Below are 57671 nucleotides of genomic sequence, written 5' to 3'. Positions count from 1 at the left end.
CAAATGAAAATAGACCACTGGCACCACTAAAATCGCGTTTAAAAAATTCATGCCCTTTGCAACTTTCTAATGCTGGATGATTGACGGTTGCCACTTTAGGATGATTGGCTAACCAATTTGCCACTTTTAAGCTGCTTTCGTGATGTTGCTTGAGCCTAATTGCTAGGGTTCGTAATCCACGCGTTGCCATATAGGCAGTATCGGCATCACACATCTGTCCCATTAAATAAGATCGTTCACGTAACTTATCCCAACAACGTTGGTTGGTAACCGCGGTACCTAACATGGCGTCTGAGTGACCAATTAAATATTTAGTGCCAGCTTGAATTGAGATATCAACGCCGTGCGCTAACGCTTTGAATAACACGCCGGCTCCCCAAGTGTTGTCCATCATAATGACGATTTCAGGATTCACACTGCGAATGGCTTTAACGATTGCTGGCACATCTTGGACTTCCATCGTAAGTGAGCTTGGTGATTCTAAAAATACAACTTTAGTATTGGGTTTGATATATTTGCTAATATCACTCCCCACTAGTGGCGAAAAGTAATCGGTTTCTACTCCAAAATCTTTTAATATATGTTCACAAAATTCTTGAGTAGGTTCATAACTGGCTTCAGATACAAGGATATGATCGCCATTTTTCACAAAAGCTAAAATGGCATTAGCAATTGCTGCGGCCCCACAAGGATAAAGGTAGCAACCTGCACCGCCTTCAATTTCGGTCATGGCTTCTTGTAGGGCAAAATGGGTTAATGTGCCACGGCGCCCATAGAATAGAGCCCCTTTTGCTCGATTTTCTGTGGCTTCTTTTTTGGCTTCTATTGAGTTAAAAACCAGCGATGAAGCTCGCTGAATAACAGAATTTACCGCTCCTTGGGTGTAGCGAGTTTTTCGACCAGCATGAACTAATTTTGTTTGTAAAGACATGACGCATCCTTAGTGATCTGATAAATTTCGATAACAGTTAGCATAGCATGCTGTTAAAATAGTAAAAAATAATTTTTGTTTAAACTGGCTTATCCAACATGTTAATTGCCCAACTTGCCCATTTAGATACAGCAGAAGTGAATTATTCACTACTGTCACCACAAGTCATTAATGATGCTCAATTATTAAATGGTGCACGGAAAAAACAGTTTTTAGTTTGTCGATCAATTTTAGCGAATTTACTTAAACAATATTGTCAAATTGCTAATTTGCCGATGATGATCATTGGTGATAATCGCCGTCCCTGCTTTTTAGAGCCACATCTTCCTGATTTTAACATCAGCCATAGCCAAGATTGGGTCGCGGTTGCGATATCGTTAAATGGCAAGGTAGGGCTTGATATCGAAGTTGCTCGGCCGCGTCACAATTATGTAAATGTCGCCAAAAATTTTTTTGCTGATGAAGAATATCAATGGATGCTAAAACAAAGCGATACATTAACCGCCTTTTGGCAACTTTGGACATTAAAGGAATCTGCGCTGAAATTATATGCTAAAGGCGTTTGGCAAATAAGATCGGTAAAAGTAGATATTGAAAACCAGTTAATTCACGCCCCATTTGGACAGGACTTTTATTATCAGTATCAACAAATTGGCGATATTCATCTTTCTGTTAATTGTGATGCACCGATTAAGCAATTGGTATTGCAATCGTAAAGGATAGAACGTTACTACGTGGTTAATATGGCAAATAGATATCATTATTGGTTATACCTTAAATTTTATTTGATGGGCTACCCCAAAATGGACAAATATCACTTCTATGATATAAATAACAATCATAGAACAACTCATTATAGTCAAAACACTTAGTAGAGCTTAAACAATAGGTGGGGAATTATGCCTTATCTCATGCCCCTCTTTCATTAACTGAAAATCGCTAACCATTTTGGTGCACGTTTAGTCGTATTAAGCTTAGTGCACGATATCAGGCATATAGGGCTATGATGTGTCAGAAAGAACAATAAATCGACATGGTAAAAAATCAGTCAGAAAACATATTGATTTTATTGAAGTTTTTATTGTGCCTATTTTAGGCTTCAATATTACGCCAGAATATTGAAAAATATTTCAAGTTAGATAACGATAGTGGGTTTTTAATCTGCATCTTCAAAGTAATCGCTATCAATTTGCTTCATTTCATAAACCTGTCTTGTTGAACGCCCACATTGTAATCAATCATTAATTCAGCCAATCTAGCACCATTAATTAAAATGATTTTTACATCTAAATGTTTAAACATAATTTCTTGCCGAGAATATCTTTTTACAGGTATTGATAGTCCCGTGAGTTTTACACAGGTATTTATAACGATAAATTTCAAATAGTTAACTATATTTTATTTTGGTTTATAACGTTGCAACTCCTTAGACCAAATAAAATCTTGATGCCAAGTTGAGTTTACTTGTTTAACGCGGATATCATAATAACCATCTGTTTGGTGTTTAAGTAACATTAGAATGTTTTTTTCCTCGCTGATCGTATGTTCACGAGTACGATCTTTATGCCATGCACCAGCTGTATCTTTATAAAAATACATTGGCTCAGAAAATATATTTATAATCTTTTCCCCTTTAATCATGAATAATTGCAATGCTTGAAAAAAAGCACCTCCGCCTGAATAAGTTTCCATAAAATGAGCTCTCACTCCAAATACTAATGTATCTGGTGCTATGCGATAATTTGCCAAATCAAATTCCTTGTACGACTGTGGCGGTACAGGACCATCTTCGTAAATCGCTGGGCTGCCTAGATTGCTATTTTCCCAAGAAACTGGTTGTTCAATTAACCCGCTACGAGCAATAGGAGTAAAAATATTGTTTTGCCATTTAAATACACCAAGATAAAATTTTTTGGCTTGCCATAAATCAGAATCCTCTGAACACGTTGTATCTTGGTATTTTTGGGCAGATTTAGCACCTTTTTTATTTCTAGCAAAACAAGCCATACCTACATAAGTATTATCGTCACCCCAAGCTTTAGCGCCAACAAGTGTGACTAATGATAAATCTTCTTCAGGAGCAATCCAATTTAGGTAAGCGATTTTATCTATATTATCTGGTAAAGCCCCAAACTCGTTAATTGATTCTAAACCTTGTACTTGCTCTGCAAAAAATTGCTTACCTTCTGAATATTGAATGGCATTTGGTACTTCCCCAAGGCTTTGTACGGTTTTAGCATAAACTAAATGCATGCTAAAAAGTACACATAAGCTAAAAAAGATCTTTATTTTTCTCATAACATTTTCTTTATTTAGTATTTGTTTATCTTTTAAATTAGATATATATCTTGTAAGATTTTTTTATTGTTATTATCCAATTGGTATTCTTGTGCCAGCCAATTATCAATCGTGTTATAACGTTGTTTGATTGCGTTAATGGCGGCGTTTAAGTACTCTTTTTTAGCCGCAAAAATCACTTTATGGTTTTCAAACTCTTCAGCCGTTACTTTATGTTTGTATTGACTTAATAGATTTTCTCGATAATCCGATAAAAGCTCTTCAGTCAATAAGTAATCTTGCATGATAGTTTCTTCACTCACACCTAAAGCAAATAACGTTAGCGCAACGCCAACACCTGTGCGATCTTTACCTACGGCACAATGTTGTACTAATGGTTTTCCTTGTGCGTTAAGTAACGTTGATGCAAGTTTTTGATAGGCAAGATTATTAAAAGGAAGTAGCTGATAAAGTTTAATCATAAAATCAAATGGTGAGCTTTTTTTAAGCGTTAATGGATTATTTCCTATTTCACTTGTTAAACTTGCTGTGACGGTATCGTTTAAAGGGTTAGCGGGTACATTAATATACTGAGTATTTTGCCATAATTTATCGGGATTCCGTGTAATTTCGTCATTATCGCGATAGTCCAAAATATAATGCAGATTTAATTCATCACATAAAAAATTTTGCTCTTCTGGTGTAATAAGTGAGAAGGCACCTGAACGGTATAACATGCCAGAGCGAATTTGGCGACCATCGATTGTTTTAATACCGCCTAAATCGCGAAAATTAATTCCATTTTTTATTGGTACAATACAATTCATGACTAATCCTTATTTATGCTTAACTTTACTTGCTATATTAACATGTTTCTGATTAGAATTAATCCATTGTTTCCGCTTCATAAATGATTAAGGTACTTACTATGTCAATGTTATCGATTTTGCTTTCTAATCAACAGGCTCCAACCCAGTGGGGAAAAGACGCACTGCTGAGCTTCTCAGATAATACTATTACTATTCACTATAAAGCTGAACGTCGTTTGGATATGATTCAACGTGCAGGGCGAAAGCTAGATAGCCAAGAAATCAATTCGGTTAAGTTAGTTGGCGAAGATTGGGATCTTGAAGCTTGTTGGCATTTTTGGTTAGGTTATCGTAATGCTAAAAAAAGCGCTGAAGTAATTGGGCCAAAACTTGATACTAAAGACGAACAAGAATTGGAACATCGCTTAGAGATTATTGATTGGTGTCGGGATATTGTTAATGAGCAAGCCGAGACATTAAGCCCTGTTGAGTTAGCGGTAAGAGCAGCTAAGTTAATTAGTACTTACTCGTCTGATGTTGATCATAGAATTATTTCAGGCGAAGCTTTAAAAGAACACAATTATATGGGGATCTATACGGTAGGTAAGGGATCGGATAGGCCTGCCGCTTTTCTTGAACTTGATTATAATCCGACTAAAAACCCTAAAGCGCCAATTGTTGCTTGTTTAGTCGGTAAAGGTATTACCTTTGATTCTGGTGGTTATAGCTTAAAACCAAGTAGCTTTATGGAATCAATGCGTGCTGATATGGGAGGCGCTGCACTAGTAACGGGTGCTTTAGCCTTGGCGATTGCAAGAGGGTTAAATCAGCGTATCAAGCTTTATTTGTGTTGTGCCGATAATTTAGTGAGCGGTAATGCATTTAAATTAGGCGATATTATTCATTACCGTAACGGTAAAACGGTAGAAGTTAATAACACCGATGCTGAAGGACGACTTGTGTTAGCTGATGGTTTAATTTGTGCCGATAATGACAAACCACATTATATTATTGACTGCGCAACCCTTACAGGTGCGGCAAAAATTGCGGTGGGTAATGATTATCAATCATTACTTACATTTGATGATAACTTTGCTAACCAATTGTTAGCTAGTAGCCATATTGAAAATGAAGCATTTTGGCGATTACCATTAGCAGAATTTCACCGTTCTCAATTCCCATCATCGTTTGCCGATATGGCAAACTCAGGATTGCCTAATACCGCAGGAGCCAGTACCGCTGCGGCCTTTTTATCACATTTCATTGAAAATTATCAGAAAAATTGGATACATATAGATTGTTCAGCAACATTCCGTAAAAGCGCCACCGCCTTATGGGCTGCAGGGGCAACAGGAGTAGGGATTAGGACGGTTGCTAATTTGCTTAGTCACCTTAAATAATCTCTAAATTTATCAGAAAGCTAAAAAAGCCACTGTAAAAGTGGCTTTTTATTTATTAAGCAAGTATTAATGTTTAATTGCTTTCAATAACCACAGCTTTTTTAATATAAATAGGCTCAACAGGTACGTTTTGATGGGGTCCCATACGTTTAGTTGGAACAGCGACGATTTTATCGGCAACGTCCATCCCTTTAATTACTTTACCGAATACGGCATAGCCATATTGTTCTGGTGATTGGTAATTAAGAAAATCATTATTGACAACATTGATAAAAAATTGGCTAGTTGCACTGTTTATATCACTGGTTCTTGCCATTGCAATTGTGCCGCGCTCATTTTTTAAGCCATTATTCGCTTCATTTTTAATCGGTGGGTTATTGTCTTTGAATTTTAGTTGATCATCAGCGCCACCACCTTGAATCATAAAACCAGGAATGACTCGGTGAAAAGTTAGATTTTCATAAAAACCACTATTAACATAATCAAGAAAGTTTTTCGTAGTGATCGGTGCGTGTTCGCTGTCTAATTCAAGTTCAATATCCCCCATGCTGGTTTGTAATAATACTTTGGTATCAGCTAAAGCAACGGTAGAAAATAAAGCGAGTAATGCTGTAATAAATAGCATTTTGATTTTTTCCATATATTAATTCCTTTATCCTGTGGAAGTTGGCTGATTATACTGGATATTTGATTATTATAAATATCTATTATGAAAAATTGGGTAATTTTTTGTGTTGTAACTCGCAGAAGTATTTTCTTGTATACAACGAAAGTAATATTCCTATTGTATTAATGTGCCTTGATAATTTCGAGTAGGCAAAGTGGCACTCTTATAACCAATTGTTGTTTTGGGTTGCTACCTTTTTATATTAACACGTTATATTACCTGAAAATTTTTTACAAACAGTTTATTAAATCTTATGCGATGTGTTTTGTGTGATATGCCTTTATTTTTGCCCCATCATGGCATTTGTTGTCAGTGTGTTAAAAATCTACCTAAATTTTATAAGGTTTGTCATCGATGCTGTTTACCGCATTCTTTATCGACTGATATCTGTTATCGATGTCGTGCAAAGCAACCGCACTGGGATGAGTTGATAGCTGTGTCTGATTATATTAATCCATTAAAAAAATTGGTTCATCATTTTAAGTTCTACAGTAAAATTGAATTAAATATTGCATTGGCAAGATTAATGTTTTTGGCATGGTATCAACGACGAGAAGCAGGTGCTTTAATTAAACCTGATTTGGTGACTTGTGTGCCGTTACATCACATTCGCTACTGGTCTAGAGGTTTTAATCAAGCCGAGTTATTGGCAAAACCGATTGCTAGATGGCTAAATTGTGATTTTTACCCTCATTTGTTATCCCGTAAGCAAAATTTACGTGATCAAAAAAATCTATCTCTTACCGAAAGAATTACGAATGTCGAAACACTTTTTATGTGTCGCCAAGATCTCTCGCACAAATCGGTAATGCTTATTGATGATATTGTCACAACTGGTAATACAATTAATGCCATTAGCCAACAATTAAAAAAATGTGGTGCAACAAGCGTTCATGTTGTTTGTTTGTGCCGTACAGTATTGTAAAATCCTAAACAATCCCTATAATAACCAAGAAAGTTAGTCAACTATTATAATAAATGATGTTAGGTCTATTTGTACCTAATTACATTACTGTGAGGGGTTATGTCTATTATCACTATTTCTGAATCAGCTCAACAGCACTTTAAAAAATTGCTTGCTAATCAACCGGATGGAACACAAATTCGGGTGTTTGTTATGAACCCAGGCACACCAAGCGCAGAATGTGGGGTTTCATATTGTCCAGCTGATACAGTAGAAGATAGCGATATAGAAGAGAAATTTAATGATTTTTCAGTTTTTATCGATGATATTAGTGCACCATTTTTAGAAGAAACTGTCATTGATTATGTGACTGATGAGTTAGGGTCACAATTGACATTAAAAGCGCCAAACTCGAAAATGAAAAAGGTGGCTGATGATGCCCCATTAATTGAACGCGTTAATTATGTGATTCAAGCTCAAGTTAACCCACAATTGGCAAACCATGGTGGGCATGTGAGCTTAGTTGAATTGACAGAAGATAACTATGCTATATTGCAATTTGGTGGTGGTTGTAATGGTTGCTCAATGGTTGATTACACTTTAAAAGAAGGCATTGAGAAACAATTAATGGCAGAGTTTCCTGAACTGGCAGGTGTTAGAGATATTACAGAACACCAAGCTGGCGCCCATTCTTTTTGCTAAATTTGAAAGAAAATAATTTTTACTTAGACCTTGCTTATTGCTAGGATTAAGTCATAATCGGTTGATGTTTGCCATTTGACATTATGATGGGGTTTTATGAATCAAGTTAGTATTATTTCAGATCTTATCGTTTGGATTGAAAGGAATTTGGAACAACCATTATCTATTGATCATGTTGCACGAAAATCAGGTTATTCAAAATGGCACTTACAACGCATGTTTAAAGAAGTTACTGGTCAGGTTCTTGGTACTTATATTCGTCATCGCCGTTTAACTTATGCAGCGCTTGCTTTACGTATGACAAGTAAGCCTATTTTAGATATTGCAATGCAATATCGTTTTGATTCTCAGCAAACATTTACCCGATCTTTTAAAAAACAATTTAATGAAACGCCAGCAAGTTATCGTCGAGGAGAATATTGGGATCCTACAGGGTTAACACCAGCTATTGAGCTAAATAAAAATCAGCTTTTATTGCCTGAGCCAAAATTTGTTAATATGCCAAAACAAACTTTTTGGGGAATTACCTATAAAAATAATTGTACATTAAGTCGATTGCTAGATGAAGAAATTAAACTCCGAGAGCAGTTTTTTAATAATTATTTATCTCGCTGTACACACAAAAATCAGAATCTACCCGATAAAATTTATGCATTTAATCAGATCTTAAAAAGTAAAGATAATGACAATGAGCGAGATCTTTTTTATACCATTGCCTTAGATCAGAATAATAATCTTGAGTACATAGAACAATTTGTAAGTGAGGGTGGTTTATATCTTTGTTTTAAATATATTGGCGCTCCTGATGAGTTTAGAGATTTTATTTCGCAAGTGCATTTAGCCGCGATGCCAGCGTTAAAGGTACGTTTGCGCAGTTCCAGTTGTGTAATTGAAATTCATCATAATCATCATAATGACATTACTGAATCGATTAAGAATATTACACATATGGAGTGTGATTATTGTGTGCCGGTTGTCACAGAAAGTGAAGTCAATATCCAACCAAATTTATAGCGACTAAATGTGTTATAACCAGATCTAAAAAGCAGTAGATAGATATTGACCGATGTATTTAGTTATCTGAGTTTAGTAAAATATTTTCTAACCATTTTTTGAATTCTGGAGTTGCCTCTTTAAGGCTATTTGATCCCCTAGTTACTGTTGCAATCCCAATTTTAAGTTGCTCTTTGAGCTGGCGCTGATTGGTTGAACCATCAAGTAATGAATGTATAATTTTAACGCGAGTAATTAAAGCGTCGCGTTCATCAGCAGTCATTAATAACTTTAATATATCAAGTGAATAACCATCGTTAAATGCTTGGTGTAATAGTTCAACGGTTTGTTTCCATTCTTTAGTTTTCATTGTAATCACCATTAATATTGTTGATTAAATTCATTGGGATTAAGAATATTGACATCTTTCTTTCCTAAGATTGTTTGATAAATATAATCATATACCAATACGTTTTTTACGTAATTACGTGTCTCTGTAAACGGTATGCTTTCAATAAATGCGACTGCGTCAAGTTTACCATTACTGTTATTAAGCCATTTTTTTACACGATTAGGGCCAGCATTATAAGCTGCTGAAGATAATATACGATTATTACTATTTTGTAGGTAAACGGTATTTAGGTAAGAAGTGCCTAATTCTATATTGGTTTTAGGATCAAACAATTGTGCCGATGAGACATAAGTCACCGTATCTATTTTTTTAGCTGTTTCTTTTGCTGTCGCTGGCATTAATTGCATTAATCCGCGAGCACCAGCTGGCGATTTGGCGGTGCTATTAAGGGCACTTTCTTGACGAGATATCGCTAAAGCATAAGAAAGCGGAATACTTTTATTTTTTAATGCTTTGTTATATAAATCTTTGTACATAATGGGTAAACGTTCTGTCCAGTTATTCCAAAGCTTACCAACAATGGTTGCTTGAATGCTAAGATCTCCCCATCCTTTTTGTAAGGCATATTGAGATAATGCTAAGTATTCACTTTTATTTGTTTGGTGATTCAACATATAACGCCATTCGTTACTTAATTCTGATACCATACCAAAATAACGTAATTCGTTAATTCTTTTTACATAAGGTTGATTGTCATATTTGGCTTTTAATGTTGATATTTCTGCTTGTGTAATCTTCGGCGATTGGTTTTTAAGTAAATAAGGTTGGTTAAGTGTTTGTGCACTTATCATGCCATAAAACCCACGTTTGTTTGTGAGCGCTTGTAAAATTTTATTAGCTTCATTTTTTTGTTTATTATTGAGTAATACTCGAGCTTGCCAGTATTGCCATTCTTCTTTTAATTGATCTTCTGGTGATAATTGCGCTAGCCAATAGGCAATATCAGAAAAGTTATAGGCATCTATGGCAAGGCGGATACGCTTTTCGACCAATGCCGTATCATGATACTTAGTAATATAGCTATCACGCCATTTTATTTGTTCATTAGTAGCGGAATCTTTAAAGTAGCTGTTGGCTAAACTCTTTTGTAATTCAGCTTGCTCTACTTCAGTTAACGCCTGCTGTTTAACTAATTTTGGCAATAACAATGCAGCTAAATTCATATCAGTTTTTACTAAGCGAGGGAATGATGCTAAGACTACTTTTTTAGTGAAGGTGCTAGCTTTAATATTTTTTGAAAAATCCTCTAACTTTTTGGGATTATCAAGTACAGCGAGCAAATTAATTTTAGTTGTTTTGTTGTTGTCATCAAGTAGGTTAGTTAGATGTTTGGCCAATTTTAAATTATTTGCTTCAATAGCAAGTTCAATGCGTAATAGTATTAAATTAGCTGTTCGTTTACCTGCTTGAGTCCAAGCGTTGATTAATGGATCACATGCAGAAGGAAGCTCTTTGCCAGTCTTCCAAAGTGATTCGATAGTACTGAAGGTAGCTTGGTTATTTCCTTGTTGTAGTAATGCATACTGATAGCGACAATTAGAGAGAATAGAATTATCTTTTGGGAAAGAAACGATTGAATTCCAGTCTTGACGAGAACTTAGTTCTGTTAGATAAGATTGTATTAGTGAGTCTGTTAATGGAAAGTCCTTATATTGGTTAACAAAGTCACTTACCATTTCAGGTGAAACCAATTTGATATTTTTTTGAAAAAACTGTACAGCAGCATAAGGATATAATGGATAATTTTTTATGCTAGAAAGCAATATTTGTTGGTCTTCAAAATTAAGCGATTGATAGGAATTAATCCATTTTTGATAATGTTCTCGTTGCTCCTTTTGCGACCTGTCTGCGTAAACACTACCTGTGTAAATACTACATGTACAAAGTAGACATATTATCAAAAAATAACGTAATACTAATTTCATCCCTTAACTCCTATATTAATTTAGTTCGTTAGATTAGCATATTCTGTTACGATTCGTCGATAATCAACTAACGGCTTAATTCCTACTAAAATACTCAACTAAATACTTGACTAAATTAAACGGATATATACAATAAAGCGATAACGCATAGGGGAATGATTAATGAAATTGACATCAAAAGGACGATATGCGGTGACAGCAATGCTTGATGTTGCATTACATGCTGATTCAGGGCCTGTATCACTTGCAGAGATTTCAGAACGTCAAGAAATTTCACTTTCTTATCTTGAACAATTGTTTGCTCGTTTACGTAAAAATGGCTTAGTACAGAGTGTTAGAGGTCCTGGTGGCGGTTATATATTGAGTCGCTCTATGGATCAAATTGCGATTAGCTCAATTGTTAAAGCTGTTGATGAGACAGTGCATGCAACAAAATGTCATGGGCAAGATGGATGCCAAGGTGGTGTGAGATGTTTAACTCACACATTGTGGAATGAACTAAGTGAGCGGATTGAGGACTTTTTAACTAGCATTACGTTAAGTGAATTGGTTAATGATAAAGAAGTTAAAGCCGTTGCTAGCCGACAAAGTAATATACAACACGTTCAGATCAATTAATAAAAATAGAATATAGAATTTGTCATTGGGAGTGATTAATGAAACTACCTATTTATATGGATTATGCAGCGACAACCCCTGTTGATCCTCGAGTTGCTGAAAAAATGATGCAGTATTTAACCCCAAATGGGATTTTTGGTAACCCAGCATCTCGTTCTCATAAATTTGGTTGGCAAGCGGAAGAAGCAGTTGATATTGCCCGCAATCAAATTGCAGATCTTATTGGTGCTGATTCACGAGAAATTGTTTTTACATCTGGTGCAACTGAAGCTGATAATTTAGCGATCAAAGGTGCTGCTCATTTTAATCAAGCGAAAGGTAAGCACATTATTACTTGTAAAACTGAGCACAAAGCTGTGCTTGATACTTGTCGCCAGCTTGAGCGAGAAGGTTATGAAGTAACTTATTTAGCACCGGAATCTAATGGTATTCTTGATCTAGATAAGCTTGCTGCTGCAATGCGTAGTGATACAACTGTTGTATCTATTATGCATGTTAATAACGAAACTGGTGTTATTCAAGACATCGAGAAAATTGGTGAAATGTGCCGTGAACGGGGCATTGTCTTTCATGTTGATGCAACACAATCTGTAGGTAAATTACCCATTGATGTGGCCAAGTTAAAAGTTGATTTAATGTCATTTTCTGGTCATAAGATTTATGGCCCAAAAGGAATTGGTGGACTTTATGTAAGACGTAAACCTCGTGTGCGAATTGAAGCGCAAATGCATGGCGGTGGTCATGAGCGGGGTATGCGCTCAGGCACGTTACCTGTGCATCAAATTGTCGGCATGGGTGAAGCGTACCATATAGCCAAAGAAGAAATGGCAGCTGAAATGCCTCGCCTTTTAGCGCTAAAAAATCGTTTATGGAATGGGTTAAAAGATATCGAAGAAGTTTACCTTAATGGTTCTTTGGAACGCAGTGTACCAAATATTTTAAATGTGAGTTTCGCGTATGTTGAAGGTGAATCGCTTATGATGGCTTTAAAGGATTTAGCGGTTTCATCTGGTTCGGCATGTACATCTGCGAGCTTAGAGCCTTCTTATGTGCTACGTGCATTAGGGCTTAATGATGAGCTTGCACATAGCTCAATTCGTTTTTCATTGGGTCGATTTAGTACTGAAGAAGAAGTGGACTATGTGATTAAATTAATTAAAAATTCTATTGATAAATTAAGAGATTTATCGCCACTTTGGGAAATGTTTAAAGATGGTGTTGATTTAACAAAAATTAAATGGTCAGCCCATTAATATTAGGAGCAAATTATGGCATACAGTGAAAAAGTTGTTGATCATTATGAAAACCCTCGTAATGTAGGTTCTTTTGATCAAAATGATCCTAATGTCGGTAGTGGCATGGTTGGGGCGCCTGCGTGTGGCGATGTAATGCGTTTACAAATCAAAGTGAATGATAATGGCATTATTGAGGACGCTAAGTTTAAAACCTATGGTTGTGGTAGCGCAATTGCATCAAGCTCTTTAGTAACCGAATGGATTAAAGGTAAATCATTAGATGAGGCCGAAGCGATTAAAAATACGGATATTGCTGAAGAGTTGGCTTTACCGCCTGTTAAAATTCACTGCTCGATCTTAGCCGAAGATGCGATTAAAGCAGCAATTGATGACTATAAAACGAAAAAAGGACAACGTTAATGGCAATCACATTGACTAATAGCGCTGCTGATCGTGTTCAAGCTTTTTTAGCTAATCGTGGAAAAGGTATTGGATTACGATTAGGTGTTAAAACATCCGGTTGCTCAGGTATGGCCTATGTTTTAGAGTTTGCCGATGTGATTAATGATGATGATAGTGTTTTTGAAGATAAACATGTCAAAGTTATCGTGGATAAAAAGAGCTTAGTTTATATTGATGGTACTGAACTTGATTTTGTTAAAGAAGGATTAAATGAAGGTTTCAAGTTTAATAATCCTAATACAAAGCACGAATGCGGTTGTGGCGAAAGCTTTAATGTGTAGTTGGACTAGTTATGGTTAATTACTTCGAGCTATTCAATTTACCACCTCAATTACCGGTGGATGTAGCGCTGTTAACAACTCATTATCAGCAGTTACAACGGCAATACCATCCAGACAATTTTGCTGTTGCAACCGATAGTGATAAAGTGGCAATTGTGCAAAAATCAGCAGCGATTAATGATGGTTATCAAATCTTAAAAAATCCAATTAAAGCTGCGGAATATTATCTATCTTTGCAAGGTTTTGATGTTGCCACAGAAAAAAATATCATTCATGATGCCGATTTTTTAATGGAGCAATTTGCTTTACGTGAGAAGCTTGATAGTATTGAAAACCAAGCTAATTTTCAAGCATTAGATGACTTTCATAAAGAAATTATCGAACGTGAAAAAATGGTATATAACCAACTATTACAACTCATAGTAAAACAAGACATAGTAAAACAAGATTGGCAAAGTGCGCTTAATCAAATCTATAAGCTTCGTTATCTAGCTCGATTGATTGAACAAATCGAAAAGTTACAAGACAAACAATTTGATTTATAATTTACGATAAGTGATGAATCAATAGAGATAGATTAAATGGTATTATTACAAATTAGTGAACCAGGACAAACACCAATGCCACATCAGCGTCGCATTGCAGTGGGTATCGATCTTGGTACAACTAATTCACTCGTAGCAACGGTTCGTAGTGGGCAAGCCGAGGTTTTACCCGATTGGCAAGGTGATTCATTGTTGCCATCGGTTGTGCATTACGGTGTTGATCATGATGATAACCCTGTTATTACTATTGGTAAATATGCCAAATCCAATGCTATAAATGATCCTCAAAATACGGTTAGTTCTGTTAAACGATTAATGGGCAGAAGTTTAGCAGATATAGAACAATCCCATTTTCCTTATACCTTTTCGCAAACAGAAAGTGGTGTCCCGTTATTAAATCTGCCTAATGGTCAGGTCAATCCAGTACAAGTCTCTGCTGATATCTTGATTGCACTCGCCGAACGAGCAAGAGAAAGTTTAAACGGTGAAATTGACGGTGCTGTGATAACTGTGCCAGCTTACTTTGATGATGCCCAAAGACAAGCAACTAAAGATGCAGCAAAATTAGCTGGTTTACATGTGCTTCGCTTATTAAATGAACCAACTGCCGCCGCCATTGCTTATGGCTTAGATTCTAAAAAAGAAGGGGTCATTGCTGTTTATGATTTAGGTGGCGGAACTTTTGATATTTCGATTCTTCGCCTAAATAAAGGCGTTTTTGAAGTGCTAGCAACCAGCGGTGATTCTGCTCTTGGTGGCGATGATTTTGATAGGTTGCTTGCTGATTATATAAAAAAGGAATTTGGATTAACCGATAATATAGATCCTATTATTAATCAAAATATTAGTAATCAAGCGACGGATATAAAAATATTACTGAGCAATGAAGATGTTGCTATATTTACACTTAATAATCAATCATTAACTATTACTCGTCAGCATTTTCAACAATTAATAGAGCCATTAGTTAAACGCACTTTGGCTGTTTGCCGTCGGGCGTTAAAAGATGCGCAAATAGGCGTGGATGAAGTGCTTGAAGTCGTTATGGTTGGTGGTTCTACTCGCGTACCGTTAGTAAGAGAATTAGTTGGTGATTATTTTAAAACCCAGCCGTTAACGTCTATTGATCCAGATAAAGTTGTTGCTGTTGGAGCTGCCATTCAAGCGGATATATTAGTAGGGAATAAATCTGATTCTGATATGTTGCTACTTGACGTTATTCCATTGTCTTTAGGGATTGAAACTATGGGGGAATTGGTCGAAAAGATTATTCCTCGTAATAGCACTATTCCATGTGCAAGAGCGCAAGAATTTACCACTTTTAAAGATGGTCAAACAGCCATGATGATTCATGTTTTGCAAGGTGAGCGTGAAAGTGTTGCCGACTGTCGCTCCTTAGCTCGGTTTACGTTAAGGGGAATTCCTGCTATGCCTGCTGGTGGTGCACATATACGGGTGACATTTCAAGTTGATGCCGATGGTTTATTAAGTGTTACAGCGATGGAAAAATCAACTGGTGTAGAAGCTGCAATTCAGGTTAAGCCTTCTTACGGTCTGACCGATAAAGAGATTGCGACCATGATTCAAGATTCAATTAGTCATGCACAGCAAGATAAACAAGCCAGAATGCTTGCTGAAAAAAGAGTTGAAGCAGCACGCGTGCTAGAGAGTTTACAAGGCGCTTTAGACAAAGATGCTGATTTATTAAACGATAGCGAACTTAGCCAAATTTTAGTCGCTCAGCGCCAATTGCAAATAGCACGCGAGTCAGATGATAGTGATGCAATTGAAAAGCACATTAAAATTGTTGATAGTGTGACACAAGATTTTGCCGCTAGACGAATGGATAGGTCAATCCATCGTGCCTTAGCTGGCCATAAAGTTGATGATATTTAACTAACGAGATTATTATGCCAAAAATTACTTTTTTACCCAATGCCGATCTTTGCCCTGAAGGAAAAACTGTTGAAGCGCAGGAAGGTGAATCTATTTTAGACGTGGCATTGCGCAATGATATTGAAATCGAGCATGCTTGTGAGATGTCTTGTGCTTGTTCTACATGTCACTGTATTGTTCGTAAAGGGTTCGAGTCACTAGAGGAAAGTGATGAGCAAGAAGATGATATGTTAGATAAAGCCTGGGGAGTTGAGCCTCATAGCCGTTTAAGTTGTCAAGCTCGTGTAGCGAATGAAGATCTAGAAGTCGAAATTCCAAGATATAGCCTTAATCACGCCAAAGAAGATCATTAATTAATAGTCAGAATGATTACCTATCTATAATTTGATGTAAAGAATAATATTAAGCTTGGTGATTCGTTTTAAATTTCATAATTTTGAACCGATAATCAAGCGAACAGCCATATCTTTCGATTCTAAATATCTGTATTTATTTCTTGCCGTTAGTTAATTAACAGGGTATAATCAGCCCACTTTGTTTATTGCCTTTATATAAACAAATGATGAAAAGATATAATTTCTACAACAGAAAATAGCTAATTATATCGACAATACTCCCGATTTGGGGGTTACGAAAAAGAACGGATTACACTCTCCTGTCAATCGAAACAGGGCAAGAGGAGTAGTCTTTTGTTATAACTTTTAAATAATGGAGCTCTGGTCTCATGTCGAACCAAAGAATCCGTATCCGGTTAAAAGCGTTTGATCATCGTTTGATTGATCAATCAACTGCTGAAATTGTAGAAACTGCGAAGCGCACAGGTGCGCAGGTTCGTGGTCCTATTCCATTACCGACACGCAAAGAGCGTTTTACTGTATTGATCTCTCCGCACGTTAACAAAGATGCGCGTGATCAGTATGAGATTCGCACTCATAAGCGTCTAGTTGATATTGTTGAGCCAACTGAAAAAACAGTTGATGCTTTAATGCGTCTAGATCTTGCTGCCGGTGTTGATGTGCAGATCAGTTTAGGTTAATCCTAGGCTGAATGATTGAGAGGTCGAAACAATGATTGGTTTAATCGGTCGTAAAGTAGGAATGACACGAATCTTCACTGAAGAGGGTGTTTCTATTCCTGTCACCGTAGTAGAAGTTCAAAGTAATCGTATTACTCAAGTTAAAACCCTTGAGAATGATGGTTATCAAGCTATTCAGGTTACTACTGGCAGTAAAAAAGCAAGCCGCGTAAATAAACCTGAAGCAGGTCATTTCGCTAAGGCTGGCGTTGAAGCTGGTCGTGGTCTATGGGAATTCCGTTTTGAAGAAGGTGAATTTACTGTAGGTCAAAGTATTAACGTTGATATTTTTACTGACGTTAAAAAAGTTGATGTTACTGGAACATCTAAAGGTAAAGGTTTTGCTGGCGTGACTAAACGTTGGAATTTCCGTACTCAAGATGCAACTCATGGTAACTCTTTGGCACACCGTGGTCATGGCTCTATCGGTCAAAACCAAACTCCGGGTAAAGTGTTTAAAGGTCGTAAAATGGCAGGTCACTTAGGTAATGAACGTGTAACAGTTCAAAACTTAGATATTGTGCGTGTTGATGCAGAACGTAATCTTTTATTAATTAAAGGTGCAGTTCCTGGTGCAATCAATAGTGACGTAATTGTTAAACCGGCAATCAAGGCTTAACGTCGAGGAGATAGAGATGGAATTAGTAGTAAGAGACGCGCAAGCGCTTTCTGTTTCCGAAACTACCTTCGGACGTGAGTTTAATGAAGCGTTAGTTCACCAAGTAGTTGTTGCTTATGCATCTGCTGCTCGTCAAGGCTCACGCGCACAAAAAACTCGTGCAGAAATCGCTGGTTCAGGTAAAAAACCATGGCGTCAAAAAGGCACTGGTCGTGCTCGTTCAGGTTCTATTAAGAGCCCAATTTGGCGTAGTGGTGGTGTAACATTTGCAGCAAAACCACAAGATCATAGCCAAAAAGTTAACCGTAAAATGTATCGTGGTGCATTAAAGAGTATTTTCTCTGAATTAGTGCGTCAAGAACGTTTAGTTGTGGTTGAAACATTTACTGTTGAAGCACCTAAGACTAAATTATTAACTCAGAAATTAAATGATATGAATCTTAATGATGTTCTTATTATCGCTTCTGAAGTTGATGAAAATCTTTTCTTAGCAGCACGTAACTTGCATAAAGTTGATGTGCGTGATGTAGCAGGTATTGATCCAGTTAGTTTGATTGCATTTGACAAAGTGGTTATCACTGTTGATGCCGTTAAACAAGTAGAGGAGATGTTAGCATGATTCGTGAAGAGCGTCTGCTTAAAGTCCTGCGAGCACCACATGTTTCTGAAAAAGCATCTATTTCAATGGAAAAAACAAATACATTAGTATTGAAAGTTGCTAAAGATGCTACTAAGAGAGAGATTAAAGCCGCAGTTGAACAACTATTTGAAGTTAAAGTAGATGACGTTAATACACTTGTTGTTAAAGGCAAAGTTAAACGTCGTGGTCAACAAATCGGTCGCCGTAGCGACTGGAAAAAAGCTTACGTTACTTTAGCAGAAGGTCAAAATTTAGACCTTGCTGGCGTCGCTGAGTAATTCGGAGGAGTAAGAACAATGGCAGTTGTTAAGTGTAAACCTACATCTCCGGGTCGTCGCCACGTTGTTAAAGTGGTTAACCCAGAGTTGCATAAAGGTAAGCCTTATGCACCGTTGCTTGATTCAAAAAGCAAAACTGGTGGTCGCAATAATAATGGTCGAATCACTACCCGTCATATCGGTGGTGGTCATAAGCAACATTATCGTATTGTCGACTTTAAGCGTAATAAAGATGGTATTCCAGCAGTTGTTGAACGTTTGGAATATGATCCAAACCGTAGTGCAAATATTGCATTGGTTTTATATAAAGACGGTGAACGTCGTTATATTTTAGCGCCTAAAGGCTTAAAAGCAGGTGATCAGATCCAATCTGGTGTTGATGCATCAATTAAAACAGGTAACTGTTTACCAATGCGCAATATTCCAGTCGGTTCTACCGTGCATAACATTGAAATGAAACCAGGTAAAGGCGGACAACTTGCTCGCTCGGCTGGTAGCTATGTGCAAATCGTTGCACGTGATGGTGCTTATGTAACATTACGTCTACGTTCAGGTGAAATGCGTAAAGTATTATCTGATTGCCGCGCCACTATTGGTGAAGTGGGTAACTCAGAACATATGCTTCGCGTACTAGGTAAAGCGGGTGCAACGCGTTGGCGTGGTGTTCGTCCTACTGTTCGTGGTACAGCAATGAACCCGGTAGACCATCCACATGGTGGTGGTGAAGGTCGTAACTTTGGTAAACATCCTGTGTCTCCATGGGGTCAAAAAGCCAAAGGATTGAAAACGCGTAGCAACAAACGTACTGATAAGTATATTGTTCGCCGTCGCAATAAGAAATAATTAATATAGAGGATTAGCTATGCCACGTTCTCTCAAGAAGGGTCCTTTTATTGACCTACACTTGCTGAAGAAGGTAGAGAAAGCGGTGGAAAGCGGGGACAAGAAACCAATTCGTACTTGGTCCCGTCGTTCAACGATCTTTCCTAACATGATCGGTTTGACCATCGCTGTCCATAATGGTCGTCAGCACGTTCCAGTTTATGTTTCCGATGAAATGGTTGGTCATAAATTGGGTGAATTCGCGCCGACTCGTACTTATCGCGGTCACGCAGCTGATAAGAAAGCTAAGAAGAAATAAGTAGGAGAAAGAGATGGAAACAATTGCAAAGTACCGCCACGCTCGTTCTTCTGCACAAAAAGTTCGCTTAGTTGCAGATCTTGTTCGCGGTAAGAAAGTGTCTCAGGCACTAGATATTTTAACGTACACCAATAAAAAAGCGGCTGTACTTGTTAAAAAAGTATTAGAGTCTGCTATTGCTAATGCAGAGCATAACGATGGTGCTGATATTGATGATCTAAAAGTTGCGAAAATTTTCGTAGACGAAGGTCCAACCATGAAGCGCATTATGCCTCGTGCGAAAGGTCGTGCAGATCGAATTTTGAAGCGTACGAGTCACATCACCGTGATCGTCTCAGATCGCTAGGCTGGAGAATAGCAATGGGTCAAAAAGTAAATCCAAATGGTATCCGATTAGGCATTGTCAAGCCTTGGACATCTACATGGTATTCGGGTACAAAGACATTCGCTGATAATTTAGAAAGTGATTTTAGAGTGCGTGAATTCTTAAATAAAGAATTAGCTCAAGCGTCAATCTCTAAAATTGTGATCGACCGTTCAGCAGAAACTAACGTTCGAATTACTATTCACACCGCTCGTCCAGGGATTGTGATTGGTAAAAAAGGTGAGGACGTTGAAAAATTACGTAATGCCGTAGCTTCTATTGTCAATAAATATAAAGACAAAAAAGAGAAGCGTGATGTTGCGGTACAAATTAATATTGCAGAAGTTCGCAAACCAGAACTTGATGCAAAATTAGTTGCTGACAGCATTACTTCTCAGTTAGAACGCCGTGTTATGTTCCGTCGCGCTATGAAACGTGCGGTACAAAACGCAATGAAAGCGGGTGCTAAAGGTATCAAAGTTGAAGTAAGTGGTCGTTTAGGCGGCGCTGAAATTGCTCGCAGTGAGTGGTACCGTGAAGGTCGTGTGCCTTTACATACCTTACGAGCTGATATCGACTATGGATTGTCTGAAGCATTAACTACCTATGGTATTATTGGTGTTAAAGTGTGGATCTTCAAAGGTGAGATCCTTGGTGGTATGGCTGCCGTTGAACAAGCAGAAAAACAACCTGCTGCTCAACCGAAAAAGCAGCGCAAAGGCCGAAAACAATAAGGAGCGTCGCTGATGTTACAACCAAAGCGTACAAAATTCCGTAAAGTGCACAAGGGCCGCAATCGTGGTCTTGCTGTAAGTACTGATGTTAGTTTCGGTACATTCGGTCTTAAGGCTGTAGGTCGTGGTCGTTTGACTGCGCGCCAGATCGAAGCGGCACGTCGTGCAATGACTCGTGCAGTTAAGCGTCAAGGTAAAATCTGGATTCGAGTTTTCCCTGATAAACCAATTACTGAAAAACCACTTGCAGTGCGTATGGGTAAAGGTAAGGGTAACGTTGAATACTGGGTTGCTCAGATTCAACCAGGTAAAGTCCTTTATGAAATGGACGGTGTACCGGAAGAAGTTGCTCGTGAAGCATTTGCGTTGGCAGCTGCAAAACTGCCAATTAAAACCACCTTTGTGATTAAGACGGTGATGTAAATGAAAGCAAAAGAGCTACGCGAAAAAAGCGTTGAAGAGTTAAATACTGAACTTCTTAATTTATTACGTGAGCAATTTAACTTACGTATGCAATTAACTGGAGGTCAGTTAACACAGACTCATATGTTAAAACAAGTGCGTCGTAATATTGCACGTGTTAAAACGTTATTAACTGAGAAGGCGGGTGCGTAATATGACTACTGAAGTAAAAATTCGTACTCAGCAAGGTCGTGTTATTAGCGACAAAATGGATAAATCTATAACTGTAGCTATTGAACGTAAAGTGAAGCATCCGTTATATGGTAAGTTCATTAAACGTACGACTAAATTGCATGTACATGATGAAAACAACGAGTGTGGTATTGGTGATACTGTAGAAATTAAAGAGTGTCGTCCATTATCAAAAACCAAATCTTGGACTCTTGTTCGAATCGTTGAAAAAGCAGTTATTTAATCTTTTTGATTGAAAACTGTACATAATATAATAAACGGCTTAGTAGCCGTTTATTTTATGCTATCCATTTTATGTGAGTGGTGTTATACTATACGCCCCACATAAGTGGGTTTTTGGTTGTCTATTCTTATCCATGGTAGTTGAGGTGGATGAAGGTAGATTAGACAATAATTTATTTATACGGAGCATTAAAATGATCCAAGAACAGACTAGGCTAGATGTTGCCGATAACTCTGGCGCACGTAGTGTAATGTGTATCAAGGTTCTCGGTGGCTCGCACCGTCGTTATGCAGCGGTAGGTGATATCATCAAAGTTACCATTAAAGAAGCAATTCCTCGTGGTAAAGTTAAGAAAGGTGATGTGCTTAAAGCTGTTGTAGTGCGCACTAGAAAAGGTGTTCGTCGTCCTGATGGATCTGTCATTCGTTTCGATCGTAATGCTTGTGTTATTTTAAACAATAACAGTGAGCAACCGATTGGTACGCGTATTTTTGGACCGGTCACTCGTGAACTTCGCTCTGAGAAGTTTATGAAGATCATTTCATTAGCACCAGAAGTACTGTAAGGAGCGGGTAATGGCAGCGAAAATCCGTCGAGAAGATGAAGTTATCGTGTTAACCGGTAAAGATAAAGGTAAGCGCGGTAAAGTAAAAAGCGTTTTGTCTACAGGTAAAGTGATTGTTGAAGGTATTAATTTGGTGAAAAAACACCAAAAACCAGTACCTGCATTAAATCAAGAAGGTGGAATTGTTGAAAAAGAAGCAGCAATTAATGTTTCTAACGTAGCAATTTTCAACCCAGCTACAGGCAAAGCAGATCGCGTAGGCTTTCGTTTTGAAGACGGTAAAAAAGTCCGTTTTTATAAGTCTACTAATGAATTAATCAATTAAGTAATTTGGAGTGTACGATGGCGAAACTGCATGATTACTACAAAGCACAGGTAGTAAATAAACTGCAAGAACAGTTTGGCTACAAATCTGTCATGCAAGTCCCTCGGATCGAAAAGATCACCTTGAATATGGGTGTGGGTGAAGCAATTACTGATAAGAAATTATTAGATAATGCTGTTGCAGATTTAGCAGCAATCAGTGGTCAAAAACCACTTGTCACTAAAGCACGCAAATCAGTTGCTGGTTTTAAAATCCGTCAAGGGTATCCTATTGGTTGTAAAGTCACTTTACGTGGCGAACGTATGTGGGAATTTTTTGAACGTCTAGTTTATATTGCTCTTCCTCGTACTCGAGATTTCCGCGGTTTAAGCGCAAAATCTTTTGATGGTCGTGGTAACTATAGCATGGGTGTTCGTGAACAAATCGTTTTCCCTGAAATCGATTATGATAAAGTTGATCGTGTTCGTGGTTTAGATATTACTATCACAACTAGTGCACAATCAGATGAAGAAGGCCGAGCTTTATTATCTGCCTTTAACTTCCCATTTCGTAAGTAAGGTAGGGCATAATGGCTAAACAATCAATGATTGAACGCGATAAGAAACGCGTAAAGCTAGCAGAAAAATATTTTGCAAAGCGTCAAGAATTAAAAGCGATTATCTCTGATCTTAATGCATCAGATGAAGATCGTTGGAATGCAGTGCTTAAATTGCAAACGCTTCCTCGTGATTCTAGTCCATCACGTCAACGTCGTCGTTGTCGTCAAACTGGTCGTCCTCATGGCGTCCTTCGTAAGTTTGGTTTAAGCCGTATTAAGGTTCGTGAGTCAGCCATGCGTGGTGAGATTCCTGGTCTTAAAAAGGCAAGTTGGTAATCAGGGGAGTGTTATAGATGAGCATGCAAGATCCTATAGCAGATATGTTGACCCGTATTCGTAATGGTCAATCTGCGAATAAAGTTGCAGTCACCATGCCTTCCTCTAAGCTAAAAGTGGCAATTGCCAATGTGCTAAAAGAAGAAGGTTATATCGGGGACTATAAAGTTGTTGGTGACACTAAGCCAGAATTGGAAATTACTTTGAAATATTTCCAAGGCAAAGCTGTTGTAGAAAGTATTAAACGTGTTAGCCGTCCAGGTTTACGTATTTATAAGCGTAAAGATGAATTGCCAAAAGTTATGGCTGGATTAGGTATCGCAGTTGTTTCTACTTCTAAAGGTGTTATGACTGATCGTGCAGCACGCCAAGCGGGTCTTGGTGGTGAAATTATCTGCTACGTAGCGTAAGGGAGAAAAAAATGTCTCGTGTTGCAAAAGCACCTGTCGTTGTTCCTGCTGGCGTAGAGGTAAAACTCGATGGTCAGGTAATTACGATTAAAGGTAAAAATGGCGAATTATCTCGCACAATAAATAATGCTGTTGTGATTAATCAAGAAGAGGGTCAAATTAAATTTGCTCCTCGCGATGGCTTTGCTGATGCTTGGGCTCAAGCTGGTACGGCTCGTGCATTGATTAATGCGATGGTTATTGGTGTTACTGAAGGTTTTACTAAAAAACTTCAGCTAGTTGGTGTCGGTTATCGTGCACAAGTTAAAGGTAATGCAATTGGTTTATCTCTTGGATATTCACATCCAATTGAACATCAATTACCTGCAGGTGTGTCAGCTGAATGTCCTTCTCAAACTGAAATTGTACTGAAAAGTGCTGATAAACAGTTAATTGGACAAGTGGCTGCAGATATCCGTGCTTATCGTCGTCCTGAACCTTATAAAGGTAAAGGTGTTCGTTACGCAGATGAAGTTGTGCGTACTAAAGAAGCTAAGAAAAAGTAAGGTAACACTATGGATAAGAAATCAGCTCGTATCCGTCGTGCAACTAAAGCGCGTCGCAAGATGCATGAATTACTTGCAACTCGCTTGGTAGTTCACCGCACTCCGCGTCATATTTATGCGCAAATTATCGCACCAAACGGATCAGAAGTACTGGCAGCCGCTTCTACATTAGAAAAAGCTATCAGTGAAAGTTTAAAATACACCGGAAACAAAGATGCAGCAGCGGCGGTTGGTAAAGCAATTGCAGAGCGTGCATTAGCGAAAGATATCAAAGAAGTTTCATTTGATCGTTCAGGTTTCCAATATCATGGTCGAGTTCAGGCGCTAGCAGATGCTGCTCGCGAAGCTGGCCTACAGTTCTAAGGTAGGAGTTAAAGATGTCAAACATCGAAAAACAAGCTGGTGAACTGCAGGAAAAACTAATCGCAGTTAACCGAGTTTCTAAAACCGTAAAAGGTGGTCGTATTTTTAGTTTTTCTGCACTAACAGTTGTTGGTGACGGTAATGGCCGCGTAGGTTTTGGATATGGTAAAGCACGTGAAGTGCCAGCAGCAATTCAAAAAGCAATGGAAAAAGCACGTCGTAATATGATTAATGTTGCTTTAAACAACGATACTTTACAGCATCCAGTTAAAGGTGCTCACACAGGTTCTCGTGTTTATATGCAACCAGCATCAGAAGGTACCGGTATTATCGCTGGTGGTGCGATGCGTGCCGTTTTAGAAGTTGCTGGTGTTCGTAACGTTCTAGCTAAAGCATATGGTTCTACTAACCCAATTAATGTGGTTCGTGCAACTATTGATGGCTTAGAAAATATGAAATCACCAGAAATGGTTGCTGCTAAGCGTGGTAAAACCGTCGAAGAAATTTTGGGGTAATTAACCATGGCAAAAACAATTAAAATTACACAAACCCGTAGTTCTATTGGTCGTCTACCGAAGCATAAAGCAACGTTAGTTGGATTAGGATTACGTCGTATTGGTCATACTGTTGAGCGTGAGGATACTCCTGCAATTCGCGGTATGGTAAACCAAGTTTATTACATGGTTAAAGTTGAGGAGTAATAGTAATGCGTTTAAATACTTTATCTCCTGCTGAAGGTTCAAAGCATGCACCGAAACGCCTAGGCCGAGGAATTGGTTCTGGGTTAGGTAAAACAGGTACTCGTGGTGTTAAAGGTCAAAAATCTCGTTCAGGTGGTGGCGTTCGCCGTGGCTTTGAAGGTGGTCAAATGCCTTTATATCGTCGTTTACCAAAATTTGGTTTTACCTCACGTAAAGCTTTAGTTACAGCTCAAGTTCGTCTTTCTGATTTGATGAAGGTTGAAGGCGATATTGTTGACTTAAATAGCTTAAAAGTTGCAAATGTGATTAATTCACATATCGAATATGCAAAAATCATGTTATCTGGCGAAGTAACTAAACCAGTAACTGTTCGTGGTATTCGAGTAACTAAAGGTGCTAAAGCTGCAATTGAAGCTGCTGGCGGAAAAATTGAGGAATAATTAGAAAGATGGCAAAGCAACCAGGATTAGATTTTCAAAGAGCACGAAGTGGTAGCGGTGAGCTTACAAGACGCTTAATGTTTGTGCTTTTAGCGCTTATTGTTTTTCGTCTAGGTTCTTATGTTCCAGTTCCTGGTATTGATACTAAAGCGTTATCGGACTTACTAGCAAAAGCATCTTCAAATGGTATTGTTGGTATGTTCAATATGTTCTCTGGTGGTGCTTTAAGCCGTGCTTCAATTTTTGCTTTAGGGATAATGCCTTATATTTCTGCATCGATTATAGTGCAGCTATTAACTACAATTAGTCCTAAATTGGCAGAATTGAAGAAAGAAGGTGAATCAGGTCGTAAGAAAATTAGTCAGTATACGCGTTATGGCACATTAGGGTTAGCGATAGTGCAGGCTGTTGGTATTGCGACTGGTTTACCTAATCATCCAGAGTATGGTCATGTAGTGATTAATCCTGGATTTTCTTTCTATTTTATTGCATCGGTTAGCTTAGTTACTGGCACTATGTTTCTTATGTGGCTAGGTGAGCAGATCACAGAGCGAGGCGTAGGCAATGGTATTTCGATCATTATCTTTGCTGGTATTGTGGCTGGTCTTCCTCATGCAATTTATGAAACTATTGAACAAGCTCGTTCTGGTTCACTGCATCCGATTTTACTATTAGTGGTCGCTGCCTTAGTGGTTGGTGTGACTTATTTTGTTGTTTTTGTTGAGCGTGGTCAACGTCGTATTGTTGTTAACTATGCACAGCGACAACAAGGTCGTCGTATTTATGCGGCGCAAAGCACGCATTTACCATTAAAGATTAATATGGCAGGTGTCATTCCTGCAATATTTGCTTCAACAATTGTTATGTTACCATCTATGATGGCTTCTTGGTTCCAAGGAGATGGTGAAGGCTGGAGATATATTATGGTACTTATCTATCAATATTTCTCTCATGATGAACCGTTATATATAATCTTTTTTGTGGCGGCAATTATCTTCTTTTGTTTCTTTTATACAGCATTGGTTTTCAATCCGAGGGAAACAGCAGATCAGCTTAAAAAATCTGGTGCATTTATTCCAGGTATCCGCCCAGGCGAACAAACATCTAAGTATATTGACAAAGTGATGACTCGTTTAACACTAATTGGTGCGATATATATTACTGTTGTTTGTTTGATTCCGATGTTTATGACAAGTGCAATGAAAGTTCCGGTTCAATTTGGTGGAACATCGTTATTAATTGTTGTTGTTGTAATCATGGATTTTATGGCACAAGTACAGACTTTAATGATGCCAAATCGTTATGAGTCAATGTTAAAGAAAGCGAATCTTAAAGGCTACGGTCGATAAGTTAGCCAGAAGTTACGGAGAAAAATATGAAAGTTCGTGCTTCAGTCAAGAAATTATGCAGAAATTGTAAAATCATTAAACGTAATGGCATTGTTCGTGTTATTTGCGTTGAAGGTAAACATAAACAACGTCAAGGTTAATTTATTTAACTAGAAGTTGATTTGCATATTTTACTTGCCAAAGTATAGTAAAGCTGGCTAGAATAGCCAGCTTAGATTTAGTTGTGAATTCACCGTTTGAGTATCCTGAAAACGGGCTTTTCAGTATGGTGAATTTGCTAAACATTAACAATAAAGGAGTGCATAGTGGCCCGTATAGCAGGCATTAACATTCCTGATCAACAACATGCTGTGATTGCTTTACAAGCGATTTATGGTATTGGAGCTACCCGTGCTAAGACAATTTGTTCTGAAGCCGGTATTCCTGAAAATGTTAAGATCAGAGAACTATCTGAAGATCAGATTGAAAAGTTACGTGAACAAGTCGCTAAATTTACCGTTGAAGGTGATTTACGTCGAGAAGTAACTATGAGTATCAAGCGTTTATTAGACCTTGGTTGTTATCGTGGCATGCGTCACCGTCGTGGGCTTCCTGTTCGCGGTCAACGCACAAAGACTAACGCTCGTACCCGTAAGGGACCGCGTAAGCCAATCAAGAAATAATTGAGGTATAATTAAATGGCAAAGACACCTGTTCGTACACGTAAACGTGTAAAAAAGCAAGTTTCTGATGGTATAGCTCATATTCATGCATCATTCAACAATACAATCGTAACTATTACCGATCGTCAAGGTAATGCGTTAGGTTGGGCAACCGCTGGTGGTTCTGGTTTCCGTGGCTCTCGTAAGTCAACACCTTTTGCAGCTCAAGTAGCAGCGGAACGTTGTGCTGAAGCTGTCAAAGATTACGGAATTAAGAATCTGGAAGTTATGGTAAAAGGACCTGGTCCTGGTCGTGAGTCAACAATTCGTGCATTAAATGCTGCGGGCTATCGCATCACTAACATTACTGATGTTACTCCGATTCCTCATAACGGTTGTCGTCCACCAAAGAAACGTCGTGTTTAATTTATTAAACATTGAATGTTTAGGATTATTGGAGAAATAAAATGGCAAGATATTTGGGACCAAAACTCAAATTAAGTCGTCGTGAAGGTACAGATTTATTCCTTAAATCTGGTGTCCGAGCGGTTGACAGTAAATGTAAATTAGAACAAGCTCCTGGGCAACATGGTGCGCGTAAACCGCGTTTATCAGATTATGGTGTTCAGTTACGTGAAAAACAAAAAGTTAGACGTATTTATGGAATTTTAGAACGTCAATTCCGTAATTACTACAAAAGCGCAGCGCGTATTAAAGGCAATACAGGTGAAAACCTACTTGGTCTTTTAGAACGTCGCTTAGATAACGTTGTTTATCGCATGGGATTTGGTGCTACTCGCGCTGAAGCTCGTCAATTAGTTAGTCATAAAGCTGTTCTTGTTAATGGTCGCGTTGTAAATATTGCATCTTACCAAGTTTCACCTGAAGATGTGATTAGTGTTCGCGAAAAGTCAAAAAAACAAGCACGTATTAAAGCCGCTTTAGAGTTAGCTGAACAACGTGAAAAACCAACATGGTTAGAAGTTGATGCTAGCAAAATGGAAGGCGTATTTAAACGCTTACCAGAACGTTCAGATTTATCTGCTGACATCAACGAACATTTGATCGTCGAACTTTACTCTAAGTAAAGTTTAGCACTTAAGAGAGGACATAATGCAGGGTTCTGTAACAGAGTTTTTAAAACCTCACCTAGTTGATGTTGTTCAATACAGCCAAACACACGCCAAAGTGACTTTAGAGCCACTTGAACGTGGTTTTGGTCATACTTTAGGTAATGCACTACGCCGCATTTTATTATCATCTATGCCGGGATATGCAGTAACCGAAGTTGAAATTGACGGTGTTCTGCATGAGTACAGTACTAAAGAAGGCGTTCAAGAAGATGTACTTGATATTTTGCTTAATTTAAAAAAATTAGCAGTGCGTGTACATACTAAAGATGATGTTATGCTGACGTTAAATAAATCAGGTATTGGTGCAGTAACCGCATCTGATATCACTCACGATGGTGATGTTGAAATTGTTAATCCTGATTTAGTAATTTGTCATCTTACTGATGCCAATGCTTCAATTAGTATGCGTATTCGTGTACAACGAGGACGTGGTTATGTCCCTGCTTCTGCTCGCGTTAAGTCAGAAGATGAAGAACGACCAATAGGTCGTTTGTTAGTTGATGCATGTTATAGCCCTGTAGAGCGTATCGCATATTCTGTTGATGCTGCTCGTGTGGAACAACGTACGGATTTAGATAAGCTTGTTATCGATATGGAAACAAATGGGACTATCGATCCTGAGGAATCTATTCGTCGTGCATCAACTATTTTGGCTGAACAACTTGAAGCTTTCGTTGATTTACGTGATGTGCGTCAACCAGAAGTGAAAGAAGATAAACCGGAATTTGATCCAGTTCTCTTACGTCCAGTAGATGATTTGGAATTAACTGTTCGGTCTGCTAATTGCTTAAAAGCAGAAGCAGTTCATTATATTGGTGATTTAGTGCAACGTACTGAAGTTGAGTTACTTAAAACTCCTAATCTTGGTAAGAAATCGCTTACTGAAATTAAGGATGTGCTCGCCTCTCGTGGCTTATCTTTAGGCATGCGTCTTGAGAATTGGCCACCAGCAAGTATTGTTGAAGACTAAGATAAAATTTATATAAGAAGGATAAAGTTATGCGCCATCGTAAAAGTGGTCGTCAACTGAACCGAAATAGCAGCCATCGTCAAGCAATGTTTCGTAACATGACAAGTTCACTTGTTGAACATGAAATCATCAAAACTACATTGCCTAAAGCAAAAGAGTTGCGTCGTGTTGTTGAACCGTTAATTACGCTAGCCAAAAGCGATAGCGTAGCTAATCGCCGTCTGGCTTTTGCTCGTATCCGTGATAAAGATACAGTGAAGAAATTATTTTCAGATTTAGGCCCACGTTTTGCTACCCGTCCTGGTGGTTATGTACGTATTTTAAAATGTGGTTTCCGTGATGGAGATAATGCTCCAATGGCTTATATCGAATTAGTTGATCGCCCTGCAGTAGAAGCAGAAGCAACAGCTGAATAATTATTAAATCATTGCGTATTAAAACCGGCTATATGCCGGTTTTTTATTTTCTCATTTACACTTATTGTAATTATATTTTAAATTATAAAGTGCCAACCTTATTTAAAGTTAGTTGTCAGTTAAATGATGCTAAAGAATTATCAACTAACTAAGGCAGGTGAATAACAATTATCGATGTAAGTGTAGTTAGCTAATAATGAGGTGGTGGTGTTTCTTCCGATAAGTTGGCAATATTCGATGATTGTGTTGCTTGTAGCTTTTGTGATAATAAAGTCAATTGCTCTTTTAATTTGCTGATATCTGCTTGAAGGGTTGTTACCATACGGTTTAATTCCTCAATGGTAACTTCTTGAAAAGCAACTTTAGTTTCAAGTAATTCTAGTTGTTGATTCATAAAAACAGGCTTATGTATGCATATAATATATATGCTATATTGTAAGTAAAAATGGCTATCAAATCCATCCCCGTTCGGCAAAAGAGACATATTCGCCTTTACCAATTACAAGGTGATCAATAATACGAATATCAATCAAGTTACAAACTTGATCTATTTTTACTGTTAGCGCACGGTCAGCTTGACTTGGTTCGGCTATGCCTGAAGGGTGGTTGTGTGCCAAAATTAATGCAGCGGCATTATATTGTAATGCTCGTTTAGCGATTTCTCGAGGGTGAACTTCTACACAATTATAGGTACCGATAAACATTTCTTCTGATGAAATAACATGATTTTGGTTATCTAGAAAAATCACCATAAAAACCTCACGTTCTTTATCTGCCAAACGGCTAGCTAAATAATGGTGGGTTAGTGCTGGTGAAGTCAGTGAGTTTTCATTGGATATTTTAACTTTTAGATATCGATGTGACAGCTCGACAACAGCTTTTAGTTGGGTGTATTTTGCTGTGCCTAACCCCTGCTTTTTGCAAAAATCACTATGGCTTGCATTAATTAAATTATAAAAAGAACCAAACTCATTTAACAATTTTTGTGATAGTTCTAAAACAGGTAAGCCTTTGGTGCCTGTTCGTAAAAAAAGTGCAAGTAATTCTGCATCACTGAGAGTTTCAACGCCAAATTTTAACAGCTTTTCCCGTGGCATCAACGAAGCTGGTTGTGAAGACATAATGCTAAATTCCAATAATAGCAAAATCTAGATTATTAACGGAAAAATTAACAGTACAAAACAGTGTTATAAAATATTGGGATTTATTTCACAAATTATTAAGTAATATTTTGGATATCTGGCAAATAAAAAGCGCTATATAGCGCTTTTATCATTACATCCTAAACGACGACAACTTAGTGGCAACCGCAACCGCCATGGCCTCCGCCACAACAACCACTATCATCATCTTCATGGTCATGGCCACCACAACCGCAACCACCATGATCATGCCCATGCTCACCATGAATATGACCGTGGGCTATTTCTTCTTCTGTGGCTTCACGAATAGCTAATACTTCAACGTTAAATTTTAGATCTTGTCCCGCTAGCATATGATTACCATCAATCGTGATATTATCACCATCGATAGCGGTAATTTCAACTGGTAAAGAACCATGCTCAGTATCAGCAAAAAAGCGCATACCGACTTCTAATTCATCAACACCGACAAACACATCACGAGGAACATTTTGCACAAGTGCATCATTAAAATCACCATATGCATTAATTATTTCAACTTCAAATTTATCACCAACTTGATGACTTTCTAAGGCTTTTTCAAGATCTTGTAATAAGTTTCCTGCGCCATGCAAATACTCAAGCGGAGCAGTTGCTGTTGCTTCATCAACAAGAACGCCATCTTTCGTTCTAACTTGGTATGCTATACTTACTACTGTGTTTTTTGCTATTTTCATTTTATCTCCAACGGGCTATAACGAGCAAATAAGCTATAGATTTTAGCTGAAAAAAGATTATCTGTATGCTAATTTCTCTTTTATTTTGTAAAAATATTTTAGGAAAGTATAATGATCAAGTAGCATTATGAAAGCAATTTATTCAAATAAAATAAAAATATTGGGTATTATTCTTGATAAAGGTATTTTACTCACTTTCGATATTTAATCAGGATGAAGTGATAAATATCCCTTAATAAACAGATCTCATTCTAATATTGGCGCTAGCTAGATAATTGATATTAGAAATAGTCCAACTTTGAGATGATTTAATCGATGATCAAATAGAATTGTTTTATGAAGTTTTTTAAAATAAAAAAATTGATAGATAATTATTGTTTTTGTGGGATTCTTGTCCAATAGAAGCTATTTGAATTACTGATGAGGAGCTTTTGGCATAACGCAGTTAATTGTTTATATTATTGGCAAATAACAGCTGATTATCCTCTAAATTCTGTAATAAATTGATGCAGTATTCGAGTCAATAAGACAAGTTTAACGCTCAATATCATCCCATATAAGATGTAATCAAATAGTATTCCTTATAAATAACTAGAATAATCTCTCCCGCCTGAGGCGAGAGAGAAAAATCATAAGCTTATTTAAGCTCTAACTCATTCATTGCAGCAATACTAAACCCACCATCAACATGGATGACTTCGCCAGTAATGCCAGATGCTAGATTTGAGCATAAAAACGCAGCCGAATTGCCCACATCTTCGGTAGTAACTGTGCGACGAATTGGCGTGACTGATTCACAATGAGATAACATTTTCTTGAAGTCTTTAATGCCAGATGCTGCAAGCGTACGAATTGGTCCTGCTGAAATGGCATTAACGCGCACACCTTCTGGTCCCATGGCATTTGCCATATAACGAACATTGGCTTCTAATGATGCCTTAGCTAGGCCCATTACGTTATAGTTAGGAATCGCACGTTCAGCACCTAGATAAGAAAGAGTGACTAAAGCTGAATTTGGATTTAACATCGATCGGCATGCTTTTGCCATCGCAACAAAACTATAAGAGCTGATGTCATGTGCAATAGCAAACCCTTCACGAGTTACTGCGTTAACATAATCGCCATCTAATTGATCGCCAGGTGCAAAAGCAATAGCATGGACAAATCCGTCAAATTTATCCCAAGTTTTTGCAAGTTCTGCAAATAGTTCAGTGATGCTATCATCGTGAGCGACATCGCAAGGTAAAACGATTTTAGAACCAAAATCAGCAGCGAATTCTTCAACACGTGTTTTTAATTTATCATTTTGATAAGTAAAAGCTAATTCAGCTCCTTCACGATGCATCGCTTGTGCAATACCATAAGCAATAGAACGATTACTTGCAACACCAGTAACCAGTATGCGCTTACCTGCTAAAAATCCCATAAATTATTCCTCTAATGTTTCTACTTTAATAGATTAGGATAGTGACGATTATATGTTGATAACGGCAATTGCGCCACAATAAATTTATGTTTCGCAACTTGTTGTTATTTTATCTTGTGTTACTGTGAGTTGTTTATGTGCTTAGCCATTGACTATAATAGCTAACTATTAATTTGTTTTAAGGATGATGCAATTTGAAAAACTTAGTTAATTATAAAATGTTGCCAATTTGGGATGCGCAAAACTTACCGCCATCATTTAGCGAAAAGCACAATACCCAAGCGGGCACTTGGGCAAAATTACATATTATTGCTGGTAGTTTGGATTTTGAAATGCTAACTGAGCAAGGCGAGGTCATAAGTCGACATCACTATGATATTGAGCATCAACCACCATTTGTATTGCCTCAGCAGTGGCACCGTATTGCCAAGGTGTCAAATGACCTACAATGCCAACTCGCTTTTTATTGTCAACCCGAGGATTACACGCATAAAAAGTACCAAATGACTAAGACGCATTCTGAAGTCGTGTCAGCGTGTCAATTTATTCCTAGGGGGCGGGTGTTAGATCTTGGCTGTGGATCTGGTCGTAATTCGCTTTATCTTCAGCGGTTAGGCTTTGATGTAGAGGCGGTAGATAAATCTCAATCAAGTATTGAGAATCTACAACAAATTATTACAAACGAAAATTTGCCACGTATAAATGCTACGATTTATGATATTAACCAAGCAAACTTAAAAGGTGAATATGATCTAATTATCTCAACTGTTGTGATGATGTTTTTACAACCCGATAAAATCCCAGATATTATTCATAATATGCAACAAGTTACCCAATATGGCGGTTATAATTTAATTGTTTGCGCAATGTCAACGGATGATTACCCATGTTCTATCGGATTTTCATTCACATTTAAAAAACAAGAATTATTAAATTATTATCAAGATTGGGAGATCATAAAATATAATGAAGATATTGGCCAATTGCATAAAACAGATATTCATGGTAACCGAATAAAATTAAGGTTTGCTACACTTTTGGCGAGAAAACGATAAATATTACAGGATGAAATCCTGTAATATTAGCGCTTAGATTGTGAGCCTACGTATTGTTAACCCATGCTTAGTTGTTCACCAACAACAAACCATGTTTTACGAGAATTTAATAAATCTTGCGCTGACATCGGCTTTTTACCCGCAGGTTGTAGAAGTGTTATATTCAATGCATTTTGGCTAGTTGCAATACAAATACCATTTTTGTCTGCTTTTAAAATAGTGCCTGCGGGTTGTTCTGTGTCAATTTCAACAACATCGGCTTGCCATACCTTAATCGGCTCACCATTAATGTCAAAATAGCTAACTGGCCATGGGTTAAAAGCGCGAATACAACGTTCAAGTTGCTTAGCAGGTAGGCTCCAATTAAGTTTTGCCTCCTGTTTTGAAAGTTTTTCGGCATAAGTTGCTTGTGATGAATCTTGTCTTTCTGGTTGGATTCTTCCTTCGCCGATTAAGGCTAATGTATCAAGTAGCGCTTGTGGTCCTAATTGGGCTAGTTTTTCATACAGTGATGCGCTGGTGTCGGTATGCTCAATTGGGCAAGAAAGTTTATATAACATATCACCCGTATCAAGCCCTGCGTCCATCTGCATGATAGTAACACCTGTGACTTGATCGCCAGCCCAGCAAGCACGTTGAATAGGTGCTGCACCACGCCAACGTGGTAGTAATGAACCATGCACATTCAAACAGCCTAATTTAGGCATATCAAGTACAGATTGTGGTAAAATCAGCCCGTAAGCAACAACAATCATAATATCAGCATTTAATTTTTCAATAATTTTTTGATTTTCTTCATTTTTAAGCGTTACTGGTTGATAAACAGTAATATCATGCTCAACAGCCAATTGCTTAACAGGGCTTGCTGTTAACTTATTACCACGACCAGCAGGTCGGTCGGGTTGAGTAAAAACAGCAATCACATTATGATGAGACTCAATTAGCGCCTTTAGATGAGTCGCGGCAAAATCAGGTGTGCCAGCAAAAATAATATTTAATGGTTTAGTTATATGTGGCATTAGCGTTATATCCATAATTAAAAGATAATAGAAATTATACCCCAAATTTTAGCAAGAATCTTTAATCAGCAAGGAGTGATATTTATTTGTATGCTTTCGGGTGTGCTAGGCTTGCTCCGTTGGTGGTTTATTCTGATGCCAAATAACAACCGTCCACAGCCGATTGGGGGAGAGTTAAAAATGGGGATATTTGGCGCTTAAAAATCATTCAGAAAACCCATTGATTTTATTGAAGTTTTTATTTTGATTTTTTTATGAAAAAATAACTGTTTTTTCCCCCTAAAGGCTAATACCGTGCTTATACGGTGTCAGAATGTGCTACCGACGGTATGAGGTTAGCACGCCAAACAAGGATGTTTAGCGATGCTATTTTATTGGGAATAATTTTGTTATAAACAAATTAATAAACAATTATTTAGTTTTAAAATGGTAAGAATATTGGCACTAGTGCAATATCAACTGCCATCACCAAAAACGTTAATGGCACGCCAATTTTGACAAAATCTCCAAAGCTATAGCCACCAGGTGCTACTACCATGGTTTTAATTGGTGAAGACACTGGCGTAATAAATGACGCTGATGTGGCAATGGCTACCGTCATAGCAAATGGGTACGGCGAATAGCCAAATTTTAATGCTAAATCAATAGCAATTGGTGCAATTAAAATGGCTGTTGCGGTATTGGATATAAATAAGCCAATTGTTGAGCATAATAAAAAAATAAATGTTAGTACCATATAGGGACCAAAATGGCGCAGGTGGATTTCGAGCCATACGGATATAAGTGATATCCCTCCTGTTTTATTGAGAGCTAGTGCAAAGGGCATCATACCAATGATTAAAATTAATGTTGGCCAGTGGATTGATCGGTAAGCGCTGGCCATGTCAATGCACCGTGTTGCACCCATTAATAAGCAGGCAATGAGTGCAGCTACGACATTTGGTACAATACCTGTAACCATGAATAGAATCATTATGGCTAAATTAATTAATGCTGCATATGCCTGTGAACTTGCTGGTGCGACATCATCAATATCTGATGGGTAATCTAATACAACAAAATCGCTTGTTCGTGTTTGTAGTTTTTGGATCGATCCCCAGTCACCACACACTAATAATGTATCGCTCATTTCTAGGCGCTCTTGGAATAAGTTGTTGGTTTCAACAGGGGCATGATTGCGCCAGATGCCAATGACAGTTAGGAAATATTTTCCCCTAAAATTAATTTCATTGAGTGTTTTACCACATAATGTTGATTCTGGTAAGAGTGCAACTTCAGCCATGCCGACTTCTTTAACTTGTTCTGAAAAATATTCGCCACGTAATACTTTCGGTTCAAGGTGATTGGTGGTTAAAAAAGTGCGGTAGTCGGCTTCAGAATGCGACATGTCAAGTAATAGAATGTCATTTTCACGAAATTCAGTTGATCCATTAACGGGGATTAGTACTTTTTGAAATTTTCGCCAGCGCTCAATACCAATCACATTTACGCCGTGTTCACTACGTAGATGTAAACCATCGATAGTGCGCCCCACAAAAGGTGAGCCAGCAAGTATCTGTGCTCGGTGTGCACGACCAATTAATTTATAGTCTCGAATTAAATCGGTTATTTTTCGCCTTTGTGGCTGGGTATTGGTGGGGGAGGCTTGTTCCGCTGAGAGTAACCAATTTCGAGTTAATACACAGTAAATGATCCCAACTGCTAAAACACCTAAACCAATTGGTGTAATTGAAAAAAAACCAAATTCAGTTAGTTTAAAGTGGCTCAGTTCACTGTTGACAACTAGGTTGGGGGCTGTGGCCACTAAAGTCATCATGCCACTAATTAAAGCAGCAATACAAAGTGGCATCATTAATTTTTTTACATGAATGCCAGTGTGATTAGCAATGCTGATAGCAACAGGGATGAAAATAGCAACAACGCCTGTTGAGCTCATTACTGAGCCGAGCAAGGCAACGCCTAACATGATATAGATAATAATACGGATATCGTTTTTGCCTGCTATTTTAAGAATATACTCGCTCATTTTGTATGAGATACCTGTTCTTACAAGGCTTTCTCCAATTATAAATAATAATGCAATTAGGATTATGTTGGGATCACTAAAGCCTGCTAATGCTTCTGATGGCGTGAGTACGCCAGTGATGGTAATGGCTGTAATTGTCAGTAATGCAATAATGTCCATTCTTAATTTGCTCAATGAGAATAGCATAATTGCAATAAACAATAATAAGCAGACAGTAATCAGTGGCGAATATTGGGAAAAAGAGCTCGGTAAAAAGGCTGTAATCGATGACATTAAATTATGTCCAGATGGCGATTGTTCCACGGAATATCACTCTATTGTTTCGAGAAGATTTTCGACATAATACCTTGGTTTATTGCAATAGGGAATATCTTCACACAAAGTTTGTTATGCAATAAGCAGATAAGCGTTCTGTTCATTGCTTGTTTTTTAGCATTTCTTGCTGTTTATTTTAAAGGCTATTCGCGTTATTTCAAAGTGGGTGTAATTTATACGGATGAGGTAAGTCATTGAGCGAACTTTTGAGGAGAGAGTATGTCATCAAAAAAAACAGTAGCACAAATTATAGTTGATATTTTAGCTGAGGCGGGTGTTAAACATTGCTATGGTATTGTGGGTGATACGTTAAATCACATCACCTCAGCCATTAAAAGAAGTGATATTCAGTGGGTGCATGTTCGTCATGAAGAAGTTGGTGCTTTTGCTGCAGGAGCTGAAGCTTATTTGACCGATCAAATCACTGCTTGTGCTGGCTCTTGTGGGCCAGGCAGTTTGCATTTTATTAATGGTATTTATGAAGCACAACGCAATCGAGTTCCTGTTATTTTGTTAGCAAGCCAGCTTGTTACTTCACAGCAAGGAACAGATTTCCCACAAGAAGTTGATTTTGAAACGTTATATAAAAATTGTTCTGTATTTTGCCGGCAAATCAATGATCCTACTCAAGTAAGAGAAATCACTACAGCAGCCATTCAAACAGCAATTAACCAACGAGGCGTAGCCGTTTTAGTTATTCCGTATAATGTGAGTTTAGAGAAAGTGGAGGATAATAGCCACCGTAAAATTTATCATCCTCACCCTATTATTCGTCCATCAGATCAAGAACTTAGCAAAATTGCCAGTATGCTAAATAAAAATAATAAAGTGACTATTTTTGCAGGTCAAGGTGTCTATGAAGCTCATGATGAGCTCATTGCTTTAGCTCATAAATTAAAATCGCCTATTGTACATACTTCGAGAGCTAAAGATTTTGTTGAATATGATAACCCTTACAATGTTGGCATGACAGGAATGTTTGGCGTTGAGTCAGGAACCACCGCAATAAAAGAGTGTGATGTACTTTTAATGTTAGGTGCTGATTTTGCATGGTCACAATTCTACCCAGATAAGGCTGCTATTATTCAAGTTGATATTGATGCAACTCACCTTGGACGGCGGCATCCTGTTGATATCGGTGTAGTTGGGAGTTGTAAACCGACTTTGGCAACACTGCTACCTTTAGTTGATGAGAAACAAGATGATGAGTTTTTAGGGTTATGCCAAAAATTGTACACCAAATCAATGAAAAAATTGAATAAAAAAACGATTCCTTCTCGCTCAACCATTCATCCTCAATATTTAACTGAACTTATTGATAAATATGCAACTGATGATGCTGTACTTTGTGCTGATGTCGGTTCGGCAATGGTTTGGGCTTGTCGCCATTTTAATACCAATGGCAAAAGACGCACCGTAATCAGTTTAAAACATGGCACAATGGCTAATGCGATGCCACAAGCTTTAGGGGTACAAAAAGCATTTCCAAATCGGCAAGTGATCTCCTTGTCAGGCGATGGCGGTATAAGTATGTTGCTGGGCGATTTATTAACCACAATTCAAGAACAGTTACCTATAAAAATTATTGTACTAAATAATAGCTCGCTCAACTTTGTTGAATTAGAGCAAAAATCGGAAGGGTTAGTTGATCACTATACTGACTTACAAAATCCTGATTTTGCAAAACTTGCTGATTCAATTGGCCTTTTTTCTATCAGGGTGGATGATTCTGATTTACTTGAGTCTGCTGTGCAATCATTTTTAGCTCACTCTGGTCCAGCGTTATTAGATGTTAAAACCAGTGCTAATGAACTTGTTATGCCCCCTGAAATCCACGCATCGCAAGTAATGGGAATGGCACTTTATGGTGTCAAAGCCTCATTACATGGAAAAATGGGGGACGTGGTAAATTTATTGGTAGATAATTTTATTAAGAAATAATTTATTTATACCGATAAATTTATTTATAAAGAAGTTTCAGCTAATACCTAATTTTTAGTCTATTTTCTTAAGATTTCTGCCACTGTATGTGGCAGATTAAGCATATTAAAAGCTAACCGCACCTTCTTCTGCGGTAGTTAAATTTTCTCTGATAATGGTAAATAGTTCTCTTCCATAACCAAGATGCGAATCGGTTAATTCGAAAGGATAAGGTGTACGTTTAGCTAATTCAGCTTCGTCAACTAATAGAGTTATTTCACCTGTTTGCCCATTTACACGGATCATGTCGCCATTTTGTACTTTACTAAGTAAACCGCCATCATAAGCTTCAGGGGTAACATGGATCGCTGCTGGAACTTTTCCTGATGCGCCCGATAATCGACCGTCAGTTAATAATGCAACTTTGTAACCTTTATCTTGTAGCACACCTAGCGGTGTTATCAATTTGTGCAATTCTGGCATACCAATAGCTTTGGGTCCTTGATAACGTACAACAACCACACAGTCTTTATCTAACTTACCGGCCTTATATTCAGCCTCTAAATCATATTGGCTATTAAAAATGACCGCAGGTGCTTCAATAATTTGATGTTCAGGCGCAACTGCTGATGTTTTCATTATTGCACGGCCAAGATTGCCAGACATCACTTTTAATCCGCCATGTGAATTAAACGGTTTTTGGATTGAGGCAATCACGCTATCATCTAATGATTTTGTTGGGCCGTTGCGAAAAATGAGTTGACCATTTTCTAAAATCGGCTCTTGGGTATAACGGCTAAGTCCATGTCCTACCACGGTTTGTACATCTTCGTGTAATAAACCTCCTGCCAATAATTCGCGAACCAATAAAGATGTGCCTCCAGCAGCTTGAAAATAGTTGATATCAGCAGGTCCATTTGGGTAAATTCGACAAATTAAGGGGACTACGGTGGATAGATCTGAAATATCATCCCAGTTAATGATAATTCCCGCAGCTTTAGCCATGGCTACAATATGCATAGTTAAATTGGTTGATCCCCCAGTGGCAAGTAATGCCACTAAACCATTAATAATGACTTTTTCGTCAACCATTTTACCAACGGGCATATAATTACCCGATTGGTTCGTTAGGCGAGTGATCTGTTTAGCAGCAGCATTGGTTAACTCAAAACGCAATGCTGTTTCAGGATGAACAAATGCCGCGCCCGGTAAATGTAACCCCATTAATTCCATTACCATTTGGTTGCTATTGGCTGTACCATAAAAGGTGCAAGTGCCACTAGTATGGTAAGAGGCTGATTCAGACTCAAGCAAATCTTCACGCGAAGCTTTACCTTCCGAATAAAGTTGGCGGATACGCACTTTTTCTTTATTTGATAGTCCTGATGGCATTGGTCCTGCAGGAACAAAAATGGCAGGTAAATGCCCAAAAGTTAATGCACCAACCAATAAGCCAGGCACGATTTTATCGCAAATGCCAAGGTATAGTGCGCCATCAAACATATTATGTGAAAGCCCAATTGCTACCGACATGGCTATGACATCACGACTCATTAATGATAATTCCATTCCAGGTTCGCCTTGAGTTACCCCATCGCACATGGCCGGCACGCCGCCAGCCATTTGACCAACAGCGCCAACTTCGTGAAGCACTTTGCGTATTTGTTCAGGATAGCATTCGTAAGGCTTGTGCGCTGAAAGCATATCATTGTAGGAATTAATAATGCCAATATTACTTTTTAAGATGTTTTTTAGATCGTTTTTATCATCAATACAACAAGCCGCAAAACCATGGGCTAAATTGCTGCATGGTAAACTAGAACGGGTGACTTTTTTGCTCATCGCGTGTTCTATTTTTTGTAAATAAGCTTGGCGAGTCGCTTTAGAACGCTCAATAATACGTTGAGTTACAGCTTGAATGATGCGATTCACATTAACCTCTTAAATTATCATTGTTATCTTTCTAATTTTATTTATATTATTCATAATTACATATTGAACGTATGACTTGCTCTGTATCATTGACAACATCAGTTAATGGTTGCTCAATGTTAACCGTATAGACATCTTTTTCATGAATCGTTGGCTCTTCTAGCGTGTCAAATTGTGATTGTAGCATTCCGCTTTTTTGGTAATGGCCTTTACGTTTAGCTAATCGCTTAGCAATGACATCATAGCTTCCTTTTAGATAAATAAAGTGAATGTTTTTATTTTCACCACGAATAATATCTCGGTATTTTCGTTTTAACGCTGAGCAGATAATAATTGAAACATCATTAACATTGCGCATTGCAAATGCGGCATTGCTAATTAGGTTAAGCCAAGGCATTCGATCTTCATCGTTTAATGGTGTGCCATTTCGCATTTTTAAAATATTGGCTTTAGGGTGCAAAAAATCGCCATCTAAAAAAGACGCATCAAGGTTATAAGCTACTTGCTTGGCAACCGCTGATTTACCACAACCTGACACACCCATTAATACAAAAATTGGTTTATCTTGTGTTGTCATAGTAAACTCTTCCACTATTTTGTTACTGGTAACATGTTACAAATTAAGATTTTTTTTGCAATTTAAAAAAGTTTATTTTGTGATCTGGATCGAGTTTTTCTTTTTATTTTTAAATAGATAGATCTTTTGCTGTTTCAGAGGCTATCAAATAATATGTACGACAATCTAGGATTGATTGTTTAGTCAAAATTAAAAGAAACTAAGATAAGTATCTCTGTTAAATCGCCTTGCCGTTAATCGAGCTGCAAAGTTCAAAACAATGGGGGGTTTTACTTATTTTTTGTAAAAAATATTCAGGATACTATACCATTTTACCGGTGGAGATAATGTATTACATCAACTTCAAATTAACAACTTATAACGAGCAAGGAAAGTAATTGCACAATGGCTAACCATTTATTACATCCTAAAGTGGTTGTGCTTATTTAGACTTGAGATACACCAGTAACTCCTCTTTTTATACTTAACCATCTATTTGTCTGAATCTTTTTGGTAAAATCAATGTTTTAAATAGCCACGCCGTTCACTTTCTTTTATAATGTTGTTCTATTTTTACCTATGTTTAGCTTAAAAAGAGTAATTAGCATGAAAATTTTAGCTGGTTCTTCTGCTTTATCTGCATTTCGTATAAGTAAAATCCTATCTGTTTGCCGTGAAAAATCCATCCCCGTTATTAATATTGACGCGCAATATATTCATTTTATTGATCTGTTTAAAGATTTAACGAGTGATGACCAGTTGACGCTTGATAAGTTATTGCAATATGGTCCTAAATCAACGCAAGTAAATGGTGAGCATAAAACCCAAAGACAACTCTTTTTAGTGACGCCTCGTGCCGGAACGATTTCGCCTTGGTCATCAAAAGCAACCGATATCGCGCATAATTGTGGGTTAACGCAGGTTCATCGAATTGAGCGGGGTATTGCGTATTATGTTGAAATGAGTAGCCCTTTTACTCAAGTACAGCAAGTCGCTTTTGAAAGCTTAATTCATGATCGCATGATGGAAACGGTATTTACGGATTTTGCTCAAGCAGAAAAATTATTTAAAGCCGATAAACCAGCACCAGTAACCGTAATTGACTTATTAGGACAGGGTCACCAAGCATTAGAGGAAGCTAATTTAAAATTAGGACTGGCTTTAGCGCCAGATGAAATTGATTATTTGGTTGAGAATTTCCAAAAATTAAACCGTAATCCAACGGATATTGAACTTTATATGTTTGCTCAAGCAAACTCTGAACATTGTCGTCATAAGATTTTTAATGCTGACTGGATTATTGATGGTGTGAAGCAACCCAAATCATTGTTTAAGATGATAAAGAATACTTTTGAACATACGCCAGATTATGTGTCATCCGCTTATAAAGATAATGCCGCGGTTATGGACGGATCTAAAGTCGGGCGTTTTTTTGCTGATAATGACAATCAAACTTATCGATATCATCAAGAATTTGCTGATATTTTAATGAAAGTTGAAACGCATAACCACCCAACAGCCATATCTCCTTGGCCAGGAGCTGCAACGGGAAGTGGTGGCGAAATTCGTGATGAAGGAGCAACGGGAAGAGGTGCTAAACCCAAAGCAGGATTAGTCGGATTTTCCGTTTCTAACTTACGCATTCCTCATTTTGAACAACCTTGGGAACAAGATTTTGGTAAGCCTGATCGTATTGTTAGCGCGCTTGATATTATGATGGAAGGTCCGCTTGGCGGTGCTGCTTTCAATAATGAATTTGGGCGACCTGCTCTATTAGGGTATTTTCGAACCTATGAAGAAAAGGTTAATAGCCATAATGGTGAAGAGCTTCGCGGTTATCATAAGCCTATTATGCTAGCAGGCGGTCTTGGTAATATTCGCCATGAACATATTCAAAAAGGTGAGTTTCCAGCTGGCTCTAAATTGATTGTTTTAGGTGGCCCTGCTATGAATATTGGGCTTGGTGGTGGCGCAGCTTCATCAATGACATCTGGTCAGTCGGATGCGGATCTTGATTTTGCTTCTGTTCAGCGAGATAACCCAGAAATGGAACGTCGTTGTCAGGAAGTTATCGATCGTTGTTGGCAACTTGGTGAAGATAACCCTATCTTATTTATTCATGATGTGGGCGCAGGTGGTTTATCTAATGCGATGCCCGAACTGGTTAGTGATGGTGGCTGTGGGGGGCAATTTGAACTCCGCAAAATACTTAGCGATGAACCCAGCATGTCACCGCTAGAAATTTGGTGTAATGAATCACAAGAACGTTATGTTCTTGCTATTCATCCCGATAAATTAGCGCTGTTTGATGAACTCTGTCAGCGTGAACGAGCACCTTATGCCGTTATTGGTGAGGCAACCGTCAATAAAGCTGTGATTTTACATGACGAACATTTTAATAATAACCCGATAGCTTTGCCGTTAGATGTTTTATTGGGAAAAACACCAAAAATGTTACGAGAGGTGAAATCTAGTCAAGCCGAAGGCGATCGTTTTTCCACATCGGATATTAATTTATATGATGCCGTAAAGCGTGTGCTACATTTGCCCGTTGTAGCGGAAAAAACATTTTTAATTACGATTGGTGACCGTTCTGTAAGCGGTATGGTTGCTCGAGATCAAATGGTTGGACCTTGGCAAGTACCCGTGGCCGATTGTGCTGTTACAACAGCAAGCTTTGATAGCTATTATGGTGAAGCCATGTCAATGGGTGAGCGAGCGCCAGTAGCCTTACTTAATTATGCAGCATCAGCACGTTTAGCTGTTGGTGAGGCAATTACCAATATTGCGGCGACCAATATTGGTGATATTAAGCGTATTAAGCTTTCGGCTAACTGGATGGCAGCAGCTGGGCACCCAGGCGAAGATGCTGGTCTTTACCAAGCAGTTAAAGCTATTGGTGAAGAGTTATGCCCTGCATTAGGCTTAGCCATTCCAGTTGGTAAAGATTCCATGTCAATGAAAACCACATGGCAACAAGATGGTGAGCAGAAAACGGTAACCTCACCATTGTCGTTAGTGATTTCTGCATTTGCTCGCGTGGAAGATGTGCGCAAAACCGTCACACCACAACTTGATACAGATGAAGATAATTTATTATTATTTGTTGATTTATCAAAAGGTCATCAAGCATTAGGTGCAACCGCATTAGCACAAGTTTATCGTCACCTAGGGCAAAGAACGGCTGATGTTCATGATGCCAAAGAATTAGCTTCTTTTTATCAAGCTATCCAAACGTTAATAGCTCAAAAATCTTTACTTGCTTACCATGATCGTTCCGATGGTGGTTTATTGGTTACTTTGGCAGAAATGGCATTTGCTGGGCATTGTGGTATTGATGTTGATATTCATTCCCTTGGTCGTGATGTGATTGCTTCTTTATTTAATGAGGAGCTAGGCGCAGTTATTCAAATTCGAGGCAGTGATTTAGATGAAGTCATGAATTGCTTTAAGCAGTTTGGGCTTTCTCATGCTATTCATCAGTTAGGATCGGCTAAAGCTGGTCAGCAATTCATTGTGCGTAATAATACCTCGATGGTATACAGCGAATCACGTTCAACTTTAAGAACATGGTGGGCAGAAACGACATGGCAGATGCAACGCTTACGAGATAATCCTGAATGTGCAGATCAAGAACATCAAGCTAAACAGAATGAAGACGATCCGGGCTTGAATGTGAAGCTTACCTTTGATCCAATGCAAGATATTGCCGCGCCTTATATAGCCAAAGGGAGCAAACCGAAAGTGGCAATTTTACGTGAGCAAGGTGTTAATTCTCATGTTGAAATGGCTGCTGCATTTGATAGGGCTGGCTTTGAAGCAGTCGATGTGCATATGACAGATTTACTTTCAGGTCGCATTACGCTTAGCCAATTTAATACACTGGTGGCTTGTGGCGGTTTTTCTTATGGTGATGTTTTAGGGGCTGGTGAAGGCTGGGCTAAATCAATTTTATTTAACGAAAAAGTACGTGATGAATTTGAGCAATTCTTCCATCGTCAAGATACCCTATCACTAGGGGTTTGTAACGGTTGTCAGATGATGTCGAATTTAAAGGATTTAATTCCGGGCGCTGATTTGTGGCCTCGTTTTGTACGCAATTTATCCGAGCGTTTCGAAGCGCGCTTTAGCTTAGTGCAAATTCAACCTAGCCCTTCATTATTCTTTATTGATATGAATGGCTCACATATGCCAATTGCGGTTTCACACGGGGAAGGGTGTGTTGAAGTCTGCGATGATAGTCATCTTCACAAATTAGAAACCTCTGGATTAATTGCAGTACGCTATATTGACCACTTTGGCAAAGTAACTCAACAATACCCTGCCAATCCAAATGGCTCGCCAAATGGTATTACTGCCGTAACATCCAAAGATGGACGTGTAACCATTATGATGCCACATCCCGAGCGAGTATTTAGGACTGTGACCAATTCATGGCATCCTGATAACTGGGGCGAAGATAGTCCTTGGATGCGAATGTTCCGTAATGTGCGTAAGCAACTTGGGTAAGTTCAGTTCACACTAAAAACAATATCGCCGATGATAACATCGGCGATTTTTTTATGATTGTTGTTTACAAAGATTAAGCTTGCGCTGATTGTTTTTGTCTTTGAGTTAATGACTTAGCTAACTGGTTATTCATTTTTTGTAATAATTGTTCAGTTGTTTCCCAACTAATACAAGCATCAGTAACAGACACACCATATTTCAAGTTTTCTTGAGGTTGTTCTGACGGTTGATTCCCTTCAAATAAATTACTTTCAATCATCACACCAATAATGGAATTATTACCTTTTTCGATTTGATCAATAATAGTATCAGCAACAATCGGTTGGTTACGATAATCTTTATTAGAATTGGCATGGCTACAGTCAATCATTAAATTAGGTAATAAACCTGCCTTTTTCATTTGTGTTTCACACACTGCCACATTTTCAGCATCAAAATTAGGTGTTTTACCGCCACGTAAAATAACATGACCATGCGGATTACCCATAGTTTGTAATATTGTAACCTGCCCTTGTTGATTAATACCAACAAAGCGGTGCGCCATAGATGCAGATTTCATTGCATTAATTGCCACATCTAAGCTCCCATCGGTTCCATTTTTAAAACCAACCGGCATGGATAGTCCTGAAGCCATTTCTCGATGCGTTTGGGATTCAGTTGTTCTTGCACCGATTGCTGACCAACTAATTAAATCACCAATATATTGCGGAGTATTAGGATCTAACGCTTCGGTTGCAATTGGTAAACCAATTTTAGTGATATCCAGTAGTAATTTACGTGCTTTTTTTAATCCATGTTCAATATCAAATGAACTATCCATATGAGGATCGTTAATCATACCTTTCCAACCCACGGTTGTTCTAGGTTTTTCAAAATAGACACGCATGACGATAAATAAATTACCTTTCACTTCGTCCGATAGTTTTTTTAATTTATGCGCATATTCAAGTGCTGCCTCAGTATCATGAATAGAGCAAGGACCACATACGATAAGCAATCGATGATCTCGACGCTCTAAAATATCAACGATAGTTTGTCTTGATAAGGCAATTTGGTTTTCTAGATCGTGGGATAACGGGTAAAGCTGTTTTATTTCTTCAGGTGTGATTAACATGTGTTCATCTTTAATTCGGACATTATTTAGCGTATCTTTTAACATTTTGCTTTCCTTGTTAAAACCATTTAAATATTTTATATGTAAAATATTAATTACATAGACGACTAGTATGTAAACACAAAATTACATAATAGTAAATAAAATTCTTATTGTTTGCTTAGAATAAAGGAAATTTATTGTGGTTATATTATGTAAAGTAAAATAAAAAATAGTTTATATGAAATCAATCAAATAAAAGTAAGTGTAATTGTAAACTTATTTTTACATCTGATGGGGTTGTTCATTTTTGTTTATCTAATTTTTTCAAGGAATAGTTTATTATCGCTATTTAGCATTACATAGGGTAGTGATAATCATGTATTGAATGTAACACCTGTTAGTAATATTAAAGTCTGTTCATCAACACAACTAAATAATTGCTTATTTAGTTGTGTAAAGCAATTTCAGGTAATGACTATGTTTCAGTAAAAAATTAATACGTATTCAATTAATCAGTATAAGGCTAGCTGCTCGAAATAGAATCTAAAACTAGGTTTTTATCAATTCCATCGATTACTTCAGCATGGCCAATCTTAGTTGGTATAACTAGCCTTAACTGTCCCGATATCACTTTTTTATCGCGCATCATATGTGGAAGGTAGGATTCAATAGACATTTGTGATGGTCTTACGACAGGAAGTTTTGCTCTTATTAACAGGTTTTTAATGCGATCTATTTCAGCATCTGTTAATTTACCTAATCTTTTGGCTGTTTGCGCTGCCATTAACATGCCAACACTGACTGCTTCACCATGTAGCCAGTTTCCATACCCTAGTTCTGCTTCAATAGCGTGACCATATGTGTGACCAAGGTTTAACAGTGCGCGCATACCTTGTTCTGTCTCGTCTGCAGCGACCACTTGCGCTTTAAGTTCGCAACAACGATAAATACAGTAACTTGTAGCATCAACATCTAAGTTTAGCACATCGTTGATATGGGTTTCTAACCAAGAAAAAAATTGAGCATCTAAAATAATACCGTATTTAATCACCTCAGCCAGCCCTGCGGAAAGCTCTCGTTGAGGCAATGTTTTTAAACAATTAATATCAATGACAACCGATTGTGGTTGATAAAATGCGCCTATCATATTTTTACCCAGTGGGTGGTTAATGGCTGTTTTGCCCCCAACCGATGAATCAACCTGTGATAGCAAGGTGGTTGGTACTTGGATAAACTTAATGCCTCGTTGGTAAGCAGAGGCTGCAAAGCCAGTAACATCACCAATGACACCTCCGCCTAGTGCAATAACAATACTGCTACGAGTGTGATTATTGGCTAGCAACGCTGTTAAAATGGTATTCCAAGTTTCCATGGTTTTATATTTTTCACCATCAGGCACAATCACTGAACTGGTCTTTACACCATGCTTTTCAAGCATGTTAATTAATGTTTGTAAATAAAGTGGGGCGATTGTTTCGTTGGTCGCAATAAGTACGCGTTGACCAGTCTGAAGTTTAAAATGCTCAAATTCATTAAGTAGATTTTCACCAATAGTAATAGGGTAGCTGCGTTTAGTTAATGCTACATTTAGAATTTTTTGCATAATAATATCCAGAAAAATGAAAGCCAATTTATTGTTGCATGTTAGCGATAAAAATGTGGCAGCGCAACTTAGAATCATTTAAACTTATCAACAATTTTGATTTGTGGTATTTAATTTTGTATGTCTTTATCTATTGTTTTAGCGCAAAAAAATTGGCGTGTGGGTGATATAGAGGGAAACACCCAACAGATTATTGAATTAATAAATAGCCATTCATCTGATGATTTGATCATCTTTTCAGAACTTGCTCTCTGTGGCTATCCACCCGAAGATTTAATGTTTCGTTCTGATTTTAAAGATCGCTGCCGAAAAGCATTATCACTAATTCAACAAGCGAGCACACAGTGTGCGGTTGTTGTTGGCCATCCTCATTGGCAAGATCAACATGTTTATAACGCCCTTTCGTTTTTTTACGAAGGAAAATTGTTAGTCCGTTATCACAAACAACGACTACCTAATTATGATGTGTTTGATGAAAAGCGTTACTTTACCGCTGATAATAAAACGTGTGTCGTTGATTTTAAAGGACAAAAAATAGGGTTATTAATCTGTGAAGATCTTTGGCAAAATGAGCCTGTTGATTACATTCAACAGGCTCAAGCTGACTTTGTGGTTGCAATTAATGCTTCTCCTTATGATTTTGAAAAACAAAAACACCGACATGATTTAGTTAAAACGCATGCAAAACGAACAAGATTGCCAATTATTTATGTCAACCAAGTAGGAGGGCAAGATGAGTTGGTGTTTGACGGCGGATCTTTTGTTTGTAATGAACTTGGTCAAATTGTTTGTCAACTGAAATCGTTTGAAGAACAAGTTGTTCCTTTTACATTTGGTGTCAGTGCTGAAACTCTAATTTATGAAAATCAAAATAATCAATTAGCATCAGTTTATGATGCATTGGTACTTGCCACTCGTGATTATATTACCAAAAATGGCTTTCAAGGCGCCGTATTAGGGCTGTCAGGCGGTATCGATTCTGCTTTAACGCTTGCTATTGCGGTTGACGCTTTAGGTAAAGATAAGGTTCAAGCTGTGATGATGCCATTTCGTTATACTGCCGATATAAGTATTGCCGATGCCAAAGAAGAAGCTGAAATATTAGGCGTTGAGTTTGATATTGTTTCAATTGAACCGATGTTTGATGCATTTATGTCATCGTTAAGCCCAATGTTTTTAGGCTCACCAAAAGATACCACGGAAGAAAACCTGCAAGCACGCTGTCGCGGGGTTATCTTAATGGCGCTATCCAATAAACGGCGCAGGTTAGTGCTTACAACCGGCAATAAAAGCGAAATGTCGGTTGGTTATGCCACACTTTATGGCGATATGGCTGGCGGTTTTGATGTGCTTAAAGATGTGCCGAAAACGATGGTGTTTGCATTATCAAAATATCGAAATACCCGTTCTTATGTTATTCCTGAAAGAGTAATCACTCGTCCGCCATCAGCCGAATTGGCACCAGATCAGAAAGACGAAGATAGTTTGCCTCCTTATGATATTTTAGATGGTATTTTGAAAGGGTATGTTGAGCACGATCTTTCCATTGAACAATTAGTTGCGCAAGGTTATGATGAAGCAACTGTAAGACGGGTGATTAAATTAGTTGATATTAACGAATATAAAAGACGTCAGTCAGCAGTAGGTCCTAAAATTACTGCTCGTAACTTTGGTAAAGGCAGACGCTATCCAATTACTTCTGCTTTTGGATTTAAGAATTGGTAATCTCGAATTAAGGGCAAGAGACATGAAGAAAATTGAAGCAATTATTAAACCTTTTAAACTGGATGATATTCGAGAAGCACTTGCTGATCAAGGCATTACCGGTATGACAGTGACTGAGGTGAAAGGTTTTGGTCGTCAAAAAGGGCATACTGAACTTTATCGTGGTGCGGAATATATGGTTGATTTTTTACCAAAAGTAAAAATAGAACTTGTTGTGCCAGATGATATTTTAGAGATGTGCATTGAAACTATTATGAAAACAGCGCAAACAGGCAAAATCGGAGATGGCAAAATTTTTATTTATAATGTTGAGCAAGTCATTCGAATTCGAACAGGTGAAATGGATGAATCAGCCATTTAGTTTGAATTATTGAATATCAGGTCGTTCTTGTTTAAGTAATTCGGATGTTACAACACCTTGAATAGAACAAATAAGAAGCGTCATATTCGGCGATTTTTCAAGCAATAATAGCTTTTCGGTTGTATCTGGTGCTGGAATAGTTTTTACACCAACGACGGTGCCAGTGTTTTTATGCCAGAGTTGGATATCATCATTAATACTACGAATCATTGGGTTTCCAATATAGAGCACATCTTCTTCCATCTTTTTCCAATCTATGAAATTTAATGTCTCTTTGATTTGGCTAATCTCATTATCGATGATAAATCCCCAGAAATAATATTTTCCTATTTTTCCAAGATCCATAGCACTATCGTAATAGCCTGTGATTGTTAAATTTTTATAAGTCATGGGTGTTTTGAAATAAACAAAGTTTTTAGCTATATCAGAGCGATTTTCGACGGGAATATAAGCTTGATTTTGCTTAAAAATTGTAATGTTTGTATATTTTTCTAATTCATCTTTGCTAGCATAAATCTGTTGAAAAAAATCAGGAGTGCAGGGGGTGAATGAATCAATTAATGGTAATTTATCGGCAAAGGCGACAAAAGAGTGAAACATAAAAAATAAAGCAATGATGTTTTTTATCATGTTGATTCGATTTGACAAAAATTGAATACCATTCAGTTAACTGGCTTTGATTGTATAATTATTACAACAGAATAACAATGTTAAAGCGATTTTTCTTTTTTTAAGAATTATTATTTCTTAATTACTTTTAACAAAAATTAACTTAATTTTATAAAAATATAATTTATCAAGTAATAAAGCATTTAATATTTATATATGGAATACAGATCGCATAATTATGAATTTATTTAGAAATCATATTGAATATAAAGTAGCTATAAATTAGATTAATTAGTAAGTCATTTCAGTTACTTGATAAAGTTTGGATGGGAATTAATTATGTGCTCAACATTTGCTAATCGAATTTTAACAGAGCTTTCTGACGTTGAAGATATTTCACTCAAAACATTTTTTGGTGGATTTAGTGTTAATAGTAAAAATATCATGTTTGGTTGGATTACTCGAAAAGAATTTTATTTAAGGGGGCATTCCAATTACCGCTCATTTTTTATCGATTTAGGTATGCAACCGTTGAGTATAACAACAGGGATGTCAATAAAATTACTTGATTATTATAAAGTTAGTGATGAGTTATTTAAAGATCAAGATAAATTGTTAGCAATGGTAAAAATGGTGATCACCTATACTAAAAAAGAACAATATGAAAAAAATGAAATTAAGGCAAAAAGAATAAAAGAGTTACCAAACATGACTTTGTCATTGGAAAGATTATTGTGTAGTGTAGGAATTACAGATGTTGAGACACTGAAAAAAGTAGGGTATTTAGATGCTTATTTTAAGATAAAACAAAAAAAAGCCTCCATCTCAATTAATATATTATTTGCCTTATATAGTTCATTACATCGATTTCATGTGGCTACTTTATCTCAAGAAGCCAAAAAAGAAATTGAGCTTGAATATCAATGTTTTTTAAAGCAGATAAATGAAAACCTATGTAAAGAATGATTTTGAGTTTCTATGTTAATCAAAGTTTATAGAATGGTAGTACCACTATATATAACTATATATAACTACCTCCTAAAATAGGGTAACCATCGCTTATTTTAGTACAGCCACAAAAATAGAAAATTCTCTATGATAAAAATAAAAGAGGATTTAACCATAAAAAAATGGCTGAACAATCAAATCGTATCCATTTTGAAATAAGCAGAAGTCAGCGTTTCTGTTAAAGAATTTTGCTATAAATCAGGCATAGGCCATTCAACTTTTTATCAATTGCGGAAAAAATACAGGGAATGGAAACTTCAGACATCAAACGTTTAAAGGAGCTTGAGGCTGAAAACCGTAAGCTTAAACAAATTGTTGCTGAGCTGATATTAAAATCTCCGCTTTAGGAGGAAACCATAAAAAAGCGCTATATCTTGCTCAAACATGTAAAACTTGGGCATAGCAACTATAAAAAAATCATTTTGTTACTATCACAATTTCCTATGTGAGTTGTGTACTAACTTTGGGCTATTTACAGAGTAATTTAACCAAAAGATGAATAAAAAAGCATTGACTGATTAAAAAAAACACGTATTTTATTTATATTAATTAGCTTATCTTTATCATGTTTTAAGATGATAAACATCAGACATATCGATATAAAATAAGGGTTAAAGTATGAGTTTAATAGATCCGTTTGCCGATAGCCTTTCACTACTAACGGGAAAAAAAACATTTAATAATTATTCGCTTTCATTTGATAAACTGGATGTTTCAACCGAGATTAGTGTATTGTCTTTGCAAGGAAAAGAAACATTAAATCAACCATGGCAGTACCTAATTGAGTTTACCAGTCCGGATACATCAATTGCCATCAATTCAGTATTAAGCCAACCTGCATCATTGACCTTTCACCCACAGAACTTACCTTTATCACTTAATCGAATTAGCTCACTTGATGTTTTAGATAAACCTAAAACTCGTTATGGCGTCATTACTGAATTTAGTTTGGTTTCAATAAACAAAGAACAAGCACATTATCGAGTGTTATTAGCACCTCGCATGGCATTGCTGGGGAATCATTACCAAAGTGCAATTTTTCAGAATAAAAGTGTCATTGAAGTGGTGGAAGAGGTATTACGCAACCATGGTTTTACAGGGATTGATTTTCGCATGGAATTAAAAGAATCTTACCCTGCGCGTGAGTTCATAAGCCAATGGCAAGAAAGCGATTTAACTTTTATTCAACGATTACTGGCTGATGTGGGAATCTGGTTTTATTTTCAAACGCACCCAAAACATCACTGTGATGTGATAGTGATGAGTGATTATGAACAAGGGCTTGACAATGCAGGCAGTATGATAATTAAGCCACCCAGTGGCTTAAATGATAGCCAGCGGCATAGTATGTGGGATTTGCAATTTAGCAGTAAAACCAAACCCAATCAGGTTACTGTCAATGATTATAATTACCGTATGGCAGAAAGCCGCCTACATGATAGTGTTAACAGCCAAATAAAAGATTCAACTACACACGGAAATGATTACCGTTATGAAGAGAACTACAAAACACTGGGTGATGTGCGTAGCGTCGAAAGTGGTAAATGGTATGCGCAAATTAGACATCAACACTATATTAGTGACCAGATTATTATTTCTGGTGAATGTAATGATTACCAGCTTGCGCCAGGACAACATATTACCCTTGAAAACTGCCCGATAAAGGATATCAAAGACGGCATTATTATTCTGTCGACCGATAGTTGTGGTAACCGAACTGATGCATACCAAACTCATTTTACCGCCATCCCTTTTGATGTATTAAAACCGTATCGCCCAGCACCATTACCATGGCCACAAGTAAGCGGAACATTACCTGCTAGAGTGACCAGCCCAGATAACGACACTTACGGCTATATTGATACTCAAGGTCGCTATCGCGTTAAATTTGACTTTGATTTAAAGGAGTGGAAAAAAGGTGAAGAAAGTTTATGGATAAGGCTAGCAAAACCTTACTCAGGGGATACTTATGGCTTTCATTTTCCACTGATTGATGGTACCGAGGTTGCTGTTGCTTTTTCTAATGGTAACCCCGATAGGCCCTATATTGCCCATGCAATGCACGATAGTGCTCATCCAGACCTTGTATCGACCATCAACAAACACCGCAATGTGATTCGCACTCCCGCTAATAACAAACTGCGTATGGATGATAAACGAGGGAAAGAGCATATTAAACTAGCAACAGAATATGGTAAAACCCAGCTTAATATGGGACACCTCGTTAATAGTGAGAAAACCCAGCGCGGTGCAGGATTTGAACTGCGCACTGATGAATGGGGAGCAATACGAGCGGGCAAAGGTGTATATGTTACATCATATAAACGTGAAGGTAACCAAGGTGTCAAAAAAGCTAGTTTGGATGGTGATGAAACAGTAATGTTATTAAAGACAGGCTTAAGTGTTTCAGAAAGATTATCTAAGCGTTCAGATAGTCACCGAGCAGGTAAATTGGACGGCGTAAATAGCCTTAATTTATTCGTCAACTATACGGTAACACAAACCGATGACAACTTATCATTTACACAACCAAGTATGGTGTTATCCAGTCCAAAAGGCATCGCGATGGTGACACCAGATAGTATTTATCAATTTGCTGAGCAAAATATTTTATTGACTAGCAAACATGATACGAATATTGCCGCCAATAATTCAGTGCATGTTAGCGCAACGAAAGATTACTCCGTTTTTGCCAAAGAAAATATTCAATTATTTAGTGGTGAAGCTAAAGTCCAACTGCAAGCCCATAATGGCGATATAGAGGTAATAGCCGACAAATCGCTCCAAATAGTCAGCAATGACGATAAAATTAATATTAATGCTAAAAAAGAGATAACCATTGCATGTGGTGGTGCTTATATTCGTATTGCTGATGGCAATATTGAATTATATGCACCAGGAACTATTAAGCATGGTGCGCAAGCTTTTCCTTATTCTGGTCCACAAAAAATGTTACCAACACTTTATTCATTTCCAAAACAGCAACCTCTCTCCCCTTATGTTAGACAATTTATATTGGTTGAAGAGGGAACCGGTAAACCAATCATCAACAGAGAATATCAAATTGTAAATAAAGATAATCAAGTTATTGCTGAAGGTAGAACCGATGCTCAAGGTAAAGCGCAAATTGTGACATCAGGGTATGAAGAAGATAACGTAACATTTCGGTATAAATAGGCCTAAAAAATTAGATTCTAGGAGTATTTTATGTATTGTACTGGAGCAACATCAATAACATGTGAATCTTCAAGCAACGATAAAACGATAGAAACTACGGTAAAAGCAGGAACACGAAAATTAGAAAATATTTTAATACGAAGAATTTTCATGAAAATAGGTGGCATTCAGTCTCCTGGGCATTATTGGATTGAAATCATTCATGATGATGAGGATGAGACTGATGATTTTATAAAAGAGGCAAGGGAACAAAAATTAACTGAAAAACAATTTATTTCAATGAATAAAGAATGCACTAAAGCCAATGGTTTTCGTGAAAGTTATGGATGGTATCCTGATGACGGTCGTTGGGATGGATGGGCAAATTTTAAAGGCAATGGTTTTTTAAATGGTGATTGCAATTACAGGATAAAAAAAGATAAAGAACATAATTTATTTCATACAGAAGAACGAGAAGCAGGTAGACGAAATCATCAAAAAAAAGATGATAAACATCAAGAAAAGAATCATCTTTCAATTAGACCTTTTGATCCACATCAACATGGTCGATTTCATGAAGATGAAATAGATTTTACAACTCATCCTTATTTATTGCCCGATGATTCGCGCACGGAAGAGCAAGTGATAGAAGAAATTAGAGATTTTGCTGCTAAATTTGAAGATGAATGGAGTTATAAGGGGCATGGTTATAACGAAACCTGTTGTCACACATTTGTATTTTTATTACTTGCCAGTTGTAATTTAGCCGATCCAGACTGCATTGGAGCCCAAAAAGACCCATATTTCAAAGAGTATAAAAATAATTTAAAAAAAAGATTTAAAAACCAGAACAATAATGAGGCTGAAAAAAAATTTTATCAAAGGCATTGTATGACCGAACAATTACATGACATATCAAGGTTTGCACAAGCTAAATAAAATGAGTTCTAAAATGGGAAATTCGATTATGCAAACCTTGA

65 protein-coding genes (1 of these 65 running past the window's edge) are annotated in these 57671 nt (G+C 37.4%); 48 read left to right on the top strand and 17 right to left on the bottom strand.

Translation table 11 applies throughout. From position 1 onward, the window contains the following. Nucleotides 1-931, bottom strand: partial view of a cystathionine beta-lyase gene (metC, locus tag A9G28_RS01515; RefSeq protein WP_065579543.1) — the 5' portion only. It extends 287 nt beyond the left edge of the window; the window shows 931 of its 1218 coding nt (coding positions 1-931); its start codon is at nt 929-931; its stop codon lies off the left edge, out of view. Between the two features lie 98 nt (nt 932-1029). Here metC and A9G28_RS01510 point away from each other — a divergent pair, with 98 nt between their 5' ends. Continuing rightward, the gene (locus tag A9G28_RS01510; RefSeq protein ID WP_065567174.1) at nt 1030-1647 is read left to right on the top strand and encodes a 4'-phosphopantetheinyl transferase family protein; all 618 of its coding nucleotides are present in this window, start codon (nt 1030-1032) and stop codon (nt 1645-1647) included. A 682-nt stretch (nt 1648-2329) separates the two neighbouring features. On the opposite strand, the gene A9G28_RS01505 is transcribed toward A9G28_RS01510, so the two are convergent. Then, nucleotides 2330-3229 carry a hypothetical protein gene (locus A9G28_RS01505; RefSeq protein WP_141674660.1) on the bottom strand — a complete coding sequence of 300 codons (900 nt, stop codon included), beginning with the start codon at nt 3227-3229 and terminating at the stop codon, nt 2330-2332. A 32-nt stretch (nt 3230-3261) separates the two neighbouring features. Then, nucleotides 3262-4035: a tyrosine-protein phosphatase gene (locus A9G28_RS01500; protein WP_065579542.1), complete on the bottom strand. Its 774-nt coding sequence runs from the start codon at nt 4033-4035 to the stop codon at nt 3262-3264. Nucleotides 4036-4118: 83 nt separating this feature from the next. Here A9G28_RS01500 and pepB point away from each other — a divergent pair, with 83 nt between their 5' ends. Further along, nucleotides 4119-5417, top strand: coding sequence for an aminopeptidase PepB (gene pepB / locus A9G28_RS01495; protein WP_065579541.1), 1299 nt, complete (start codon nt 4119-4121; stop codon nt 5415-5417). Between the two features lie 73 nt (nt 5418-5490). Here pepB and A9G28_RS01490 read toward each other — a convergent pair whose 3' ends face one another. Next, complete coding sequence (locus A9G28_RS01490; protein ID WP_255307135.1) at nt 5491-6042, bottom strand: peptidylprolyl isomerase; 552 nt, start codon at nt 6040-6042, stop codon at nt 5491-5493. Nucleotides 6043-6358: 316 nt separating this feature from the next. Between A9G28_RS01490 and A9G28_RS01485 the strand changes: the two genes are divergently transcribed. The 3 genes from A9G28_RS01485 (at nt 6359) to robA (ending at nt 8704) form a co-directional block, all read left to right on the top strand. After that, nucleotides 6359-7009, top strand: coding sequence for a phosphoribosyltransferase family protein (locus A9G28_RS01485; RefSeq protein WP_176702098.1), 651 nt, complete (start codon nt 6359-6361; stop codon nt 7007-7009). 105 nt (nt 7010-7114) lie between these two features. Next, the gene (gene nfuA, locus A9G28_RS01480) at nt 7115-7690 is read left to right on the top strand and encodes a Fe-S biogenesis protein NfuA (protein ID WP_065579554.1); all 576 of its coding nucleotides are present in this window, start codon (nt 7115-7117) and stop codon (nt 7688-7690) included. Between the two features lie 96 nt (nt 7691-7786). After that, the gene (gene robA, locus A9G28_RS01475; RefSeq protein ID WP_065567168.1) at nt 7787-8704 is read left to right on the top strand and encodes an MDR efflux pump AcrAB transcriptional activator RobA; all 918 of its coding nucleotides are present in this window, start codon (nt 7787-7789) and stop codon (nt 8702-8704) included. Between the two features lie 58 nt (nt 8705-8762). Here the strand turns inward: robA and trpR are convergent, their stop codons facing one another. Together trpR and sltY are read right to left on the bottom strand one after the other, a co-directional pair. After that, on the bottom strand, nt 8763-9053 hold the full coding sequence (trpR, locus tag A9G28_RS01470) for a trp operon repressor (RefSeq protein WP_218057077.1): 291 nt from the start codon (nt 9051-9053) through the stop codon (nt 8763-8765). A gap of 11 nt (nt 9054-9064) precedes the next feature. Then, nucleotides 9065-11020 carry a murein transglycosylase gene (gene sltY, locus A9G28_RS01465; protein WP_065579539.1) on the bottom strand — a complete coding sequence of 652 codons (1956 nt, stop codon included), beginning with the start codon at nt 11018-11020 and terminating at the stop codon, nt 9065-9067. A 162-nt stretch (nt 11021-11182) separates the two neighbouring features. On the opposite strand from sltY, the gene iscR reads away from it, so the two are divergent. From iscR to rplQ, 35 genes are all read left to right on the top strand, one after another. Then, nucleotides 11183-11638 (top strand): Fe-S cluster assembly transcriptional regulator IscR, encoded by a 456-nt coding sequence (gene iscR / locus A9G28_RS01460; RefSeq protein ID WP_065567165.1) that lies wholly within the window; start codon nt 11183-11185, stop codon nt 11636-11638. A gap of 38 nt (nt 11639-11676) precedes the next feature. Then, a complete protein-coding gene (locus tag A9G28_RS01455) occupies nt 11677-12891 on the top strand; it encodes an IscS subfamily cysteine desulfurase (RefSeq protein ID WP_065579538.1) in 1215 nt (404 codons plus the stop codon). Between the two features lie 15 nt (nt 12892-12906). Beyond that, nucleotides 12907-13293 carry a Fe-S cluster assembly scaffold IscU gene (gene iscU, locus A9G28_RS01450; RefSeq protein ID WP_065567163.1) on the top strand — a complete coding sequence of 129 codons (387 nt, stop codon included), beginning with the start codon at nt 12907-12909 and terminating at the stop codon, nt 13291-13293. Next, nucleotides 13293-13616, top strand: a complete 324-nt coding sequence (gene iscA, locus A9G28_RS01445; protein ID WP_065579537.1) for an iron-sulfur cluster assembly protein IscA — start codon at nt 13293-13295, stop codon at nt 13614-13616. The genes iscU and iscA overlap by 1 nt, the downstream gene beginning before the upstream one ends. Nucleotides 13617-13627: 11 nt before the next feature. After that, nucleotides 13628-14161: a Fe-S protein assembly co-chaperone HscB gene (gene hscB, locus A9G28_RS01440; RefSeq protein WP_065567162.1), complete on the top strand. Its 534-nt coding sequence runs from the start codon at nt 13628-13630 to the stop codon at nt 14159-14161. Nucleotides 14162-14197: 36 nt separating this feature from the next. Then, nucleotides 14198-16057, top strand: coding sequence for a Fe-S protein assembly chaperone HscA (gene hscA / locus A9G28_RS01435; RefSeq protein ID WP_065579536.1), 1860 nt, complete (start codon nt 14198-14200; stop codon nt 16055-16057). 14 nt (nt 16058-16071) lie between these two features. Continuing rightward, nucleotides 16072-16410: an ISC system 2Fe-2S type ferredoxin gene (gene fdx, locus A9G28_RS01430; protein ID WP_065567160.1), complete on the top strand. Its 339-nt coding sequence runs from the start codon at nt 16072-16074 to the stop codon at nt 16408-16410. A gap of 371 nt (nt 16411-16781) precedes the next feature. Further along, on the top strand, nt 16782-17093 hold the full coding sequence (gene rpsJ / locus A9G28_RS01425; RefSeq protein ID WP_006120582.1) for a 30S ribosomal protein S10: 312 nt from the start codon (nt 16782-16784) through the stop codon (nt 17091-17093). Between the two features lie 31 nt (nt 17094-17124). Further along, complete coding sequence (gene rplC / locus A9G28_RS01420) at nt 17125-17751, top strand: 50S ribosomal protein L3 (protein WP_065567159.1); 627 nt, start codon at nt 17125-17127, stop codon at nt 17749-17751. 16 nt (nt 17752-17767) lie between these two features. Then, the gene (rplD, locus tag A9G28_RS01415) at nt 17768-18370 is read left to right on the top strand and encodes a 50S ribosomal protein L4 (protein ID WP_065567158.1); all 603 of its coding nucleotides are present in this window, start codon (nt 17768-17770) and stop codon (nt 18368-18370) included. Beyond that, nucleotides 18367-18669, top strand: coding sequence for a 50S ribosomal protein L23 (gene rplW, locus A9G28_RS01410; RefSeq protein WP_034885052.1), 303 nt, complete (start codon nt 18367-18369; stop codon nt 18667-18669). The genes rplD and rplW overlap by 4 nt, the downstream gene beginning before the upstream one ends. Nucleotides 18670-18687: 18 nt before the next feature. Further along, entirely contained in the window at nt 18688-19512 is an 825-nt protein-coding gene (rplB, locus tag A9G28_RS01405; protein WP_065558580.1) for a 50S ribosomal protein L2, read from the top strand. Between the two features lie 19 nt (nt 19513-19531). Beyond that, complete coding sequence (rpsS, locus tag A9G28_RS01400; RefSeq protein WP_024496505.1) at nt 19532-19810, top strand: 30S ribosomal protein S19; 279 nt, start codon at nt 19532-19534, stop codon at nt 19808-19810. A gap of 13 nt (nt 19811-19823) precedes the next feature. Continuing rightward, a complete protein-coding gene (rplV, locus tag A9G28_RS01395) occupies nt 19824-20156 on the top strand; it encodes a 50S ribosomal protein L22 (RefSeq protein ID WP_034884235.1) in 333 nt (110 codons plus the stop codon). A gap of 14 nt (nt 20157-20170) precedes the next feature. After that, nucleotides 20171-20908: a 30S ribosomal protein S3 gene (rpsC, locus tag A9G28_RS01390; protein WP_034884234.1), complete on the top strand. Its 738-nt coding sequence runs from the start codon at nt 20171-20173 to the stop codon at nt 20906-20908. 12 nt (nt 20909-20920) lie between these two features. Further along, a complete protein-coding gene (gene rplP / locus A9G28_RS01385; protein WP_034911153.1) occupies nt 20921-21331 on the top strand; it encodes a 50S ribosomal protein L16 in 411 nt (136 codons plus the stop codon). Then, nucleotides 21332-21523 carry a 50S ribosomal protein L29 gene (gene rpmC / locus A9G28_RS01380; protein ID WP_065567157.1) on the top strand — a complete coding sequence of 64 codons (192 nt, stop codon included), beginning with the start codon at nt 21332-21334 and terminating at the stop codon, nt 21521-21523. It begins immediately after the preceding gene. 1 nt (nt 21524) lies between these two features. Further along, nucleotides 21525-21785, top strand: a complete 261-nt coding sequence (gene rpsQ, locus A9G28_RS01375; protein WP_034911151.1) for a 30S ribosomal protein S17 — start codon at nt 21525-21527, stop codon at nt 21783-21785. A gap of 193 nt (nt 21786-21978) precedes the next feature. Continuing rightward, complete coding sequence (gene rplN / locus A9G28_RS01370) at nt 21979-22350, top strand: 50S ribosomal protein L14 (RefSeq protein ID WP_025314392.1); 372 nt, start codon at nt 21979-21981, stop codon at nt 22348-22350. A 10-nt stretch (nt 22351-22360) separates the two neighbouring features. Next, a complete protein-coding gene (gene rplX / locus A9G28_RS01365) occupies nt 22361-22675 on the top strand; it encodes a 50S ribosomal protein L24 (protein WP_065567156.1) in 315 nt (104 codons plus the stop codon). A gap of 17 nt (nt 22676-22692) precedes the next feature. After that, the gene (gene rplE / locus A9G28_RS01360) at nt 22693-23232 is read left to right on the top strand and encodes a 50S ribosomal protein L5 (protein ID WP_065558584.1); all 540 of its coding nucleotides are present in this window, start codon (nt 22693-22695) and stop codon (nt 23230-23232) included. Nucleotides 23233-23243: 11 nt separating this feature from the next. After that, on the top strand, nt 23244-23549 hold the full coding sequence (gene rpsN / locus A9G28_RS01355; protein ID WP_025314395.1) for a 30S ribosomal protein S14: 306 nt from the start codon (nt 23244-23246) through the stop codon (nt 23547-23549). A gap of 17 nt (nt 23550-23566) precedes the next feature. Beyond that, nucleotides 23567-23959, top strand: a complete 393-nt coding sequence (rpsH, locus tag A9G28_RS01350; protein WP_065567155.1) for a 30S ribosomal protein S8 — start codon at nt 23567-23569, stop codon at nt 23957-23959. A gap of 11 nt (nt 23960-23970) precedes the next feature. Beyond that, nucleotides 23971-24504: a 50S ribosomal protein L6 gene (gene rplF / locus A9G28_RS01345; protein WP_065567154.1), complete on the top strand. Its 534-nt coding sequence runs from the start codon at nt 23971-23973 to the stop codon at nt 24502-24504. Nucleotides 24505-24513: 9 nt separating this feature from the next. After that, complete coding sequence (rplR, locus tag A9G28_RS01340; RefSeq protein ID WP_025314398.1) at nt 24514-24867, top strand: 50S ribosomal protein L18; 354 nt, start codon at nt 24514-24516, stop codon at nt 24865-24867. A gap of 14 nt (nt 24868-24881) precedes the next feature. Continuing rightward, nucleotides 24882-25382, top strand: a complete 501-nt coding sequence (gene rpsE / locus A9G28_RS01335) for a 30S ribosomal protein S5 (RefSeq protein WP_025314399.1) — start codon at nt 24882-24884, stop codon at nt 25380-25382. Between the two features lie 6 nt (nt 25383-25388). Next, nucleotides 25389-25568: a 50S ribosomal protein L30 gene (gene rpmD, locus A9G28_RS01330; protein WP_025314400.1), complete on the top strand. Its 180-nt coding sequence runs from the start codon at nt 25389-25391 to the stop codon at nt 25566-25568. Between the two features lie 5 nt (nt 25569-25573). Further along, a complete protein-coding gene (gene rplO / locus A9G28_RS01325) occupies nt 25574-26008 on the top strand; it encodes a 50S ribosomal protein L15 (RefSeq protein ID WP_065567153.1) in 435 nt (144 codons plus the stop codon). Between the two features lie 8 nt (nt 26009-26016). After that, nucleotides 26017-27357, top strand: a complete 1341-nt coding sequence (secY, locus tag A9G28_RS01320) for a preprotein translocase subunit SecY (RefSeq protein ID WP_065567152.1) — start codon at nt 26017-26019, stop codon at nt 27355-27357. 26 nt (nt 27358-27383) lie between these two features. Beyond that, nucleotides 27384-27497, top strand: a complete 114-nt coding sequence (rpmJ, locus tag A9G28_RS01315; RefSeq protein ID WP_025314403.1) for a 50S ribosomal protein L36 — start codon at nt 27384-27386, stop codon at nt 27495-27497. A 165-nt stretch (nt 27498-27662) separates the two neighbouring features. After that, entirely contained in the window at nt 27663-28019 is a 357-nt protein-coding gene (rpsM, locus tag A9G28_RS01310) for a 30S ribosomal protein S13 (RefSeq protein WP_065567151.1), read from the top strand. A 15-nt stretch (nt 28020-28034) separates the two neighbouring features. Continuing rightward, a complete protein-coding gene (gene rpsK, locus A9G28_RS01305) occupies nt 28035-28424 on the top strand; it encodes a 30S ribosomal protein S11 (protein WP_025314405.1) in 390 nt (129 codons plus the stop codon). 41 nt (nt 28425-28465) lie between these two features. Then, nucleotides 28466-29086 (top strand): 30S ribosomal protein S4, encoded by a 621-nt coding sequence (gene rpsD, locus A9G28_RS01300; RefSeq protein ID WP_065567150.1) that lies wholly within the window; start codon nt 28466-28468, stop codon nt 29084-29086. Nucleotides 29087-29111: 25 nt separating this feature from the next. After that, nucleotides 29112-30101 carry a DNA-directed RNA polymerase subunit alpha gene (locus A9G28_RS01295; RefSeq protein ID WP_065567149.1) on the top strand — a complete coding sequence of 330 codons (990 nt, stop codon included), beginning with the start codon at nt 29112-29114 and terminating at the stop codon, nt 30099-30101. 29 nt (nt 30102-30130) lie between these two features. Beyond that, entirely contained in the window at nt 30131-30517 is a 387-nt protein-coding gene (rplQ, locus tag A9G28_RS01290; protein WP_065558593.1) for a 50S ribosomal protein L17, read from the top strand. Nucleotides 30518-30707: 190 nt separating this feature from the next. Here rplQ and A9G28_RS01285 read toward each other — a convergent pair whose 3' ends face one another. The 4 genes from A9G28_RS01285 to fabI form a co-directional block, all read right to left on the bottom strand. Beyond that, nucleotides 30708-30911 (bottom strand): SlyX family protein, encoded by a 204-nt coding sequence (locus A9G28_RS01285; protein WP_065567148.1) that lies wholly within the window; start codon nt 30909-30911, stop codon nt 30708-30710. 58 nt (nt 30912-30969) lie between these two features. Continuing rightward, nucleotides 30970-31638 (bottom strand): RadC family protein, encoded by a 669-nt coding sequence (radC, locus tag A9G28_RS01280; protein ID WP_065567147.1) that lies wholly within the window; start codon nt 31636-31638, stop codon nt 30970-30972. Between the two features lie 176 nt (nt 31639-31814). Next, nucleotides 31815-32375, bottom strand: coding sequence for a peptidylprolyl isomerase (gene slyD / locus A9G28_RS01275; protein ID WP_065567146.1), 561 nt, complete (start codon nt 32373-32375; stop codon nt 31815-31817). Nucleotides 32376-33012: 637 nt separating this feature from the next. Continuing rightward, nucleotides 33013-33801: an enoyl-ACP reductase FabI gene (gene fabI, locus A9G28_RS01270; protein WP_065567144.1), complete on the bottom strand. Its 789-nt coding sequence runs from the start codon at nt 33799-33801 to the stop codon at nt 33013-33015. 194 nt (nt 33802-33995) lie between these two features. Here fabI and tehB point away from each other — a divergent pair, with 194 nt between their 5' ends. Beyond that, a complete protein-coding gene (gene tehB, locus A9G28_RS01265) occupies nt 33996-34856 on the top strand; it encodes an SAM-dependent methyltransferase TehB (protein ID WP_065567143.1) in 861 nt (286 codons plus the stop codon). Nucleotides 34857-34912: 56 nt separating this feature from the next. Here the strand turns inward: tehB and fmt are convergent, their stop codons facing one another. Together fmt and A9G28_RS01255 are read right to left on the bottom strand one after the other, a co-directional pair. Next, the gene (gene fmt / locus A9G28_RS01260) at nt 34913-35866 is read right to left on the bottom strand and encodes a methionyl-tRNA formyltransferase (RefSeq protein ID WP_065579553.1); all 954 of its coding nucleotides are present in this window, start codon (nt 35864-35866) and stop codon (nt 34913-34915) included. 430 nt (nt 35867-36296) lie between these two features. After that, nucleotides 36297-38174, bottom strand: a complete 1878-nt coding sequence (locus tag A9G28_RS01255) for an SLC13 family permease (RefSeq protein WP_081301475.1) — start codon at nt 38172-38174, stop codon at nt 36297-36299. 261 nt (nt 38175-38435) lie between these two features. Between A9G28_RS01255 and A9G28_RS01250 the strand changes: the two genes are divergently transcribed. Further along, nucleotides 38436-40157 (top strand): thiamine pyrophosphate-dependent enzyme, encoded by a 1722-nt coding sequence (locus A9G28_RS01250; protein ID WP_065567142.1) that lies wholly within the window; start codon nt 38436-38438, stop codon nt 40155-40157. A gap of 105 nt (nt 40158-40262) precedes the next feature. On the opposite strand, the gene edd is transcribed toward A9G28_RS01250, so the two are convergent. Both edd and A9G28_RS01240 read right to left on the bottom strand, forming a co-directional pair. Next, complete coding sequence (edd, locus tag A9G28_RS01245; protein WP_065579535.1) at nt 40263-42068, bottom strand: phosphogluconate dehydratase; 1806 nt, start codon at nt 42066-42068, stop codon at nt 40263-40265. 46 nt (nt 42069-42114) lie between these two features. Then, a complete protein-coding gene (locus A9G28_RS01240) occupies nt 42115-42645 on the bottom strand; it encodes a gluconokinase, GntK/IdnK-type (RefSeq protein ID WP_065579534.1) in 531 nt (176 codons plus the stop codon). A gap of 585 nt (nt 42646-43230) precedes the next feature. On the opposite strand from A9G28_RS01240, the gene purL reads away from it, so the two are divergent. Next, entirely contained in the window at nt 43231-47133 is a 3903-nt protein-coding gene (gene purL / locus A9G28_RS01235) for a phosphoribosylformylglycinamidine synthase (RefSeq protein ID WP_065579533.1), read from the top strand. Nucleotides 47134-47206: 73 nt separating this feature from the next. Here purL and A9G28_RS01230 read toward each other — a convergent pair whose 3' ends face one another. Continuing rightward, the gene (locus tag A9G28_RS01230; RefSeq protein WP_065579532.1) at nt 47207-48292 is read right to left on the bottom strand and encodes a 3-deoxy-7-phosphoheptulonate synthase; all 1086 of its coding nucleotides are present in this window, start codon (nt 48290-48292) and stop codon (nt 47207-47209) included. Between the two features lie 460 nt (nt 48293-48752). Continuing rightward, nucleotides 48753-49832 carry a 3-dehydroquinate synthase gene (gene aroB / locus A9G28_RS01225; RefSeq protein ID WP_065567137.1) on the bottom strand — a complete coding sequence of 360 codons (1080 nt, stop codon included), beginning with the start codon at nt 49830-49832 and terminating at the stop codon, nt 48753-48755. A 120-nt stretch (nt 49833-49952) separates the two neighbouring features. Between aroB and A9G28_RS01220 the strand changes: the two genes are divergently transcribed. Both A9G28_RS01220 and glnB read left to right on the top strand, forming a co-directional pair. Beyond that, nucleotides 49953-51557 carry an NAD+ synthase gene (locus A9G28_RS01220; RefSeq protein WP_065567136.1) on the top strand — a complete coding sequence of 535 codons (1605 nt, stop codon included), beginning with the start codon at nt 49953-49955 and terminating at the stop codon, nt 51555-51557. A 22-nt stretch (nt 51558-51579) separates the two neighbouring features. Continuing rightward, on the top strand, nt 51580-51918 hold the full coding sequence (gene glnB, locus A9G28_RS01215; RefSeq protein ID WP_065567135.1) for a nitrogen regulatory protein P-II: 339 nt from the start codon (nt 51580-51582) through the stop codon (nt 51916-51918). Between the two features lie 6 nt (nt 51919-51924). On the opposite strand, the gene A9G28_RS01210 is transcribed toward glnB, so the two are convergent. Further along, nucleotides 51925-52548 (bottom strand): hypothetical protein, encoded by a 624-nt coding sequence (locus A9G28_RS01210; protein ID WP_065579531.1) that lies wholly within the window; start codon nt 52546-52548, stop codon nt 51925-51927. 318 nt (nt 52549-52866) lie between these two features. Between A9G28_RS01210 and A9G28_RS01205 the strand changes: the two genes are divergently transcribed. From A9G28_RS01205 to A9G28_RS01190, 3 genes are all read left to right on the top strand, one after another. Next, nucleotides 52867-53493, top strand: coding sequence for a TfoX/Sxy family DNA transformation protein (locus A9G28_RS01205; RefSeq protein WP_065567133.1), 627 nt, complete (start codon nt 52867-52869; stop codon nt 53491-53493). A 660-nt stretch (nt 53494-54153) separates the two neighbouring features. Next, nucleotides 54154-56712 carry a type VI secretion system Vgr family protein gene (gene vgrG, locus A9G28_RS01195; RefSeq protein WP_065579530.1) on the top strand — a complete coding sequence of 853 codons (2559 nt, stop codon included), beginning with the start codon at nt 54154-54156 and terminating at the stop codon, nt 56710-56712. A gap of 30 nt (nt 56713-56742) precedes the next feature. Continuing rightward, complete coding sequence (locus A9G28_RS01190) at nt 56743-57630, top strand: hypothetical protein (RefSeq protein WP_065579529.1); 888 nt, start codon at nt 56743-56745, stop codon at nt 57628-57630. The last annotated feature ends 41 nt before the right edge of the window (nt 57631-57671 follow it).

Origin of the sequence: Gilliamella sp. Fer1-1, assembly GCF_001690825.1 — a bacterium.
GTDB lineage: Bacteria > Pseudomonadota > Gammaproteobacteria > Enterobacterales > Orbaceae > Gilliamella > Gilliamella apicola_C.
Note: the sequence above shows the minus strand (reverse complement) of the source record. Positions and strands in the feature narration are given on the sequence as shown.

Coding starts and splice junctions, on each gene's coding strand:
- rplD (WP_065567158.1), top strand. CDS start 17,768: ATGGAATTAGTAGTAAGAGACGCGCAAGCGCTTTCTGTTTCCGAAACT.
- aroB (WP_065567137.1), bottom strand. CDS start 49,832: ATGCAAAAAATTCTAAATGTAGCATTAACTAAACGCAGCTACCCTATT.
- A9G28_RS01455 (WP_065579538.1), top strand. CDS start 11,677: ATGAAACTACCTATTTATATGGATTATGCAGCGACAACCCCTGTTGAT.
- hscB (WP_065567162.1), top strand. CDS start 13,628: ATGGTTAATTACTTCGAGCTATTCAATTTACCACCTCAATTACCGGTG.
- rpsQ (WP_034911151.1), top strand. CDS start 21,525: ATGACTACTGAAGTAAAAATTCGTACTCAGCAAGGTCGTGTTATTAGC.
- rpsK (WP_025314405.1), top strand. CDS start 28,035: ATGGCAAAGACACCTGTTCGTACACGTAAACGTGTAAAAAAGCAAGTT.
- rplW (WP_034885052.1), top strand. CDS start 18,367: ATGATTCGTGAAGAGCGTCTGCTTAAAGTCCTGCGAGCACCACATGTT.
- fabI (WP_065567144.1), bottom strand. CDS start 33,801: ATGGGATTTTTAGCAGGTAAGCGCATACTGGTTACTGGTGTTGCAAGT.
- rplV (WP_034884235.1), top strand. CDS start 19,824: ATGGAAACAATTGCAAAGTACCGCCACGCTCGTTCTTCTGCACAAAAA.
- rpmC (WP_065567157.1), top strand. CDS start 21,332: ATGAAAGCAAAAGAGCTACGCGAAAAAAGCGTTGAAGAGTTAAATACT.
- rpmJ (WP_025314403.1), top strand. CDS start 27,384: ATGAAAGTTCGTGCTTCAGTCAAGAAATTATGCAGAAATTGTAAAATC.
- pepB (WP_065579541.1), top strand. CDS start 4,119: ATGATTAAGGTACTTACTATGTCAATGTTATCGATTTTGCTTTCTAAT.
- rpsH (WP_065567155.1), top strand. CDS start 23,567: ATGAGCATGCAAGATCCTATAGCAGATATGTTGACCCGTATTCGTAAT.
- rplR (WP_025314398.1), top strand. CDS start 24,514: ATGGATAAGAAATCAGCTCGTATCCGTCGTGCAACTAAAGCGCGTCGC.
- A9G28_RS01485 (WP_176702098.1), top strand. CDS start 6,359: ATGCCTTTATTTTTGCCCCATCATGGCATTTGTTGTCAGTGTGTTAAA.
- glnB (WP_065567135.1), top strand. CDS start 51,580: ATGAAGAAAATTGAAGCAATTATTAAACCTTTTAAACTGGATGATATT.
- rplP (WP_034911153.1), top strand. CDS start 20,921: ATGTTACAACCAAAGCGTACAAAATTCCGTAAAGTGCACAAGGGCCGC.
- trpR (WP_218057077.1), bottom strand. CDS start 9,053: ATGAAAACTAAAGAATGGAAACAAACCGTTGAACTATTACACCAAGCA.
- radC (WP_065567147.1), bottom strand. CDS start 31,638: ATGTCTTCACAACCAGCTTCGTTGATGCCACGGGAAAAGCTGTTAAAA.
- purL (WP_065579533.1), top strand. CDS start 43,231: ATGAAAATTTTAGCTGGTTCTTCTGCTTTATCTGCATTTCGTATAAGT.
- secY (WP_065567152.1), top strand. CDS start 26,017: ATGGCAAAGCAACCAGGATTAGATTTTCAAAGAGCACGAAGTGGTAGC.
- rpsC (WP_034884234.1), top strand. CDS start 20,171: ATGGGTCAAAAAGTAAATCCAAATGGTATCCGATTAGGCATTGTCAAG.
- A9G28_RS01505 (WP_141674660.1), bottom strand. CDS start 3,229: ATGAGAAAAATAAAGATCTTTTTTAGCTTATGTGTACTTTTTAGCATG.
- A9G28_RS01255 (WP_081301475.1), bottom strand. CDS start 38,174: ATGTCATCGATTACAGCCTTTTTACCGAGCTCTTTTTCCCAATATTCG.
- A9G28_RS01205 (WP_065567133.1), top strand. CDS start 52,867: ATGTGCTCAACATTTGCTAATCGAATTTTAACAGAGCTTTCTGACGTT.
- sltY (WP_065579539.1), bottom strand. CDS start 11,020: ATGAAATTAGTATTACGTTATTTTTTGATAATATGTCTACTTTGTACA.
- A9G28_RS01295 (WP_065567149.1), top strand. CDS start 29,112: ATGCAGGGTTCTGTAACAGAGTTTTTAAAACCTCACCTAGTTGATGTT.
- rplQ (WP_065558593.1), top strand. CDS start 30,131: ATGCGCCATCGTAAAAGTGGTCGTCAACTGAACCGAAATAGCAGCCAT.
- rplX (WP_065567156.1), top strand. CDS start 22,361: ATGGCAGCGAAAATCCGTCGAGAAGATGAAGTTATCGTGTTAACCGGT.
- iscA (WP_065579537.1), top strand. CDS start 13,293: ATGGCAATCACATTGACTAATAGCGCTGCTGATCGTGTTCAAGCTTTT.
- rpsS (WP_024496505.1), top strand. CDS start 19,532: ATGCCACGTTCTCTCAAGAAGGGTCCTTTTATTGACCTACACTTGCTG.
- iscU (WP_065567163.1), top strand. CDS start 12,907: ATGGCATACAGTGAAAAAGTTGTTGATCATTATGAAAACCCTCGTAAT.
- A9G28_RS01250 (WP_065567142.1), top strand. CDS start 38,436: ATGTCATCAAAAAAAACAGTAGCACAAATTATAGTTGATATTTTAGCT.
- rplF (WP_065567154.1), top strand. CDS start 23,971: ATGTCTCGTGTTGCAAAAGCACCTGTCGTTGTTCCTGCTGGCGTAGAG.
- A9G28_RS01210 (WP_065579531.1), bottom strand. CDS start 52,548: ATGATAAAAAACATCATTGCTTTATTTTTTATGTTTCACTCTTTTGTC.
- robA (WP_065567168.1), top strand. CDS start 7,787: ATGAATCAAGTTAGTATTATTTCAGATCTTATCGTTTGGATTGAAAGG.
- vgrG (WP_065579530.1), top strand. CDS start 54,154: ATGAGTTTAATAGATCCGTTTGCCGATAGCCTTTCACTACTAACGGGA.
- rpsD (WP_065567150.1), top strand. CDS start 28,466: ATGGCAAGATATTTGGGACCAAAACTCAAATTAAGTCGTCGTGAAGGT.
- A9G28_RS01510 (WP_065567174.1), top strand. CDS start 1,030: ATGTTAATTGCCCAACTTGCCCATTTAGATACAGCAGAAGTGAATTAT.
- rplO (WP_065567153.1), top strand. CDS start 25,574: ATGCGTTTAAATACTTTATCTCCTGCTGAAGGTTCAAAGCATGCACCG.
- iscR (WP_065567165.1), top strand. CDS start 11,183: ATGAAATTGACATCAAAAGGACGATATGCGGTGACAGCAATGCTTGAT.
- A9G28_RS01220 (WP_065567136.1), top strand. CDS start 49,953: ATGTCTTTATCTATTGTTTTAGCGCAAAAAAATTGGCGTGTGGGTGAT.
- A9G28_RS01500 (WP_065579542.1), bottom strand. CDS start 4,035: ATGAATTGTATTGTACCAATAAAAAATGGAATTAATTTTCGCGATTTA.
- rplC (WP_065567159.1), top strand. CDS start 17,125: ATGATTGGTTTAATCGGTCGTAAAGTAGGAATGACACGAATCTTCACT.
- rpsN (WP_025314395.1), top strand. CDS start 23,244: ATGGCTAAACAATCAATGATTGAACGCGATAAGAAACGCGTAAAGCTA.
- slyD (WP_065567146.1), bottom strand. CDS start 32,375: ATGAAAATAGCAAAAAACACAGTAGTAAGTATAGCATACCAAGTTAGA.
- rplN (WP_025314392.1), top strand. CDS start 21,979: ATGATCCAAGAACAGACTAGGCTAGATGTTGCCGATAACTCTGGCGCA.
- fdx (WP_065567160.1), top strand. CDS start 16,072: ATGCCAAAAATTACTTTTTTACCCAATGCCGATCTTTGCCCTGAAGGA.
- rpsE (WP_025314399.1), top strand. CDS start 24,882: ATGTCAAACATCGAAAAACAAGCTGGTGAACTGCAGGAAAAACTAATC.
- A9G28_RS01490 (WP_255307135.1), bottom strand. CDS start 6,042: ATGCTATTTATTACAGCATTACTCGCTTTATTTTCTACCGTTGCTTTA.
- A9G28_RS01230 (WP_065579532.1), bottom strand. CDS start 48,292: ATGTTAAAAGATACGCTAAATAATGTCCGAATTAAAGATGAACACATG.
- A9G28_RS01285 (WP_065567148.1), bottom strand. CDS start 30,911: ATGAATCAACAACTAGAATTACTTGAAACTAAAGTTGCTTTTCAAGAA.
- hscA (WP_065579536.1), top strand. CDS start 14,198: ATGGTATTATTACAAATTAGTGAACCAGGACAAACACCAATGCCACAT.
- A9G28_RS01240 (WP_065579534.1), bottom strand. CDS start 42,645: ATGACAACACAAGATAAACCAATTTTTGTATTAATGGGTGTGTCAGGT.
- rplE (WP_065558584.1), top strand. CDS start 22,693: ATGGCGAAACTGCATGATTACTACAAAGCACAGGTAGTAAATAAACTG.
- A9G28_RS01190 (WP_065579529.1), top strand. CDS start 56,743: ATGTATTGTACTGGAGCAACATCAATAACATGTGAATCTTCAAGCAAC.
- rplB (WP_065558580.1), top strand. CDS start 18,688: ATGGCAGTTGTTAAGTGTAAACCTACATCTCCGGGTCGTCGCCACGTT.
- rpmD (WP_025314400.1), top strand. CDS start 25,389: ATGGCAAAAACAATTAAAATTACACAAACCCGTAGTTCTATTGGTCGT.
- rpsJ (WP_006120582.1), top strand. CDS start 16,782: ATGTCGAACCAAAGAATCCGTATCCGGTTAAAAGCGTTTGATCATCGT.